Source organism: Sphingomonas sp. CCH5-D11, from assembly GCF_001557395.1.
Classification (GTDB): Bacteria; Pseudomonadota; Alphaproteobacteria; order Sphingomonadales; family Sphingomonadaceae; genus Sphingomonas.
Genome location: NZ_LSKH01000099.1, coordinates 1 through 56,177, shown reverse-complemented (window position 1 = coordinate 56,177; position 56,177 = coordinate 1). Strand labels below are relative to the sequence as shown.

The window sequence follows — 56,177 nt, the reverse complement described above, 5'->3', positions numbered from 1 at the left end:
AAGGGGGTCCCTTTTGCACGCCGATAGGGGGTCCTTTTTGGACGCCGATTGACACGTCGTGCGTTTGCCCGGCCAGTGCGCGCACTTGGCGGGGCGGTGCTGCACTCGTTGATGGTTCGTCTCCCGTGCTTGACGCTTCGCCCAGTTCGCAGTAGCAGCAAACGTGAGTGAACGATCACTCACATATCACAGAGAACAATATGTCATTCAAGAGGGTCGCGCTCACGGCGCTGCTGCTGGCCTCCGTTTCCGCGTGCGGGGGGCAGAACGATCAAGCCCAGCAAGCGCAGCAGCAGGCGGGCCCACCTCCAGTTGGCTATGTCACGGTGCAGCCCCAGGCAGTGACGCTGACGACGACCTTGCCGGGGCGCACCGCGCCCTATGAGACGTCTGAGGTGCGCCCGCAGGTAAACGGCCTGATCGTCGATCGGCTGTTCAAGGAAGGCGATTACGTGCGCCGCGGCCAGCCGCTGTTCCGCATAGACCAGCAGCCGTACATTGCGGCCGTTGCGAGCGCTCGCGCCGCCCTGGCCCGCGCGCGGGCTGCAATCGCGTCGAGCGCGGCGCTCCAGCGGCGCTATGGCGAGTTAGTCAAGATCAACGCGATCGCGCGCCAGGAATATGAAAATGCGATCACGTCGGCGCAGCAGGCGCAGGCGGATGTCGCTGCCCAGCAGGCTGCGCTGCGAACCGCGCAGATCGATCTCGAGCGCACCACTGTGCGCGCGCCGATCTCCGGCCGTATTGGCCGCGCGCTGGCGACCACCGGCGCGCTGGTGACTTCCGGGCAGACTACGGCGCTGACGACGATCCAGCGGCTCGACCCGATCTATGTCGACGTGCCGCAATCAAGCGCGGACCTGCTTCGCCTGCGACAGTCGATCGCGGCAGGCGATCTGTCGCGCGGCGGCGGAGCCGCGGGCGTGCGCCTGCGGCTCGAGGACGGCTCGCTCTACCCCATCGAAGGTACGCTGCAGTTCGCGGACGTGACGGTTGATCCGGCAACGGGCACGCAGACCATCCGGGCCCTGTTCGACAATCCGCGTGGCCTGCTGCTTCCCGGCATGTACGTGCGCGCCGAACTGGTCGAAGGAACGCAGGCTGACGGCCTGCTCGTGCCGCAGCGTGCGGTCACCCGCAACGAGCGGGGCGAGCCCACGACGCTGGTCGTCGGCCAGGGCAACAAGGTCGAGCAGCGCGTGCTCAAGGCAGACCGGACGATTGGCGAGAACTGGCTGGTCACGAGCGGGCTGAAGGCCGGCGACCGGGTGATCGTGGAAGGCGGCGGCGGCATGCTGCGGCCAGGCGCGCCCGTGAATCCCAAGCCATGGAACCCCAATGCCAAGCCCGCGGGCGGGCAGGGCGGTCAGCCCGGCGCGGGCCAGGGGCAGGGCGGTCAGGGCCAGGGCGGTCAGGGCCAGGGCGGTCAGGGGCAGCCTGGGCAGGGCAGCCAGGCACAGGCGAAGTAATCCCAGATGGCACGCTATTTCATCGATCGACCCATCTTCGCATGGGTGATCGCCATCGTCCTGATGCTGGCTGGCGCCATTGCCATCCGCTCGCTTCCCGTCGCCCAGTTCCCGGAGATCGCGCCGCCGACGGTGTCGATCACCGCGACCTATCCCGGTGCCGACGCCAACACGCTTGAACGCACCACGACGCAGATCATCGAGCAGCAGCTTCGCGGCATCGACAATCTGCGTTACTTCTCTTCGTCTTCATCCTCGTCGGGCGTGCTCACCATCACGCTGACGTTCGAACAAGGCACCGATCCTGACATCGCGCAGGTGCAGGTACAGAACAAGCTGCAGGCGGCGACGCCGCTGCTGCCACAGGAAGTGCAGCAGCAGGGCATTCAGGTGCAGAAGTCGGCCGCCAGCTTTCTGGTGATCGTGGGTCTCTATTCGCAGGACGGCTCGCACTCGATCACCGACTTGTCCGACATGGTCGTCTCGCGACTCCAGGATCCGGTCAGCCGCGTCAACGGCGTGGGCGAGCTACAGATCTTCGGCTCGCAATATGCGATGCGCATCTGGGTCGATCCGCTCAAGCTCAACAATTATCAGCTGACGATCGCCGATGTGTCGAGCGCGGTACAGGCGCAGAACGCGCAGGTCTCTGCCGGCCAGATCGGTGCGCAGCCAGCACCCAAGGAGCAGATGCTCAATGCGACCGTCTCGGTGCAGTCGCGCCTGCAGACGCCCGAGGAATTCGGTGCGATCCGGCTGAAGACCAATGCTGACGGCGCGGTGGTTCGCCTGCGTGACGTGGCGCGGATCGAGCTTGGTGCGGAGAATTACGGCTTCGACACGAAGTTCAACGGCAAGCCGGCATCGGGCTTCGGCGTCCGTCTCGCCGCGGGGGCCAATGCGCTCGACACCGTAGAGGCGGTGAAGGCCGAGGTTGAGTCGATCGCCAAGGGCTTTCCGGCCGACGTGAAGGTCGTCTATCCGTTCGACACCACGCCGTTCGTGCGCCTGTCGGTGGAGCAGGTGATCCATACGCTCGTCGAGGCGGTGGTGCTCGTCTTCCTCGTCATGTTCCTGTTCCTGCAGAACTGGCGCGCGACGATCATCCCGACCATTGCGGTGCCAGTGGTGCTGCTCGGTACCTTTGCGGTGATGCAGGCCGCCGGTTACTCGATCAACACGCTGACCTTGTTCGGCATGGTGCTCGCCATCGGCTTGTTGGTCGACGACGCGATCGTCGTGGTCGAAAATGTCGAGCGACTGATCGTTGATGAGGGGCTGAGCCCCAAGGACGCAGCGCGCAAGTCGATGGACGAGATCTCGGGCGCGCTGGTCGGCATCGGCATGGTGCTGTCCGCGGTGTTCCTGCCGATGGCGTTTTTCGGCGGATCGACGGGCGTGATCTATCGCCAGTTCTCGATCACGATCGTCTCGGCGATGGTGTTGTCGGTGCTGGTCGCGTTGATCCTGACGCCCGCCCTGTGCGCCACGATCCTGAAGCCGCACACCAAGGAAAAGAACCAGGGCAACGGCATCTTCGCGCGCTTCTTCCGCTGGTTCAACCGGACCTTCGACAAGGGGACGGCCAAGTACGAGAAGGGCGTCAAGCGTACCGCGCGTAGTTGGAAGCGCTCCATGCTGGTCTATGCGCTGATCGTCGGCATCATGGCGTTCCTGTTCGTTCGCCTGCCCAGCGCCTTCCTCCCCGATGAGGACCAGGGCACTGTGATCGCGCTGGTGCAGGGTCCGGCCGGCGCCACCACTGCGCGCACCGACAAGGGGCTGGATCTGATCCGCAGCCAGTTCCTCAAGGAGCCAGGCGTGCAATCAGTGTTCACCATCAACGGCTTCAGCTTCGCGGGCCAGGGCCAGAACGCGGGTCTCGCCTTCGTCAGTCTGAAACCCTGGGAGGATCGCGAGGGTGCCGAGAACAAGGCGCAGGCGATCGCCGGACGCGCCATGGGTGCCTTCTCGCAATATACCGACGGCATGATCTTCGCGCTGGTGCCGCCGGCGGTACAGGAGCTGGGCAATGCTACCGGCTTCGACCTCCAGCTGGTCGATACGGCGGGGATCGGGCATGAGAAGCTCACCCAGGCCCGTAACATGCTTCTGGGCATGACCATGCAGGATCAGCGCGTCGCGCAGGTTCGGCCGCTCAGCCTGGAGGATGCGCCGCAGCTCAAGATCGACATCGATCAGGACAAGGCACGGGCGCTTGGGCTCGATCTCGGCACGATCAACTCGACGATCGCGACCGCCTGGGGTGGATCGTACATCAACGACTTCATCGATCGTGGCCGCGTGAAGCGCGTCTATGTTCAGGCGGATACGCCCTATCGCCTGAAGCCCGAGGACCTTGCCGCCTTCTACGTGCGCGGTTCGGATGGCCAGATGGTACCGTTCACCGCCTTCTCGACCATCGAATGGGCCAATGCACCTGTGTCGCTGACCCGCTACAATGGCCAGCCCGCGATGCAGCTTCAGGGCTCGCCGGGGCAGGGCGTTTCCACCGGGACCGCGATGGAGGCGATCGAGGAAATGCAGGCCAAGCTGCCGCCGGGCACGTCGCTTGAATGGACGGGCCTGTCCTATGAGGAGCGATTGTCGGGTGGTCAGGCACCAGCGCTTTATGCCCTGTCGCTGCTGATCGTGTTCCTCTGCCTTGCTGCGCTCTATGAGAGCTGGTCGGTGCCGATCGCGGTGATGCTGGTGGTGCCGCTCGGCGTGATTGGTGCGCTGCTTGCCGCGACGCTCACGGGCCTTAGCAACGATATCTACCTGCAGGTCGGCCTGATCACCACGATCGGCGTCTCCGCGAAGAACGCGATCCTGATCGTCGAGTTCGCCGAAGAGCGGATTGCCGAAGGGATGCGGCCGTTCGAGGCGGCAATCGAAGCAGCTCGGCTGCGTCTGCGTCCAATCTTGATGACCAGCCTTGCGTTCATCTTCGGCGTGCTGCCGCTGGCGATCTCGACCGGTGCTGGTGCGGGTGGACAGAATGCGATCGGGCGCGCGGTGGTTGGCGGCATGCTGTCGGCGACGGTGCTGGCGATCTTCCTGGTGCCGATGTTCTTCGTCGTCGTCTCGCGGCTGTTCGGCCACGGGAAGGGCGACGAGGGCGACCAGAATGTGAACAATTACGAGCCGCTGCGCGACGAGCGTGATGACGGCGAGGGCGATCGGGACCGTGGTCCGGCGCCGCAGGGAGCATGAGTAGAATGAGTGGCCGTTCCCTTCTGGCGGCGCTGGCCGTCGCCACCGCGCTATCGGGCTGCAACCTGGCACCGAAATACGTCCGTCCGGTAGGTGTGGCACCGGCCGCGCTGCCGGAAGGCGGCATCTACCCCAGCGCCGCGACCGATGCGCCGGACATCACCCAGATCGGCTGGCGCGATTTCTTCCTTGATCCCCGGCTCCAGCAGGTGATCGAGACTGGTCTTGCGAACAACCGCAACCTGCGCATTGCCGCAGGCAATGTGCTTCAGGCGCGGGCGCAATATCGTGTTCAGCGGGCGGACCTGGTGCCCTCCACCACCATCTCCGGCTCGGGCACCTATACCAACAATGCCTTTGGCGCTGCCGGCACCGCCGGTGGCGGGGTCGGTACCGGAACTGGCTCCGGCACCGGTACTGGTACGGGATCAGGAGCCGGCGGGGGCACCGGCGGGGGCACCGGCGTTGGTGCCGGAGCGGGTGTGGGGAGTAGCTCGTCCAACCTTGAATTCTATTCGGTCAACGCCGGCTTCTCGCAGTTCGAACTCGATCTGTTTGGCCGGGTTCGCAACCTGTCGCGTGCGGCGCTCGAACAATATTTCGCATCGGAGGAAGCGCAGCGTTCGACTCGCATCAGCCTGATCGCGGAGATCGCCACCGCCTGGCTGACCATGGCGTCGGATCAGGAGCAGCTGCGCATCAGCCGCGAGACGCTGAAGACGTTCGAGCAATCGCTGGAGTTGACGCGTGCGCAGTTCCGCATCGGCGTCGCGTCCGAGCTGGAGGCGCGGCAGGCAGAGACGAACTATCAGGCCGCGCGCAACGATATCGCGACGTTGCAGACCCAGGTGGCGCGAGACCAGAATGCCCTGAACCTGCTGGTCGGCACGACCGTGCCGGCCGAGCAGCTGCCCGCTGCTCTGGGTGCCACGCCTGTGACACGGGACGCGCTGCCGGGTGACCTTTCCTCCGAGGTGCTGTTGCGCCGGCCCGATGTGCTTCAGGCAGAGCATCAGCTGATCGCCGAGAATGCAAACATCGGCGCCGCGCGTGCAGCGTTCTTCCCGCGCATTTCGCTGACGGCGACCATCGGGACCATTTCGACGGCGCTTTCCGGCCTCTTCTCCGGCGGCAGCTTCACGTACAATGCCGCTCCCGCCATCGGGCTGCCGTTGTTCGATGGCGGCCGCAACGCCGCCAATCTCGACTACGCCAAGGCCTCCCAGCAGGTGGCGGTGGCGACGTATGAACGTGCGGTGCAGACCGCGTTCCGCGAGGTTTCCGATGCGCTGGCGCAGCGCGGGACGATCGACGAGCAGGTTTCGGCTCAGACCGCCCGGGCAGAAGCTGCTACCGTTGCCGCTCGCTTGTCCGAGGCACGGTACCGCGCCGGAGTCGATTCTTTCCTTGTGTCTCTGGATGCACAGCGAACCGCTTACGCTGCACAGCAGCAACTGGTGAATACGCGGTTGGCACGTGCAAGCAACCTCGTGGAACTATACCGCTCGCTCGGAGGCGGCATTCGCTGATCAAGTTCAGGCACTTGCAAGTCGGAACGATTTGGATACTCTTCCGTAGTTAGGAAGAGGAGAGAGCCGATGGTGCCGAAAGAGCGCGCGGGCGACGAATCACTGGTGATCTTGCAGAGCTTGCTTTGCCTGCTTCGCGAAAAGAATGTGCTTACCCGCGCCGATATTGAGACCCTTTGTGAGCGCGTTGCCATGCGCGCGAGCCAGGCCGAACGGGATCCGTTTCCGTGCGCAGCGGAGGCGGCCCGAAACGCGGCTGATGAGATGGCGCGGATCGGCGGCTATATTGGGACCCATTACGGCGGGAAGCATCGACGCCTCTGAGTTGACGCAGCCGAGCAGCGCTTGCCCGCGAACCTTATTGCGGGCAGCGCGTTGGCCATGCCGATGAAACTGTTTCACGTAAGCGACGTGCACTTCGGTGCGGAAGACCCGAAGGCGCTGGATTGGTTCGCGCGCTGTGTTGCCGATGAGGCTCCAGACGCTGTTATCATGACGGGCGATCTCACGATGCGAGCCAAGCCCAGCGAATTCGACGCTGGCGGAAAATGGCTGCGCTCGCTGAATGTGCCCGTGACGATCGAGGTCGGTAATCACGACATTCCCTATTATTGGGATCCGCTGCGACGTCTATTTAGCCCCTATAAGCGATATGGTGCCGCGGAACGGTTGATCGAGAAGACGCTCGATCTACCGGGCGTTTCGGTAATCCCGCTCAAGACCACGGCACGTGCGCAATGGCGCCTGAACTGGTCCAAGGGTTATGTCAGTTCGGACGCCCTGGATGCTGCGCTGGAGCTTGCGCACGCGGCACCGAAGGGCAATCTGATCTTCGTTGCCGGACACCATCCTTTGATCGAAGGCGGCACCCGGGGCACCGCAAAGACCCGCAATGGTGAAAAGGCGCTCGCCGCCTTCGCCAAGGCGGGTGTCCATGCGGTGCTTTCAGGTCATGTCCATGATCCGTTCGACAAGCCCGTCGAGTTCGGCGACTGGACCGTGCGCATGATCGGGGCGGGGACCCTTTCGAAAAGGCTTCGTTCCTCCCCGCCTGCGTTCAACGAGATCCGCATTGATGGCGGCCGGTTTGAGACGCTGGCGCGCACGCTCTCGCCCGAGCCGAAGCATCCGATCAGCGAAACCAGTCGCGCCGGCGCTGGTTGATTGCAGATGCATCCGTTTCGGCGAACGGCTTCATTTGTCCATCTGCAGTAAAGGTAGCGGGTCCTAGTCTGCCTTCCCTGGCAGGAGACTGGTGTGAATGACCGTTCGATCGCGCTGAACCGTTTCGGGCTGGGTGGTCGCGCTGATGATCCGGCCATTGATTCGGCTCAGGCATCGGCGCGTGATTGGCTCGTCGCCCAGATGCGTACATATGAGCCGAGCCCTCCGGCGCTGCGTTATGTGGCTCGTACCGACACGATCTTGAACGATCTCGCGGACTATCAGGCTCAGGCTCGCGCTGTGCGCAGGAACAGACCGGATGGGAATAACGCCCAGGTGGAGGCAGCCGCAGCCTCGATGGTGGATGAGCGCGAAGTGGCGCTCATCATGCGCAAGGAGACGCGTCGCACGCTGCGATCCTATTATGCTGACGCAGTGAAGGCCCGGGTCCGGGCAGCGTTTGAGACAAGCTCGCCCTTTGCTGAGCGCCTAGTGCATTTCTGGTCCAACCACTTTGCGGTGTCTGCGGACAAGATTTCGGTATCTCCGCTGGCGGGCGCGTTTGAGTTCGAAGCTATTCGGCCGAATGTGATGGGCAAGTTCGGCGCGATGCTGAAAGCTGCGGAGCAACATCCCGCCATGCTGCTCTATCTTGATCAGGCCGATTCCATCGGGCCGGGCAGCCGCTTTGGTCAGCGTCCGCGTGTCGCCGCGCGACAAGGCGGGCTCAATGAGAATCTGGCTCGTGAAATTCTTGAGCTTCACACTCTCGGCGTTCGCACAGGCTATAACCAAGCTGATGTAGTCGAATTTGCGCGCGCGCTCACCGGGTGGACGGTCCCCGGCATCGGGCGGCGGACGGGCGTGCGTGAGGTGACCGGCGGCTTTGCCTTCGTGCCGGAACTTCACGAGCCCGGTACGCGCACGATCATGGGCGCGGCCTATCCGCAAGAGGGGCAGGAGCAAGCCGAGGCGGTTCTGGCCGATCTGGCCCGCAATCCGGCCACCGCCGCCCATATCGCGACAAAGCTGGCGCGACATTTTGCCGGTGATGCTCCGCCGGCGGCCATGATCGAGCGGCTCAAGCAAGCCTTCCTGCGCTCGGATGGTGATCTGCCAACCGTGTACCGCGCCATCATCGATTCGCCCGAAGCTTGGGTTGCCGAGCCGGTGAAGTTTCGCAGTCCTTGGGAATGGTCCGTCGCCGCCTTGCGGGCACTTGGATCGGGCGTTGTGGATTCGGGCGCAAGCTTGGGTCTGCAGGATCAGCTTGGTCAGAAGGTGTGGAAGCCGGGCCAGCCGAGTGGCTTCGACGACACTGCTGCCGCCTGGGCTGGTCCCGATGCGTTGATGCGCCGAGTTGAGGCGGCAGAACGGCTTGCCCAGCGAACCGGTGTGCTGGATGCGAGCGAGCTGGCCGCTAAGCTGTTTGCGGGCTCCGTTACTCAGCAAACCTCGGACGCGCTGAGAAGAGCCGAGAGCCCGGGCCAAGCGCTCGCGCTGCTGCTCGTCTCCCCCGACATGATGCGGAGGTAAGCGATGCTTGATCGCCGTTCCTTTCTGATCCGTACGACGCTCGCCACGCTGGCCGCCGGTTCTGTTTCTCCCATGGCCTTTGCGCGCGCCGCGACGGAGCGGCGCTTTGTGTTCATCATCCAGCGCGGAGCCGCGGACGGCATCGGGATGATCATGCCGGTGGGAGATCCCGCATACGGCGCTGTCCGCCATCAATTTCTGGAAGATGCAACTGCTGGTGTGAAGCTGGACAGCATGTTCACCCTGCATCCGGCTTTGTCGACCGCGGCGGCGCTCTTTCAGAAGCGGCAAGCCTTGTTCGTCCATTCGGTGGCCTCGCCTTATCGCGATCGGTCCCACTTCGATGGTCAGAACGTGTTGGAGACGGGCGGGGCGGCCGCGTACCAGACTCGAGACGGGTGGATGAACCGGTTGCTCAGCCTGCTTCCGCAAGATGGCAATCGGGCGATCGCCGTTTCTGCAACGGTGCCCGCGGCTTTACGCGGCAATCATGAAGTAGCGAGCTACGCTCCCTCCGTTCTTCCCGATGCCTCGGACGATCTGCTGCATCGGGTCACCATGCTTTATCAGGGGGACGCGCAGCTTCATGCGCTGTGGGGCGAGGCGATGGACACGCGGCGCCTGGCAGGCGACCTGGCCGAAGGAAGCGGGCGGGAAGCGGCGGCCACGGGTGCCCTGGCGGCGCAACTGCTGGCGCCCAGCGATGGCGCGCGCATCGCCATGATCGAGACCGGCGGGTGGGATACGCATAGCGCGCAGCGTGCAAGACTGGCGAACGGATTGAAAAACCTCGATGCGATGCTTGCGGCGCTGCAAAGCGGCCTGGGGCCGTTGTGGCAGCAGACACTGGTGCTGGTCGCGACCGAATTCGGCCGTACGGTTGCGGTGAACGGAACCGGGGGAACGGACCATGGTACCGGAACGGCGGCAATGCTGTTTGGCGGCGGCGTCCGCGGCGGGAGGGTGGTGGCGGACTGGCCCGGACTTGCAGCCGCTCAGTTATACGAGGGACGTGACCTTCGGCCGACCACGCGGCTCGACGATGTCATGTCCGGCGCGATATCGGCCCATTTCGGCCTGGACCCAGAGCGAACAGGCGCGGTGCTTTTCCCGGCGATCGGCCGACGCGCGCCAATGGCAGGCCTGGTCGCCTGATCGCACGAACGCCCATACGAAAAGCCGCCCGCGTTCAGCAAACGCGGGCGGCTCACGCATTTCGAGAGGGAAGTCTCGAACTTAGTTGGCGGTCAGCACCTGCACCGAGCCGTCCTGCGGTGCGCGGAACGCGACCGGGGTGCCGCCGACGTTGCCGGTCACGCGCTCGCCGTTCAGGACGAGGCGGAAGCGGTCACCGCCGACGCGACGGCCGGTGATGATGGTCGAGCCGCCACGGCCTTCGCTGGTCTTGTAAACGTAGGTGTCACGCTCGTGCTGGAACGTCTTCTCGGCCTCGGCCTGCGCAGCAAGCGGTGCCAGAGCGGTCAGGAGAGCGGCGGTGGTGATCAGCTTGCGCATCGGAAATCCTCGGTTGAAAACCTAATCTGTTCGCAGCTGCACAATATGTGCTGCACTGCGGTATTGCGAGCGCAAAAAGCTTTTTGACGGTTGCGTGAAATGCAATCGCCATCAGATTTGTCGATGGCTGCCGCTTGGTCTATCGCGCGCGACTTCACGAACACGATTGGTTGCCATGACGCTCTACTCACGCTTTGCCGCGCATATCGATGCGGCGCTGGACGCCCTTGAAACTGCCGGGGTGTTGACGCCTGGCATCGACCGGCGTGCCGTGACCGTGGAGCCTCCGCGCGATCCCTCGCACGGCGACCTTGCGACGAACGCAGCGATGGTGCTGGCGAAGGCAGCGAAGACCAACCCGCGTGCGCTGGCGGAGAAGATTGCGGCCGAACTTGAGCAGAGGGACGAGGTTGCTTCTGTCGACGTCGCCGGGCCCGGCTTCATCAACCTGCGCCTGACCGATGACAGCTGGCGTGCCGAACTGTCCGCCATCATCGAAGCGGCCGGCGACTATGGCCGCTCCCGGCGCGGCGCGGGGACTAGCGTCAACATCGAATATGTTTCCGCCAACCCGACGGGCCCGATGCACATGGGGCATTGCCGCGGCGCGGTGGTGGGCGATGCGCTCGCCGCCTTGCTGGAGTTTGCCGGCCATCGCGTGATCCGCGAATATTATGTGAACGACGCCGGCGGCCAGGTGGACGTTCTCGCCCGCTCGGCGCACCTGCGCTATCGTGAAGCGCTTGGCGAAAACGTGGGTGCGATCCCGGAAGGCCTGTACCCCGGCGATTACCTGGTTCCGGTTGGCGAGGCGCTGGCGCAGGAATTTGGCGACCGTTACGTCACTGCTCCGGAGCTGGAGTGGCTGTCGCTGTTCCGCACGCGTGCCGTTGCCGCCATGCTGGCGCTGATCAAGGCCGACCTTGCCTTGCTCGGCATCCACCATGACGTGTTCTCGTCGGAAGCGGAGCTTCAGGCCGCAGGCAAGCCCGAGGCTGCCGAGGCATGGCTGCGCGCGCGCGATCTCGTATACGATGGCACGCTGGAGGCGCCCAAGGGGGAGACGCCGGAGGACTGGGAGCCGGTCGAGCTGCCGTTGTTCCGTTCGAGCAACTTCGGGGATGATCAGGATCGGCCGATCAAGAAGTCGAATGGTCAATGGACCTATTTCGGCGCCGACCTCGCTTATCACTTTCAAAAGGCGCAGGGCGCAGACGAACTGATCGACATCTGGGGCGCGGACCATGCCGGCACGGTGAAGCGCATCCAGGCAGCCGTTGCGGCGCTTACCGAAGGCAAGACCCGCTTCGACGTGAAGCTCGTCCAGATGGTACGCCTGCTTCGCGGCGGTGAGCCGGTGAAGATGTCGAAGCGCGCTGGCAATTTCGTGACGCTTGCCGATGTTGTGCGCGAGGTCGGCAAGGACGTGGTGCGCTTCACCATGCTGACCCGGCGTTCCGATGCGCAGATGGACTTCGACTTTGCCAAGGTGGTGGAGGCGTCGAAGGACAATCCTGTTTTCTACGTGCAATATGCGCACGCCCGCGTCGCCTCGCTCCGCCGGCGCGCGGCGGAAGCCGGGATTGGAACAACGGCAATTGACCTGTCCCGCCTTGATACGGAGGAACTGGCGCTGGTTCAGCTTGCCGCCCAGTTCCCCCGCGTGGTGGAGACCGCGGCGGCCGCGCGCGAGCCACACCGAATTGCCTTTTATCTCTATGACTTGGCAGCCGCATTCCACGCCCTGTGGAATGTCGGCAACGACCGCCCGGATCGGCGCTTCCTGTTGCCGGACGATCACCAGTTGACCGCCGCGCGTCTGTTCTTGGCGGAAGGCGTCGGGCAAATTATTCGCAACGGCCTCTCCATCATGGGCGTGGAGGCGGTTTCGGAGATGTAAGGCATGGCGAGCGACGAGATCGACCTGCGGGACGAAGACCGGCTGCCGTGGCTGGAAACTGTTGAACCGGACGAGCCGGAAGGGCCGGGTATCTTCCGTGTGGTCGTTCTGGTGGTTGTCGGGCTTGTCCTGCTGGCCGCGATCGTTTTTGCCGTGCTGAACTTTCAGCAGCGCACGCCTGACGGCCAGGGCGAGCTGATCGCCGCGCCCGCAGGGGATTACAAGGTGCGGCCGGACGATCCGGGTGGGCTTCAGGTCGAAGGCGAGGGCGATTCCGCGATTGCGGCAAGCGCCGGTTCAACTGCGGCGGCCGCGATCGACCTGAAAGCCGTGCCCGAAACGCCGATTGACGGGCGCCGGGCGAGCGGTGCCGCTGTTCCCGCGACCGGAGGTAGCGCGCGCACCGTGGCGGAAGTGCCAGGCTCCGGCGGTCGTCTCACCGCGACCGCGCCCATGTCTGCCCCGAAAAGGGCAGTGCCGGGCGAGGCATCCGGTGGGTCGCTGGTTCAGCTTGGCGCCTTCCCCAGCGAGGCTGCGGCAAACGCCGCATGGAGCGCCGTCGCCAAAAGGTTCTCCTATGTCGCAACGCTGGGCAAGACCGTCCAGTCGGCCGAGGTGAATGGCCGCAAGGTTTACCGTCTGAAGGTGAATGCCGGCAGCGCCGATGCCGCTTCGGATCTTTGCGGGCGGCTGACCGTGGCCGGCGAGAAGTGCTTCGTGACGAGCTGAGCGCGCGCTGCGGCTCTCCCGCGCCGGCCAGCCATGGCCAGCCTGTGGCCGGCCGGCATTTTGCTGCGGCTTTGGGCATCGGGCAGGGTGAAAAGCCGCTGCGCTTTCGCTAACACCGCGGAATGAAACCCGTGATCTTTGGTCTTTCCGGCCCGATCCTCACCGCCGACGAGCGGGCGTTTTTCGCAGAGGCGCGTCCTGCCGGCTATATCCTGTTCAAGCGCAATTGCGTCGATCGCCAGCAGCTGCTCGCCTTGACGGACTCGCTTCGCGAGCTCGAAGGTCGTGACGACGTGGCCATCCTGATCGATCAGGAGGGCGGACGGGTCGCGCGGCTGGCCCCGCCCGAGTGGCCGGCGTTCCCCGCAGGCCCAGATTTCGACCGTTTGTACGACGTCGCGCCGATGTCCGCGATCGAAGCGGCAAGGGCGAACGCCACCGCGCTTGGCATGATGCTGGCGGAAGTGGGCATCACGGTCGATTGTCACCCGATCCTAGACGTGATCCGGCCGGAGACGACCGAGGCGATCAGCATCCGGGCGTTTGGCAGCGAGCCAATGCGCGTCGGCGCCTTGGGAAGGGCAACGCTGGAGGGCCTCGCGGCGGCGGGCGTCGTAGGTGTCGTGAAGCACATGCCGGGTCACGGCCGCGCGCTGGTCGATTCGCACCATCTTCTGCCCACCGTCACCGCGAGTGAGGCAGAGCTTGAGGATGATCTCGCGCCGTTCCGGGCGCTTGCCCATGCGCCCATGGGGATGACGAGCCATATCGTTTTCGAGGCTTGGGATCGGAAGGCGCCCGCCACCATGTCGCCGACGATCATCGAAGAGGTGATCCGTGGCCGCATCGGCTTCGATGGTCTGCTGATGACCGACGACATCGACATGAAGGCGCTGTCCGGAACACCGGCGGACAAGGCGGCAGGTGCGATTGCCGCCGGCTGTGACGTGGTGCTGGATTGCTGGGCGAGAATGGACGAGATGATCGCCATCGCAGACCGGCTGAGCGACATCGCGCCACGTGCTCGCGAGCGCCTCGACATCGCCATGGGCAGCGTGAAAAAGGAGGAGGGCGATTTCGCGGCACTGATCGCCAAGCGCGATGCGCTGCTCGCAATGGCGGCGTGACGGGAGAGCAGCTGACCCTGGATCTGGAAGGTTGGGAGGGGCCGCTTGACCTCCTCCTCAACCTTGCCCGGGCGCAGAAGGTCGACCTGAAGCAGATCTCCATCCTTGCTCTGGTGGAGCAATATCTCGCTTATGTGGAGCGAGCCCGGACGATCCAGCTTGAGCTGGCCGCCGATTATCTGGTGATGGCGGCGTGGTTGGCATATCTGAAGTCCGCGCTCCTGCTGCCGCGTGATCCCGGTGTGGAGCCGAGCCCGGAAGAACTCGCGCTTCGGCTGCAGCTGCGGCTGGAGCGGCTGTCCGCCATGCGGGAGGCGGGGGCGCGGCTGATGGGCCGTGACCGGCTTGGCCGCGACGTGTTCAGGCGCGGGGCGCCAGAGGGGCTCCGCGCCGTGCGCAAGGCAAGCTGGTCGGCAGGCATCTTCGATTTGATTTCTGCCTATGGGCGGATCAGCGCGCGGACGCGCCCCGTGATGCATGTGGTGCATGATCGCGAGGTGATGACGCTGGAAGCCGCAATCGCGCGCATCGCCGGGCTGATCGGGACGACCATCGACCGCGGTGTCATCGAAGCGTTCCTGCCGGACGGAGCCGCCGGCATGTTTCGCCGCTCCGCGCTGGCGTCCAGTTTCCTGGCGGCGCTCGAGCTGGCCCGGCAAGGGCGGATCGAGCTTGAGCAGGACGGGCCGTTCGCGCCGCTGTATCTGCGCGCTCCCGCGTGACACCGCCGGACGATTTCACGCGGGCGGTGGAGGCGGTGCTGTTCGCCGCTGAGGATCCGATGTCGGTCGACAGCCTGCGCGCGCATGTGGGTGAAGGGGACGTTCGCGGGGCGCTCGATCGGTTGACGACGGATTATGCCGGTCGCGGCATCAACCTGGTGCGTCGCGGCGATCGCTGGCATTTCCAGACGGCCGGCGACATGGCGCATTTTCTCCGTCGTAGCCGGGAGGAGGTGCGCCGGCTGAGCCGTGCAGCGATCGAGACACTGGCGATCATCGCCTATCACGAGCCGGTGACGCGGGCCGAGATCGAGGCAATCCGCGGGGTGCAGATCTCCAAGGGCACGCTCGACGTGCTGATGGATGCCGGGTGGATCCGACCGGGGGGCAGGCGCGAGGTGCCGGGGCGACCGCTCACCTTCGTCACCACGCAAGGCTTCCTTGCGCACTTCGGGCTGGCGTCCCGGCGCGACCTGCCGGGGATGGACGATCTGCGGGCAGCGGGGCTGCTCGATCCGATTGATCTCGCGATGGAAGAACTGGCGGTGGAAAAGCCCGGCGAGGGCGACTAGATGGGCGGGACTTCAGGAGAATCCTAATGGGTAGCTTCAGCCTCCCGCATATTCTTGTGCTCGCCATCGTTGCCATCCTCCTGCTGGGCGGCGGACGATTTTCCAGCATGATGGGTGACGTCGCGAAGGGCGTTAAGAACTTCAAGAAGGGCATGTCCGAGGAAGATGAAGAGGCGTCGGCCAAGCCGGCGCAGCGCATCGAGGCACAGCAGGCAGCCCGGCCCGCGTCCGAGACGATCGTCCAGGACGACAAGGTGGCGCGTTGATCTGACGTCCGCCCGAAGCGGCTGCGCTTATGCTCGACTTCAACTTCACGGAAATGGCGGTAGTGGCGCTTGTCGCCCTTGTCGTCATCGGCCCCAAGGACCTGCCCAAGGCGCTGCGGGTGCTTGGCTATTGGGTCGGCAAGGCGCGGGGCGTGGCGCGGCAGTTCCGCGCCGGCTTTGACGAAATGGTGCGTGAGGCGGAACTCGCCGAGATGGAGAAGAAGTGGAAGGAGGAGAATGAGCGGATCATGCGGGAGCATCCGATGATCTCGCCCGCTCAGCCTGCCGCTTCCGAACCGCCCACGGGCGAAATTCCGCCACATGATCCCGCGCCGCGCCCGGCCGAGCAGGGCGACATGTTCATGCGGGATCCGCAGCACGAACCGGTGATGGTGGAGCGGCCGACCATGGTTGCCGCTCCGGCGGACGAACCCAAACTGCCCCAGGACAAGGCTGCATCGTGAGCACCGTCGACGAACTGGACGATTCGCGCGCGCCGCTGCTCGACCACCTGATCGAGCTACGCCGGCGGCTGCTCTATTGCATCGGCGCCATCGTGCTGGCGTTCTTGGTCTGCTATTATTTTGCGGAAACGATCTTCTCGTTTCTGGTCCAGCCGCTGCTCGCGGCCGGGCAGACCCGGCTGATCTACACCGAGATCTTCGAGGCCTTCTTCGTTCAGGTGAAGGTGGCGTTCTTCGCGGCGGTGATGGTTTCATTTCCGATCATCGCCAACCAATTGTGGCAGTTCGTGGCGCCGGGGCTGTACCGCAACGAGAAACGCGCCCTGCTGCCGTTTCTGCTGGCGACACCAGTTCTTTTCCTCAGCGGCGCCGCGATGGCCTATTACATCGCGGTGCCGATGGCGCTGCATTTCCTGTTGAGCTTTCAGGGCGATGTGGGCGGCGTCAATCAGGAAGCTTTGCCGGCGATCGGCAACTACCTGTCGTTCATCATGCGGTTCCTGTTCGGGTTCGGCGTCGCCTTTCTGCTGCCGGTACTGCTGATGCTGCTGGAGCGCGGCGGCATCGTGACGCGCAAGCAACTGGTGTCCGCCCGTCGCTACGCAATCGTCGGTGCGTTCGCCATCGCTGCTGTCCTGACGCCGCCCGATGTCGGCTCGCAGCTGCTGCTCGCCATTCCTTTGTGCTTTCTCTACGAGCTTGCGCTGATCGGCATCTGGTTCACGGAGCGCAAACGCTCCCGGGAGCGAGAGGCGGTTTCGGCCGAATAGCAAAACGGCGGAGGCGGGATTTGCCGCGTCCGCCGTTTTCTTTCCGGGATCTTCGCTTACTTGGCGTCGTCTGCGGTCTGAGCGACAGTGTCTCCGGCAGAGGAGACATCGCGGCCCACACCTTCCACGGTGTTGCAAGCAGCGATCAGCAGTGCGCTAGCCACTGCCAGCATCCCCATCATCTTCTTCATACGTCCTCCTGAGCGCAATTGAGCCGCCCAGAGCGCAAATGCGCAATGAAGCTGTTCGTTCCAAAGTCGTTATGAACTGCCGGGGAAGTAATAAGGCCCGGAAGCGTCACCGGGGGGGGGAGGGTTGACGCTTCCGGGCCTATGTCGTGGATAGCGAGAGCGGGGGGGCATAAGGTCGCTATCCGAAGAGTAAAACGCGACTTGGGGAGGCCAGTTCCAACAAGATCGCGTATTTTTTCGTATTCTGGTTAATGACCGCGCATCTGCGCAGCATGGATCAGTCGCGGCCGAGCACCGCGATGGAGATCTCATAGGCGCCGGTCAGCGGATCATGGTGGAGCGGGGCCCGCAGCTGACGCGCCAAACCCTCGGTAACCCGGCCGAAGCGCGTGGCGAGACCTTCACGAAGGAGTGGGCTGTCGATCAACGCAGGGGATGAAACGCGCAGCGTCGCCCGATCGGAGGCGCCGGTTTCCTTGACCGAGACCCGCACATGAGCGGCCGGATCGCATGTCACGGCTAGTTCGATCAGCTCGGTCACGATGAATGCGACGGCGACCGCGACGTCCTGCGACACGAGGTACGGATCGGAGTCCAGCTGGATCCGCAGCTGAATGCCTTCGGGCGCTGTTGCCCTGATGTTGGAGGCAAGTTCGCCCAGCATCGGGCGCAGGCCCAATCCTCGGTTCTCTTCCATCTCCGCGAAGTGGTTGCGGTGAACGACGGCAAGCGCGTCAACCCGCCGCTGGATTGAAGCATAGGCCTGTGCCGCTTCGGGCGAGCGCGCGCCGCGTGCATGGAAGTTGATCAGCGACGAAATGACCTGGAGGTTGTTCTTTACGCGGTGGTGAACCTCTCGCGTGAGCTTGGTCTGGCGTACCAGTCCCTCTGCCAGGCCGGCTTCGTGAATGGCGACGGTGCGCGTGAGCGCGCGGAAGGTGTCGCCGAGTTCGCGCAGCTCCTGCGCCGGCAGCGCGCGCATCGTCGCGGGGTCGGGCTCTTCGCCGGGAGTGAAAGCGGCAACCTGGGCCCGCAACTGACGCAAGGGCCGGATCAGCAGCCGATCCACCACGAACCATGCAATCCCCGCCGCGGCCGCCCACATGATCAGCGGCAGAAGCAGGGCAATCACCAAAGGCGAGGTGATCGGCGCGGCCCGCACCTGCATGGCAAGCGCCAGCTCGCCGATGCCGAGATCCGTCACGTTGCTCTCGCGCCGCTCGAACGCGTTTTCGCGTGGCAACGGCTCCAGAATGAGCTCTTCGGACTGCCGGGTCAGCTTGGCGGCGTAAGCAGGCGTGAAGCCACTCGGCCGGCTCAGTTCGGCGATGAAGTCCTTCGGGAAGAAGGCGGACGCCGTCACGCGGCCGGATCGACCAACGACACCCAGCAGCAATCCATTGCCCGGCAGGATCCGCGCGGCCACGGCGGAGTCGCGTGCCGCGCGCGCGACCTCAAGGCCCTGGGTGAAACTACTGCCGCACAGCAATCTGCCCCGCGCGTCGAAAACCGCGAAGCGCGCGCCGTTGAATGCCTGTTGTGCAAAGACACCTTGAACGCGGGCGCAACTGGGCGTGTCGAGCGGGTCTGATTCCAGCGCATCAACCGCGACGCGGAGCGCCGTCATATCGCCGATCAATTCGATGGCGATCGCGCGACTGCTTTCCGCCGACGCGATCCGGAGACTGGCCCTGGCCTCGGCATCGGCGATCTGCGTGATTCGCAAGGTCGCGAACACCGCGATGATCGCAAGTGGCAGGAGCGCGATGGAGATGATGACGAGAAGCTTTGCTCCCGACGGCCATCGCATCATGAACGGCGCCGTCGCGCCGCCGCGCGAATCTTCCGACGCCGTGGTATTCATATGCTGTTTTTAATCTAGCTTGCTCAGAAGGGAAATCATCTCGTCCGGCACCGACTCATCGATCGTCTTTTGATAAATCGATCGTAGCGCCGCACCCATGTCACGGTCCTTTGACTGCACTGCCGTGCCGCCTTTCGACTTGACCGTTTTCTTTGGCGCTTCCTTGTCCGAAACCAACGCTTAGCCCCCTGAACCACCCGTTCCGCGTGACGATGAATTTCCTTGGCCGGATACGGGCCGCGGCGCCAGCCTATTGATCATGGCTGACGACGGTGAAACTAAAAAGCCGCTCGTTGGTTCCACATACCGGCGACGAATTGCGTCGTCGGGCGTTTGGCGCCCGCGGGGGGTTTGTCGATGAAGTTGATCAATCAGGGCGCGGCGCGCAAAGCCATGCCTTCATCTATTGGGAGTCGTTCCGCCTCATGTCGCTTGGACAACAGCTCGCCCCGCATCTGCCCTTCCTGCGTCGGTACGGGCGGGCGCTCACTGGCAGCCAGTCGCATGGCGACAAATATGTGCGCGCCACGCTGGAGGCGATCGTTGCCGCGCCGAGCGAATTCCCGCGCGATGTTGATCCCCGCCTGGGTCTCTATCGGACGTTCCAGGTAATCTGGAATTCTACGAACGACGGCGAGCAGGCCGATCCCGGTGACGTTGACGATCAGGAAGCGATCGCACGGGCGCGCCTTGCCCGGATGACGCCGCTTTCGCGCCAGGCACTTCTGCTGACGGCGATGGAAGGTTTCACCGTGGAGGACGCGGCCTATCTGGTGGATGTGGCGCCAAGCGAGGTCGAGGCGCTGGTCGCCGAGGCGCTGTCGGAAATCGAGAAGCAGACCCGCGCCCGCGTGTTGATCATCGAGGATGAGCCGATCATCGCCATGGACATCGAGACGATCGTCCGCGATCTCGGCCATGAGGTGACCGGCGTGGCAGTGACCCGCGACGAGGCGGTGGCGCTCGCCATGGAGGACCGGCCGGGTCTGGTGCTCGCCGACATCCAGCTTGCCGATGACAGTTCGGGCATCGACGCGGTGAAGGACATTCTGCACGAATTCCAGGTGCCGGTGATCTTCATCACCGCCTTCCCGGAGCGTCTGCTCACGGGCGAGCGGCCCGAGCCGACCTTCCTGATCACCAAGCCTTTCCAGCGTTCCACGGTAAAGGCGGCGATCAGCCAGGCATTGTTCTTCGATCAATCGACCGCACCGGTTTCGTAATTCGATACGGAGCCAAAACGAGGCTGAGGGGTTGAGCAGGCATGGCACACGAAAACGAACGTATCGAAGTAACGACGGATGAGGCGCGGGCCGGTAGCACGCCGCACATGACGCGCTACATTCTGCCGATATCGCTCGTCCTTGTTGTGGTGATCTTCGCCCTCATCCTGTTTGCGCGGCAGTAAGCGGCAAGCATGCTGACAGAGCGGCTGGCAAAGCGCGCCGGCGATACCTATCTTGCGCAAAGGACGCCGGAACCTCCCGGCGCGGGGACCGAACGACAGAACATGACCGAAGCTGAACCGCGCAATTCTGACGCGGCCGATGAGGTGTCGGTCGAGCACGTCTCCCTGTCTGATCCCGAGTTCAAGAAGCAGCTGGCGCAGGTGATTCCGCACTTGCGCGCATTCGGGCGTTCGCTGTCCGGCAATCGCGATCTTGCGGATGATCTCGTGCAGGAAACGCTGCTGAAGGCCTGGGCAGCGCGCAAGCGCTTCCAGGCCGGCACCAACATGCGTGCGTGGACCTTTATCATCCTGCGGAACCTGTACCTGTCCCAGATGCGCCGTGCGCGCTTCAAGGGCGAGTGGGACGATCTGGTCGCGGATCGTCTGCTGGCCGCGCCTGCCAGCCAGGACAAGCATGTCGAACTGGCCGACATGCAGCGTGCACTGCTCCATCTTCCGCAGCCGCAGCGCGAGGCGCTGATCCTGGTGGGTGCGGGCGGCTTCGCCTATGAGGAAGCCGCCGAGATCTGCGGCGTCGCTGTGGGTACGATCAAGAGCCGCGTGGCGCGGGGCCGCGTGGCGCTGGAATCGCTGATGAGCGGAAGCGACATGACGTCGCGCACCGATCATACGATCGCCAGCCTGAAGCCCACGCTGGATGAAATCATGGACGAGGTGGACGAGCTCAGCCGCGATCGCTGAGCTTCGCCACTTCCCTCAATGCTGGATCGATACCCGGTCCAGCTGATCCAGAACCTGGGCGAGCTCCTCTGGCAGTCTGCGCCGCTCGGTATAGGCGCAGCGAAGCGACTCGCCGATTGCGTCGGTCACGCGCGGGCGGGGGACGAAATAACCTCCGCCGCCGCGATCTCCTGTGTGATGTTCATGTCCCATCATAGCCGTTAGAACGGGCGACCGGGCCGGAAGGTTTCAAGGTCATTTTGATGGTGGACCGTTTGTCAAGCGAAATAATCGTTGATCCAGCGTTTCCCGATGCGATCGCGCGCGCTCAGACTTACGCGCCGTTCCTCGCCAACCTGTTGGAACGCGAGGGGGAAACAGTCGCCGACCCGCGCAGCGGTCCGCCGCCAATTTCCGAGGAATATTCAACCAGTAAGGCGCTTCGCTTGGCTCGCCGCAGGCTGGCGCTCCAGGTGGCGATCGGCGATCTTTCCGGCCTGTTCGACCTGACCGAGGTTACGCATCGCCTGACCGACTTCGCGGATCGCGCGCTTGATCAGGCGATCCGTGCCGCGATCCTGGAGCGAACACCCAGTGCGACACCGGCGGGCTTCGTGGCGATTGCGCTTGGCAAGCAGGGTAGCCGTGAGCTGAACTATTCATCGGACATTGATCCGATCTTCCTGTTCGATCCCAGAACGCTGCCCACACGGAATAATGAGGAGCCGGTCGACGCGGCCGTCCGTATCGGGCGCCGCGTTATCGAGTTGCTCCAGACGCGCGATGCGGACGGCTATGTCCTGCGGGTCGATCTTCGGCTTCGGCCTACCCCCGAAGTCACGCCGATCGCGGTGCCGATTGATGCCGCCATCGTGTACTATGAATCGCAGGCGCTGCCATGGGAACGGGCGGCATTCATTCGCGCCCGCCCCGCCGCCGGCGACTTGGCGCTCGGCCGCTCCTTTCTGGAGGCGATCCGCCCGTTCATCTGGCGGCGAAGCCTGGATTTCGGTGCTGTCGGTGAGATCGTCGAGATCACGCGAAGGATCCGCGACCACCACTCGCAGGGGCAGAAGTTCGGCCCCGGCTATGATCTGAAGCGCGGCCGCGGTGGTATTCGTGAAATTGAGTTCTTCGCTCAGATCCACCAGTTGATCCACGGCGGCCGAAACCCGGCGCTTCGCATCGGCGACACCCGTGCCGCGCTGGCCGCGCTTGCGGCGGCGGGGCGGATCGATCAGGCCGATGCGAAGGCGTTGACGGACGCTTATGTGGCGCTGCGCACGGCCGAGCATCGCGTGCAGATGATCGACGATCGACAGACCCACACATTGCCGACCGGCGAGGCGCTGGATCGGGTCGCTCGGCTCGATGGCCGTGCGGACGGCGCCGCGCTGCTCGCGCATCTGCTTCCGCACGTTAAACGGGTAGCGGAAATATTCGATCGGCTGGCAGCGCCCGGCGCGGCTGCGCTTTCGACCGATCCTGACAAGCTGGCCGACCAGCTAGCGGGGGCTGGCTTCACCGACACGCAAACGGCGATGACGCGCATCAAGAGCTGGCGCGCGGGTCGGTATCCTGCGCTGCGCAGCGCCGCCGCGCAGACCGCGCTTGAAGCCGTGCTGCCAGGTCTGGTTGCGGCGCTCGCCGAGGTGCCGGAGCCGGAGGCGGCGCTGAACCGCCTCGATCGCTTGTTTGAGCGACTGCCAAGCGCGGTGAACATCTTCCGCTTGCTCGAGGCACGGCCTGCATTGTCGGTGCTGCTTGTCCAATTGCTCAGCCACGCGCCCACGCTGGCGGACGAGTTGGCGCGCCGGCCGGATCTGCTTGACGGTTTGATCGACGCGTCCGCCTTTGATCCGGTGCCGGACATAGCCGGGCTCGCAACCGAGATGCGACTGCGCAAGAATGGCGACTATCAGGCGCAGCTCGATCATGTCCGCAGGGTCGTCGCGGACCGGCGCTTTGCCCTTGGTGCCCAGATCATCGCTGGCGCCTCCGATCCGCTGGTGGTCGCCGCCGGCTATTCACGCGTGGCGGAGGCCGCGATTGACGTGCTGGCACAGGCGGCGGTTGACGAATTTGCGCGCGTTCACGGGCTGGTGCCCGACAGCGAATTCGTCATCCTGGCACTCGGCCGCCTGGGTGGCGGTGAACTGACCCATGCGTCCGACCTGGACCTGGTCTATCTGTTCACTGGCGATTTCGCGGCGGAGTCCGACGGCGCCAAGCCACTGGGCGCGACATTGTACTACAACCGGCTGGCGCAGCGCGTGAGCGCCGCATTGTCGGTGCCGACCGCGGCCGGGCCCTTATACCCGATCGACACCCGATTGCGGCCCTCCGGCAACCAGGGGCCGCTGGTCGTCAACTTTGAATCCTTTGCGCGGTACCAGCGGGAAAGTGCCTGGACTTGGGAGCATATGGCGCTCACCCGGGCACGCCCGGTCTTTGGCTCACCGGAAGCGCGTTCAGCCTTGCAGGCGATCATATCTGATGTGCTCGCGGGCAACCGGCCGGAGCGGGATATCGTTGCCGATGCGCTGAAGATGCGTGCCGAGATGGCCACCCACAAGCCGCCTGCCGGTCCGCTGGATGCGAAGTTGCTGCCCGGTGGTCTGGTGGATCTGGAATTCGCCGTTCACGTTCGTCAGTTGCTGGCATGCGGTGGGTTCGAGCCGCACCTGGGTCGCGCCATCGCTGCGCTCGATCTCCCGCACGGCCTCGTAAAGGCGCACGATCTGCTTACCCGCCTGATCGTCACCCTGCGCCTGGTGGCGCCGGACGCTGCCGAGCCGGACATGCCGGCGACACGGGCGCTGATCGCCCGCGCGCTGCGGCTGGAGGATTGGCCGGCGGTCGGCGCCGCGCTGGACAGTGCGCGACAGGAGGTTACGGCAGCGTGGAAAGGAGTAACGGATGGACATGCTGCCTGACGTGACGGTGACTGCGCCTGACGGCTCGGTTCTCCGTCTCAAGGACCGGCCCTGCCCGATGGTCGTCTATTTTTACCCGAAGGACGACACGACGGGCTGCACACGCGAGGCGCAGGACTTTTCCACGCTGGCCGCGGCGTTCACCACTGCTGGTGTCTCGGTGCTCGGTATTTCGCGCGATACGCCGGCAAAACACCAGAAGTTCATCGCCAAATATGACCTGGCGGTTGCGCTGGCGAGCGACGAAGATGGCTCCGCCTGTGAGGCGTTCGGCACTTGGGTGGAAAAATCCATGTACGGGCGCACCTACATGGGGATCGAGCGCTCCACCTTTCTGTTCGACCGGGACGGGCGGCTGGCGCGCGAATGGCGCAAGGTGAAGGTGGCCGGCCACGCAGAGGCCGTGCTGGAAGCGGCACGCGCCTTGTGACCAGTGTTGCCGAGGCGGCTCGCCGAGTGCTGGACGCGGCCGATCCCGTCCGGAAGGTAAAGACTGCGCGTCACGCGGCGCGGGCGTGGCGGCGGGGCGAACTCGATCACGCATTCGACGTGGAGATGCCGGATTCGCCTGCGCGGCCCCTTACGCCCGAACTGCTGCCCCCCAATCGCATGCCGAAACGCGGCAAAGGCGGATCGGCGCGCGGCCGCCTGGCGCTGCTTCATGCACTGGCGCACATCGAGTTCGTGGCGATCGATTTGGCGTTCGACATCGTCGGACGCTTCGGCGCCGGTTACCCCCGCGCCTTTGTGGACGATTGGTTTTCCGTTGGTGCGGATGAAGCGATGCACTTCGCGCTTCTCGACCGGCGGTTGAAGGCCTTGGGCAGCGGCTATGGTGCGCTGCCCGCTCACGCCGGTCTGTGGGAGGCGGCCAGTGCCACGGCGAACGATCCTGTTGCGCGCCTTGCCGTCGTTCCCATGGCGCTGGAGGCGCGCGGCCTGGACGTAACGCCCGCAACCGTTGCCCGCTTCATGGCCGCCGGTGACGAGACCAGCGCGCGCATCCTGCAGCGGATCTATACCGACGAGATCCGCCACGTGCGGTTCGGAACCAAATGGTTCGAAGCCAGCTGCAAGGAGCGCGATCTTTCGCCCGCAGCGCATTGGCAGTCGCTGATCGCGGCTCAGTTCAGCGGCGTGGTGAAGGGTCCGTTCAACGACTCAGCGCGCGACTCTGCCGGCCTAACGCGAGAATATTATGGCGCTATTGCCTAATATACGTAGATCAGACCAGTAATCGGCGTCCGGGTGCGGGGGGCCGCAATCCAGACCAGTTCAGATAAAGCGCGTCGGGCTTGTCCCGGCGGCTGCCGTATCAACGATCTCGTTTGGGGTTCGATGTCCAAATCTTTTTCCGCGCCGGCTGACCGCATCGCTGCTGGCGCTCGCCTGTTGTTTTCGCCGCGGAACGTGGTCTTCCACGACGGCCGCGCAGTTCGCCGGATGCGTGTTGGCCGTGGATCGCAGACGGCGATCGTCGGCGCCGCTGCCGTTGTGGTCGCCTTTGCCGGCTATGGTGCCGCTACCGCGACTGGCCAGGCGGCGATGGCCGCTGGCCTGACGGCCGCGCCGCGCTCGGAGCAGCGCATCCAGACCATGGAACGCAAGCTCGCGCACATGCAGACTCGCGTTGCCACGATCCGCAAGACCGCCGAACAGCATGCCACCCGGCTGGAGCAGCGCCAGGCGCTGCTCGCCGCAGCGCTGACCGGCGTGGGCGACGAGAAGAAGCTGGCGCTCGCAACCCTGAAGATCGATCCCACTGGCGATCGGCTGGCCGCCTTTGCGCTGGCGCCGTTCGGCAAGGTGGAGCGCCGCCAGGCAATGCTGGCCGATGTCGCGCTCGATCAGCTGCAGGCCCGCTACCAGCATGCGACGCAGGAAATCCGCGAGCGCGGCTTGCGGCCCGAGCGTCTGGTGAAGGGGCGCAAGCAGGCCGTCGTCGGCGCAATGGGCGGTCCGCTGATCCCGGCCGCGAGCGCGGAAGCGACCGCCGACCTGAACGCCGACGCGCAATTCCGCTCGCTGTTCATGACCTGGAAGAAGCTGGACACGCTGGAACAGGGGGTGATCTCCATTCCGTCCGTTCAGCCGGTTCAGCACCTGTCGTTCACCAGCAACTTCGGTGTTCGCAGCGATCCGTTCCGCGGAACGGCGGCGATGCACGCGGGCGTCGACATTCCCGGGCCGACCGGTACCCCGATCTATGCCACGGCAGATGGCGTCGTGAACCATGCCGGCCGCCAGGGCGGCTATGGCAACATGATCGAGATCAACCATGGTAAGGGGATCGCCACCCGCTATGGCCACCTGTCGAAGATCATCATCAGCGACAATGCGCGCGTGCGTCGCGGGCAGATCATCGGCTTGATGGGGTCGACCGGCCGCTCGACCGGTCCGCACCTTCACTATGAGGTCCGGATCGATGGCGCTGCCGTGAACCCGGTGCCGTTCCTGACCACCGCCGATTATCTCCTGGCGGCGCAGGATCGCTCCGTCAGCCAGATTCCGGTTTCCACCGGCGGACCTGCCGCGCAGGACGCTCTGGAACATTGAGACTGATCCGCACGCACCCGCACGATCGCGGGTTGCGAGCGGGGTAGGGGAGGCTTATCTCCCTGCCATGGCTACACTCGCTGCTGACATCGCGCTGACCTCCGCTGCCGCAGCCAGGGTCGCGACCATCGCAAGCAAGCAGAACAAGCCTGCCATCCTCCGTCTGTCGGTGGAGGGCGGCGGCTGTTCCGGCTTCCAATACCGCTTCGGCTTTGCTGATGCGCCAGAGGCTGGCGACGTGGTGACGGAGACGGACGGCGTTCGGCTGGTGGTCGATGACGTGAGCCTGGATCTCGTCCGGGGTGCGTCAGTGGATTACGTCGAGTCTCTCGGTGGCGCCGCGTTCAAGGTCGATAATCCGAACGCCGCGTCGGGTTGCGGTTGCGGGACCAGCTTCTCGGTGTAATGCCGGTGGCGTGAAGATCGTCACTTACAACGTCAACGGCATCAAGGCCCGCCTCCCGCGCCTGCTGGAATATCTGGCCGAGCAGCAGCCGGATGTCGTCTGCCTGCAGGAGCTGAAGTCCAGCGACGAAACCTTCCCCATTCAGGAGGTGCGCGACGCGGGCTATGGCGCGTGCTGGCATGGGCAGAAGGGGTTCAACGGCGTCGCGGTGCTGGCGCGCGGCAGCGATCCTGTCGAGCAGCAGCGCGGTCTCGAGGGCGAGCCGGAGGACGAACATAGCCGCTATCTCGAATGCACCGTGGACGGCCTGACGGTCGCGTCCATTTACCTGCCAAACGGCAATCCGCAGCCCGGTCCCAAGTTCGACTACAAGCTGCGCTGGATCGACCGCCTGTCACGCCGCGCGCGCGAGCTGCTGGCGGGTGAGATCCCCGCGGTGCTGGCGGGCGACTATAACGTCATTCCGAATGACGATGACACCTTCTCCGTGCGGGCCATGGCCGATGATGCGCTGATGCAGCCGGAAAGCCGCGCCGGCTATCGTGCGCTGCTGGCGCAGGGGTGGACCGATGCCCTGCGCGTGCGGAACCCCGCCGGCGGAATATGGACGTTCTGGGATTATCAGGCCGGCGCGTGGCAGCGCGATGCCGGGTTCCGGATCGATCATCTGCTGCTTTCCCCAGCAGTGGCGGATCGCCTGATCGAGGCGGGCGTTGATAAGGAATATCGCGGGCGAGAAAAGGCCAGCGATCACGCGCCCACCTGGGTGCGGCTGCGCTGATCGGCGGCCCCGTCGTCCGCCCCCATCGTCCGACATTGTCGCGGATGAAGCACTACATTGCGATTACGTGACGTTCGCGGACGGACGCAGTGTTCGCGCGCGTCCGGATGCGCACAGTTGATATTCGGCAAGATCCGCCGCGACTTGGTAATCCATGCCGAAGATCAGCGAAGGTCGCGGGGGGCGATTTTCTAAGTCATTGAATTTACGTCGCGAGAAAGTTTGGCACGGGGCCTGCAATAGGTTTGGTGGCGGCGCACCAGGGCGCTGCCGGACCTGAAAGGAACTGCCATGACGATGATCGCTCTCGCCGCTGCCCTCGCTCTCGGCACCGCTGCTCCCGAGCCGGCTCCTGCTCCCGCGCCCGCACCTGCCACCGTTCCTGTTGAGCAGCGTCTCGCTCAGGACATCAATCCCGAAACCGACCTGCGCCGCGTGTGCGTGGTGGATACGCTGCCGGGCGTCGGCGCTGCTCGCCGCTATTGCCAGTCGCGCGCGCAATGGGTGGCGCAGGGCACCGATCCGCTGGCGACGCGCTGAATGGCGCCCCGCCGGGGCATATCGGGGCCGGCCGCAAACAGGAGAAGAGAGGATGAAGGCGCTGGGGTTCGCGATGGGAGCAGTGGCTACGGCCGGTCCGGTGATCCATGTTGAAGGATCCGGGCCGGAGGCCAGCTCCACTGCCTCTCGCGGGTCTCAGCAAGCCCGGTCAGCGTCACACGGGCCGGACAGCTGTGGCTTTTACGAAAGCATGACGACCGCCGCGGGCAGGCGAAACGCTATTGGCGCGCCGGGCCGTGAAGACACCCGCTACAGGGTCTTTTCGTACACCTGATACACTTTGTTGACGCGGCTATCGATCGTCTCGGCGATCGATCGCATCCCTTGATTGTCATCGAGGATCCAGCCGATCTCGCCGCGCGTGGCGCCATAATGCGTAATGGAGGCGCGGCGAATATATTCGATCATCATGAAGGCAAGCTGGCTCGCCATGCGCGATGACTGAAGCTCCTTCACCACCCCCATCAGCGGCACGCGCATCGTGCGAACCTTCGGGCGCCGCAGCCACAGGAGCAGCTTCGCCCAGCCGAACGGCAGCAAGGAGCCGTTCAGCCCCGCCAGCGGTTCGTTCAGGTCGGGCAGGGTGATCATGAAGGCGACGGGCTTTCCGTCCAGCTCGGCGATACGGATCAGATCGTTGAACACGATGGGCTTCAGCTTGACGCCGACATCGCGAATTTCCGGCGGCGTCAGCGGCACGAAACCCCAATTGTCGCTCCAGGCGTCGTTCAGGATCGACAGGATGATGGCTGCCTCTTCATCGAAGCGGGACTTGTCGACCATGCGCACGTTGATCTGCGCATTCTTCTCGCCGGATTTGATGATCCGCTGGACGATCGGCGGAAATTCCTGCGTGATGTCCAGATCATAGGTCATCAGCTGCTTGACCGGCTGATGGCCTGCGCCTTCGATCCAGTCGCGGTATTCGCGCTTCGCATGGCCCATCATCACGGTCGGCGGATGATCATAGCCGTCGATCAGGAGGCCCGGCTCTTCCCAGATCGACTGCGAAATTGGACCAAGCGTGCGCGTCATCCCCTGTTCGCGCAGCCACGTTTCCGCGGCCTGCAGCAAGGCGGCGAACACGCCCTGATCTTCCGCTTCCATCAGGCCCCATTGACCGGTGCCCGGCCCGAACCCCTGCACCTGAGGCATCTCAAGCGCCAGCGTGTCGATATGTGCCGAGATGCGACCGACGACCTTGCCGTTCCGCTCGGCGAGGAAAAGCTGCGCCTTGGCGTGGCTATACCAGCCGTTCTTTTCCGGCGTGATCAGCCCTAGCGCCTCGCTCTTCAACGGCGGCACCCAGTTGGGATCATCGCGGTAAAGACGAAACGGCAGATCGACGAACGCCTTGCGATCGCGCTTGGTCTGCACGGGACGGATGGTGAGTGAGCCTGCCATGATCGGCCCTGTAATCGCCTGAAGCGATCATGGCGAGCGGCCTTTCCGTGGCAGCGGAGGGTGTTGTAGCCACCGTGTCGCCATTATCTCTGGCTAATGGACATGCCTATGACGACCATGACTTTCGCCCGGACCAATTCTGTGGCTGCCGCTCGTGTGCCGATCGCCGATGATCGTGCCATGCTGAAGGCCGCTGCCGAGCTGACCCGCGATCTGAATGCGCCGCGGCCGGCGATTTACTGGGCGGACCTGCTCGGGTCGGCTCTGGTCGGCTATGTGGCACTGGGCGTCGCGATCGCGGCAGGCCCGCTTTGGTTCACGCTGATCGCTGGCGTGGTGTCGATGCTGGCGCTCTACCGCGGGATGAGCTTCATCCACGAACTGACGCATGTGAAGCATGCCGCGCTGCCCGGCTTCCGGCTCGGGTATAATGCGGTGATTGGCGTGCCGCTGCTGGTACCGTCCTTCATGTACGAAGGGGTGCACAATCTGCACCACGCACGCACGCGATACGGCACGTCGGAGGATCCGGAATATCTCCCGCTGGCGCTGATGAAGCCCTGGTCGCTTCCGCTGTTCGTGCTGATCGCGGCGCTCGCCCCTGTCGCGTTGATCTTCCGTTACGGCGTGCTGTCGCCCCTGTCGGTGATCGTGCCGGGGCTGCGCCGTATTGTGGTGGAGCGGTATTCCGCGCTGGCGATCAACCCGCAGTTCCGCCGGCGCATGCCGGAGGGCGAGGCGGCGAAGCAGTGGAACCGGATCGAGGCCGCGTGCGCGGTATGGGCGATGTCCCTGATCGCGCTGGTGGCGACCGGCACGATCCCGGCCCGCGCCTTTGCGATCATGGTTGGCGTCGCCTCGGGCCTCGCCGTCGTCAATCAGCTGCGCACCCTGGTCGCGCACCTCTGGGAAAATGAGGGCGAGCCGATGACGGTGACCGCTCAGTACCTCGACTCGGTCAACGTGCCGCCGCCTGCCACGCTGCCAGCATTGTGGGCGCCGGTCGGGCTGCGCTACCACGCGCTTCACCATCTGCTGCCGGGCCTTCCCTATCATGCGCTTGGCGAGGCGCACCGTCGGCTGAGCGCGGTGCTCGACAAGGACTCGCCATATTACAAGGCGAACTATGCCGGCATGCCGGGCCTGGTAGCGAAGATCGCGCGGAGCACCATGCTGCCACGCTGACGCGTCAAGGTCGCCGCGCCCAGAAGGGGCGGCCGAACGGATCAAGGCCCTGTCCGCGCGTCATGCCCGGACAGGGCCTTTACGTTTCGACGCGTGCTCGACCAGCCGACCAGTATCGTCCGGCGACGTCTGAAACCCTAAAGTCTTCTCCTCACGACCTTGGCCTGAACGTGAAGACGCTGGACGAAAGCGGCCAGCCGTGGCGCGCTAATCGGGCGACGAAAGAGCCAGCGCCCACTGCGGAGGCAGGCAGCGGGCAGACTATTCCTCGGTGCGCAGCAGCACCGCTTCGCCGATGAGGAGGAACAGCAGAAATGGTGCCCAGGCCGCCAGAAACGGCGGGTAGGCGCCCAGATTGCCCATCGCGAGCGCGAAATTGTCCGCGACGAAATAGGCGAAGCCCAACGCCATGCCGATCACGGCGCGGATGAAGAGCTTTCCCGAGCGGGCGATGCCGAAGGCGGCGACGGCGCCAAGCAGGGGCATCAGCACGGACGAAAGCGGGCCCGACAGCTTGTGCCATAAGGAACCTTCAAGCGCCTTCGTCGGGCGCCCGGCGGCGGCGAGATCGTCGATCGCCTCGTTCAATGCTCGGAACGAGAGGCCGTCGGCGTTGATGGTCGACAGCGTGAACTGATCCGGCGTCACGCCGCGTGCGATCACCACCGTTCCCACGTCCGTGATGGCGCCGCTCGCGACATCAAAGCGGCGGGCGGGGCCGATCGCCCATCCGTCACCCCGCCGTTGGCCATTCGGGGCGGTGACGATCGCCTTCAACAGGCCGCCGTCACGCTCATACAAGGTCACGCCGCCCAGCCTCGCACGGTCTCCGCGACCCTGGATCTGGTCGACCTGGATCAGATCGTCCGCGGTGCGGACCCAGACGTTCGCGCGGTCGCCGCGATCGATCGGCAGTTTGCCGTAGTTCACCTTCTGCCACTGCGCGAGTGTCGCGGTCGAGCGGGCAACGATACGATCGTTGAAGGCGAAGCTGAGGATCGCGATGCCGACACTGGCGGTGATCAGCGGCGCCAGCACCTGGTGCGCGGACATGCCGGATGCCTTCAGCGCCACGATCTCGCTGTTCTGGTTCATTGTGATCAGCGTCAGGATCGTGCCCAGGAGAACCGAGAAGGGCAGGAAGCGCGCGATGATCTGCGGCACGCGCAGCGACATATATTGCCACACCTGTGCGTCCGTGTTCCCCGGCACGGCCAGGATCTTGCCGGATTCGCCAAGCAGATCGAGCGCCTGAAGCACCAGCACCAGCCCGGCAAGAATGCCGAAGGTGCGGACCAGGAACATCTTGCCCATGTAGATGGCGACGGTGCGCGACGGAAAGAAGGAGATCATTCGCGCGTATCCCGTCCACGGCGGCCGGGCATGCGGCGGGTGATCGCCTTCAGCGCCTTGCTCGCCCCGCGTTCAAGCGCGCCGATCGGCTGTCCGCCCGGAACATAGGCCAAGGTATAGTACATCCAGATGATCAGCGCGGCGAAGATCGCGAACGGCGTCCAGAGCGCGATGAACGGATCCACACGGCCAAGCTCGCCGATCGACGCCGCATATTGGTTCACCTTGTGATAGGCGACCACCATCACGATCGACACGAACACGCCGAGTGCCGAAGTGGACCGCTTCGGCGGCACGCCCAGCGCTACGGCGAGCAGCGGTAGCAGGAACATCATCAGCACTTCGGCCAGCCGGAAATAGAGCTCCGCCTGGCTGCCATGCCGGGTTTCCTCACTGCCGCTCGTCGCCCCGATCCGGGCGAGCTCGGGAATCGTATATTCCAGATTGCGCCCGCCGCGTGCGCGGAACTGCTCGAACTTGGGAAGGTCGATCGGAAGGTCGTGCGCGCTGAAGGTCAGGACGCGCGGGGCGGGAAACTTCGCCCGATTGTGGATCAGCGTCCCATCCGTCAGGCGAAAGATGATCGTGTTCGGATCGTCCGTCGCAAAGAATTGCCCACGCTGCGCCGTCACGCTGATCCGGTCGCCCTGCGCTGTTTCCGCGCGGACGAAGATGCCCGAAAGCTCGCGTCCCTTGTCCCGGCTGCGTTCGATGCGCAGCGTCATGCGATCGCCCAGATGGGTGAATTCGCCCACCTTGATCGAGGCGCCAAGCGCACCGGTGCGAAGTTCGAACCGAAGCCCCTCATAGGCGTAACGCGCACGCGGCTGGATGAAGCCCACAATGGCAAGGTTGATGAGCGCGAGCCCGACCGCGTACATATAGGGCACGCGCAGCAGCCGGCGGTAGCTCATCCCCACGCCGCGCATCACGTCCAGCTCGGACGATGTCGCGAGCCGCCGAAAGGCGAGCAGCACGCCCAGCATCAGGCCGATTGGAATGCCCAGGCCAAGATATTCCGGCAGGAGATTGGCGAGCAGCTGCCACACCACGCTGACCGGCCCGCCCTCCGTCGCCACGAAGTCGAACAGGCGGAGCATGCGATCCAGCAGCAGAAGCATTGCCGCGATCACCAATGTGGAGAACAGCGGCAGCGCGATCAGCCGGGCCATGTAGCGGTCGATCGATTTCATGGGCGGCGGCTGGGAAGCTCAGGCTGACGGGTGGATGGCCGGGTATAGGGGACCGGGCGGCAAGCGCCACCCCCTTTGCATGACATCGCTGACCGATGCCAGGCCGTGAGAAGAGGCGAAACCAACGCGATCATGGGGGACAACGGGGGAACGGTTGATTGGTGCCGCGCCAGCGTCATTCAGCCGCCAGACTGTGCGGTCCGTTCGATTGACGCCGTGTGATTGCCTCGGCGATCGCCTTTTCGAGCGCGACCAGCGTGAACGGTTTGCGCAGCACGTGGTGGCCGCTGAACAATTCCGGATCGCGGGTTTCGCCGGCAAAGCCGGTGACGAACAGCACGGCGATGCCCGCGTGGCGCCTATCGAGGGCGGCGATCATCTCGGGGCCGGTTTGCTCCGGCATCAGGACGTCAGTGATGATCAGGTCGACGGGCGCATGCTGGTCAAGCATGGCCGGCGCTTGCACCGGGCTGCCGCAGGCGATCGGATGATGGCCGAGTTCCTGCAGCGCGCCTGTCGTGGCGGATAGCACCCGGGGATCATCCTCGACCACCAGAATGGTAAGAGATCCCACCGGGGCCGGCGTTGCAGGCTCGGCCTTTTCGGTTTCGAGCTGCGTTTGCGACGTGGTGTCGCGCGGCATGCGCAGGTGAACCGTGGTCCCGGCTCCCGGCGCGGAGTCGATCACCACGTCGCCGCCAAGCTGCCGCACGAAGGAGAAGATCTGGCTGAGGCCGAGGCCAGTGCCCTTGCCAACGGGCTTGGTGGTGAAGAACGGCTCGAACACCCGCTCCGCCACCTCCGGGGTCATGCCGCAACCTGTATCGCGAATGGCGAGCGCAACGAAGTCACCGTCGTCCGACCATTCCAGCCGAGCGTTGATCGTCAGCACGCCGCGCCCCTCCATCGCGTCGCGCGCATTGACGGCCAGGTTGAGGATGCAATTCTCCAGCTGCACCTTGTCCGCATGGACATAGGCGCCTTCGGTCGCATCGACGATCTCGATCCGAATGCCGTCCTCAAGGGTGCGATCCAGAAGGTCGCGCATATTCTCCAGGAGGGTGGTGATATGGATCGGCTGCGGGTCGATCGGCCCCTCTCGGGCAAAAGCGAGAAGCCGCCGCGTCAGCTCCGCCGCGCGCAAGGCTCCTTCGCGTGCGCTTTCGATGTGCCGGCTCGTCTCATCCGCGCCGCTGGGCATGGATCGCTGGGCGAGCTCAAGTCCGCCAATAACGATCGCCAGCATATTGTTGAAATCATGCGCGATACCGCCGGTGAGCTGGCCCACGGCATCCATCTTCTGCGCCTGCCGCAATCGCGCCTCCTGCGTGCGCAGCTCATCGGTCGCCTCGTCGACGGCGACGGACAGTTCCTCGGCGCGGGCGCGCTCGGCATCCGCCTCCGCCTGCGCGCTCGCGCGCTCGGTCAGGGCCTGTACCGTCAGCCACCCCAGCGACAGCGCGCCCAACAGGAGCAGGACGCCGAAAACCGAGAAGACGAATGCCGCCTTGGTGGAGCGGTTCACCAGCGCCATGGCAGCGGCCGTGCGACGCAGCAGCACATCACGCTCGCCGGTGATGATGGCATCGAGCACGACGCGTAGCTCGTCGAGCGACGCTGCCTGTCGCGCGGCGTAATAGCGTGACAGTGCCTGTTCGTTTTTCCCGTAGGTCGTCGACAGCGCCGTGAGTGACAGCTCCTCGCCCCGGCTGCGGTAGGCGGAGCGGAGACGCGCCATAAGGCGCTGTTGCCCGCGATCATCGCGGGTCAGCGACTCCAGCCGCTGGATCTGCTCCCCGGCGCGGCGCCAATCGTCGAAGTACAGCTGGCCGAGCTGCTTATCGCCGGAAATGACATAGCGCCCCAGCGACGCTTCGGACTTTGCAATTGTGCCCGACAGCGTTCGCGCCAGGATCATGACGTCATAGCTGTGCGACTGCAGCGAGACGGCGCGGTCGCGTTGCCGGTTCGCCTCGCCGAGTGCGAGGATCAGCGCCACCAGCACGCCAATCCCCAGCACACCCATCACGAGCAGCGTGAAGGTGCGCCAGGCCGAGGCCGGCCCGTCTTTAGTGTCGACGCCCTCGTCCGCGATCACGGGGATGGGAATTAGCAGATGGAAAAGGTTCGCGAAAGCGGCCCGCTGGCGTCGATCAAGCGATCACGCCAGTGGCCCGTCCCGCTGCCTCGAACATCGCGATAACTTGCGCCATCTGTTCGGGCGTGTGCTCCGCGCAGACCGAGCAGCGCAGCAGGAACATGCCAGCGGGCGTTGCCGGGGGACGCGCGACGTTCACGTACAGCCCGGCCTCCAACAGGCCGTGCCACATCCGCACCGCCTGCTCCTGGTCGTCCAGAAGGACGGCGACGATGGCGGATTCGGGCTGCGCCGTCGGCAGGCGGAAGCCAAGCTGCGAGAGGCCGGCGTGAAGCTGGCGCGTATTGGCCCACAGCCGCTCGCGCTTGTCGGCGGCATGCATCAGCTTGCGGATCGAGGCGGTCGCGGATGCGACCACCGCGGGGGGCAGGCTGGCGGTGAAGATGTAGGGGCGGCAGACGAAGCGCAGGATTTCGAACTCGGGATGGTTCGACACGCAAAAACCACCAACGGTGCCGACCGACTTGGAAAAGGTGCCGATCACGAAGTCGACCTGGTCCTGCAATCCCTGGTCTTCATAAACGCCGCGGCCGTTCGGGCCGAAGAAGCCCATCGAATGCGCTTCGTCCACCAGCACCATCGCGCCATGCTTCTTCGCGACCGCCACCATGTCCTTCAGCGGCGCGACATCGCCCAGCATCGAATAAACGCCTTCCAGCACCACCAGCTTGCCTGGCTCCTTGGGCAACCGGCCTAGCCGCTTGTCCAGGTCCTCCACCGAATTGTGCCGGAAGCGCACGACCTCGGCATTGCCCATGGCGCAGCCGTCGTAGATCGAGGCGTGGCTGTCGGCGTCCAGGATGATATACTCACCCTTTGCCGCAATGGCTGAGATGATACCGAGGTTCGCCTGGTAACCTGTTGAAAAGACGATGGCGCCGGACATGCCATAGAAGTCGCGCAGCGCCTGCTCGACTTCCATGTGATCGTGGAACGTGCCGTTCAGCGCGCGGCTGCCGTTGGTGCCCGAACCGAACCGGTCGAACGCTTCCTTGCCGGCGGCGATCACGTCCGGATCAAACGTCATGCCCATGTAATTGTAGGTGCCGAGCAGGATCGTCTCGCGCCCCTTGATCACGGCAACGGTCGGGGATTTCACCTCTTCCATCACGATCCCGAACGGGTCGCGCACGCCGGAATCGAGCAGCGCCTGGCGCTCCGCGATCAAGGGCGCGAACTTGTCGAACAGGTCGCGTTCGGGTGCCACTTCGGCAGGATCGGCGGGCAGTGCTTCTGCCTGGAGGCCGGTTTCGGTCATCTGTTCAATCCCCAACCGTTCGCATCGGGCCGTGTGGAAACGCCGGGCGACGCGCGCCCGGCATGGTTCCGGTCATCTCCCGCTGCACAAACGGGCGTTCAGTTCTTCAGCTTGGCGACGGCATCGGCAAGCTGACCGACCGTCTCGATCTCAGCCTGCATGTTCATCGTGATGATGATGTCGAATTCGTCCTCGATCGCGGCGACGAAGTCCATCACCGTCAGCGAATCCCATTCGAGATCGCCTTGGAAGGTGGTGGCCTCCGTCACGGTCACGCCCTTCTTGTTGAAGGGTTCGATCTGGGCCTTGACGGTGTCGAAGATGCTGTCGCGGTCGCTCATGCCGGGTCCTTAGCTGCAAGCGGGCGAGGTGCCAATCGAATGCGGCGGAAGCGTGTTCATCCTGCGATGCCGTAAGACCGCGCGGTTTGCGCCAAGCCTTGTTCGAGCGGGATGGCAGGTGACCAGAGCGCCGCCGGCGGACGCAGCTCGGCCGCCGCCGCCCAGTCCGGGTGGCTGAGATAGTCGACCCGGTCGAGCGTCAGCTTTGCGCCATGTCCGCGCGCCATGCGATCGAGCCGCGCACCGACCCGCATCAACGGCTTGGGCAGATGCATCCGCAGCACCCGGCGACCCACTGCCCGGCCGATCGCCGCGGCGAGATCGGCATGCGTCATGGCCCTGCCATCATCCACCTCAAAGGTTTCGCGCGCCCCGGGGCGCTGCACCAGCGTCACCAATAGGCGTGCGAGATCCTCGACATGGATCAGGGAAACGCGCCCCGGCGGGGGCAGAAAGGCCAGTCCGAACCGCGCGAGCCGGAACATGTCACGAAGCTCGGTATCGCCTGGGCCATAGACGCCCGTTGGCCGCACGATCGTCCAGTCGCTGTCGCTTTCGGCGACGATCCGTTCCGCTTCGCGCTTGGACCAGCCGTAAACGGACAAGTCCGGCTCGCGCGCGGACAGTGATGACACATGCACGAGCCGGCGCGTGCCCGCCGCCGCGACGACGGCTCTGGTTCCCTCGACATTTCCGGCCACGAAGCCCGCACGGTCGGGCGCGTTGACCACGCCGGCGATGTGAATGACGGCATCGGCGCCGTCGACCAGGGCGGCCAGGCTCGCCGCATCGTCCAGCGCGCCGGAGATCCACGTCATCCCGTCGCGATCAGGCTGCGGCCGACGGGTCAGCGCGCGGATCTGATGTCCCGCCGTCAGCGCGGTTTCGATCGTTGCCCGGCCGACAAAGCCGGTACCGCCGGTCAGCGCCAGGATCACAGCATCGCCATATGGTTGCGGTGGATCAGCGCGGCGCGCGGGGCATAGCCAAGCAGCGCCTCTTGCTCCTCGCTGCGCCGGCCGAGCAGGCGCTGCATCTCGCCCGCGTCATATTCCGCCAGCCCGCGCGCGATTGGCCCCGCCGGTCCCTCAATCGCGACCACGTCGCCGCGCGTGAATGCGCCGGAGACCGCGACGGCACCGGCCGCCAGCAGGCTGCGACCCCGCATCAGCGCCTCGGCAGCGCCCGCGTCTACCGTGACCGCCCCTTTCACCGTCAGGCGACCGGCCAGCCACGCCTTGCGCGCCGTTGCGCGTTTCTCGGGAAGGAAGATGGTGTGCCGGGCATCGGTGGAAAGCGGGCGATCGACCCGGCCGGAAGCGATGGCGAGTGCCACCCCTGCCGACGTGGCGATCCGGGCGGCCGCGATCTTTGAAACCATGCCGCCCGATCCCATGCCGGAGGCCGAGCCATCGTCCGCCATGCCGGCGATCCGATCATCGATATGGGCCACTTCGGGGATGTGGACGGCGCCGGGCTGCGCCGGGTTGCGATCGTAGAGGCCATCGATGTCGGAAAGCAGCACGACGCCCTCCGCCGTCGCGGCCTGTGCCACGCGCGCGGCAAGCCGATCATTGTCGCCGAAGCGGATTTCTGCCGTGGCGACGCTGTCATTTTCGTTGATCACGGGAACGGTGCCGAGCTGAAGCAGCCGGCCCAGCGTGGCGGCGGCATTGAGATAGCGGCGCCGGTCCTCCAGATCGTCCAGCGTCACCAGCATCTGTGCGGCGGTCAGGCCATTGGCGCCAAGCACCTCCGCCCATGTCTGGCTGAGGGCGATCTGCCCCGTCGCGGCCGCCGCCTGCGCATCCTCCAGGCTGGCGCGTCCGCCGCGTGGCAGGGCGAGCCGGCGCGCGCCCAGCGCGATCGCGCCCGAGGAGACGATGGCGACCTGCTGGCCGGCGCCGGTGCGCGCGGCGACATCGGCCGCGATCCCCGCCAGCCATTCCCGTCGCACCGCCCCCGACGGGTCCACGAGCAGCGCCGAACCGATCTTGACCACGAGGCGGGCACAGGAGGCGGGAGGAAAGAGCATGGCGGATCGGCGATACTGCGCCGCAAGCGGATGGGGAAGGGCGCCGCCGCCCCTTACGATTGCAGTCGAAGCGCCACGTCGTTCATGAAGCGGACGTCATCGCCCGCCGCCAGCGTCGGTGCCTCCGCCGCCACCGCGCCGAGCAGGTCGCTAAGCGGGTCGATCTCGCTCTTGGCGTAATTGCCGAGCACGTGGCCGGTCACCCGATCCTTGTGTCCCGGATGGCCGATGCCGATCCGTATCCGGCGGAACTCGGGCCCGAGATGCTGGTCGATCGAGCGAAGCCCGTTGTGGCCGGCAAGACCGCCGCCCATCCGCACCTTCAGCTTCATCGGCGCGAGATCCAGCTCGTCGTGGAAGACGGTCAGCGCCTCGACACCCAATTTGTAGAAGCGAAGCGCCTCCGCGACGCTGCGGCCGCTTTCATTCATGAAGGTGGCGGGCTTGAGCAGCAGCACCTTCTGGTTGCCGAGCCGCCCTTCGTGAACCCAGCCCTGAAACTTCTTCGCCACCGGGCTGAAATCATGCACCTCGGCAATGGCGTCCACGGCCATGAAGCCGACATTGTGCCGGTGCATCGCATATTGCGCACCCGGATTGCCCAGGCCGACCCAAAGCTGCATCACCCATCCATCCGCTTGCCACGCGCCCATACGAAAACGGGCGGGGGCGTTGCCGCCACCCGCCCGATCATCCGCGCCGCATCGCTGCGGCGGTCGGCGAGATTACTCGCCGGCAGCTTCTTCGGTCGTCTCGGCTGCAGCCTCGCCCTCGGCGGACTTCAGCGCCGACGGCGCAACCACGGTCGCGATGGTGAAGTCGCGATCGTCGATGGCCGACTGCGTGCCCTTGGGCAGCGTGACGGCGGAGATGTGGAGCGAATCGCCCACGTCCAGGCCCTTGAGCGAGATGGTCACTTCCGACGGGATTTCCGCCGCGTCGCACACCAGCTCCAGCTCGTGACGAACCACGTTCAGCACGCCGCCCTTCTTCAGGCCCGGCGCCTCTTCCTCGTCAGCGAACACCACCGGCACTGCGACGGTGACGGTCGCGTGCGCGGAAATGCGCAGGAAGTCGACGTGCACCGGACGGTCGGTCACGGCATGGAAGTGCACGTCCTTGGGCAGGGTGCGCTCGCCGTTGATCATCACGACGGTGTTCATGAAGTGGCCGGTGCCCAGCGCCTTCACAAGCGCCTTTTCCTCGAGATGGATCGAGGTGGGTTCCTTGTTCTGGCCGTAGATCACGGCGGGTACGCGGCCGTCACGACGCAGCGCACGGGAGGCTCCCTTGCCAACCCGGTCACGCGTCTCGGCTGCGAGCGTCAGCTGGTCGCTCATTGATATTCTCCGAAACTCATGTGTGTCCTTCCGCGCCACGCCTCCAGGGATGACCATGGCCGGAAGCGGGCGCGCATAGCGGGGAGGGGCGCAAAACGCAATCCTCGTGTCCGGCCGCGCGTGGCCGTCAGTATTTCACCCGCACTGCCTTCAGCCGGTACTTGCCCAGATGCGCCTGCACGCTCTGCGGCCCGGCAAGGTGTCCGGCGCCGACCGCGATGAAGACCCGTCCGGGCGTGCGCATCCGTTCGGCAATCCATTCGGCCCATTTCGCGTTGCGATCCACCAGCAGTGCCTTGCCGACCTCCGGCGAGTCCTTGAGGCTCTCGTTCATGGTCTCGGCGAGGCCCTCGGGATTGCCCTTGGCCCAGTCCTCGACCATCTGGTCCATCGTCTCGCCAGCCTTGGGCAGTTCGTCGACGGTGGAGCTGAGCAGTTCGAGCTGCGCCTTCTGCGACAGCGAGTCGAAGATCGACATCTGCCCTTCGAAAGTCTCCAGCCCCATGACCTGCTTCTTCTGCGCCTTGGCGGCCTGGGTCAGCACGCCTTCGGGCCCGTTCCCTGCCTCATAGCCCAGCTTCTGCACCGGCAGCACGGACAGGCTGATCGCGGCAAACCACGGCTGCATTCGCTCAAAGGTGGCGCGCGGCAGCTTGTTGTCCTCCAGCGCCTTCTCGAACGCCGCGCGCTTGTCCGCCGGCAGCTTCTCGACCAGCGTCGGCCCGACCGGGTCGAACGCCTTGGAAACCACGACTTTCTGCTGAGTCTCGACGTCGGGCTCCACCATCTCCAGCACCAGCGTGCCCGATCGGTCGAACGCCTTCTTCACCGCCTCGTCGAACCACGACAGCCCGGGCTTCAGCACATGAATGGTGCCAAAGAGATAGATCGTCGTGTCCTTGTCCCGCACGACCCACAAGGCGGGATCGGCATCCTGCTGCTGCACGGCGGGCGCCGGCTGGGCGCAGGCTGGCAGGGTGAAGGCGAGGCCGGCAGAAGCGAACAGCGAGATAAAGGGACGAAACACGGGGTTGAGCCTTCCTGAACGGGACATAGCGAGCCTAGCGTGGCCCTTGCCTGTTGGCGAGGCATCGGCCATTGCCCGCCCCGCGATGAACGCCACCTCAACAGACGCGCCATTGAGCTTTCAGGACATGATCCTGCGCCTCCATTCCTACTGGAGCGCGCGGGGCTGCGCCATTCTCCAGCCCTATGACATGCGCATGGGCGCCGGCACCTTTCACCCTGCCACCACGCTCCGCGCGCTCGGCCCGGACCCGTGGAACGCCGCCTTTGTCCAGCCAAGCCGCCGGCCGACCGACGGCCGCTACGGCGAGAACCCGAACCGGCTGCAGCATTATTATCAATATCAGGTGATCCTGAAGCCGAGTCCGCCGGATCTGCAGGAGCTGTATCTCGGCTCACTCGCGGCGATCGGCATCGATTTCACCCGCCACGACATCCGCTTCGTCGAGGACGATTGGGAAAGCCCGACGCTCGGCGCCTGGGGCCTCGGCTGGGAAGTGTGGTGCGACGGGATGGAGGTGACTCAGTTCACCTATTTCCAGCAGATGGGCGGCTTTGACTGCAAGCCCGTCGCGGGCGAGCTGACCTACGGGCTCGAACGGCTCGCGATGTACATCCAGAATGTCGACAATGTGTACGACCTGCGCTTCAACGACGCCGGCGTTTCGTACGGCGACGTGTTCCTCGAAAATGAGCGGCAGATGTCGACCTGGAACTTTGAGGTCGCCGACACCGACACGTTGTTCGACCTGTTCCGCAAGGCCGCGGCCGAGTGCGAGAATTGCCTCGCCGCGAAGCTGCCGATCCCGGCCTATGAGCAGGCGATCGAGGCAAGCCACATCTTTAACCTGCTGAACGCGCGCGGCGTGATCTCCGTCGCCGAGCGTCAGGCCTATATCGGCCGCGTCCGCGATCTCGCGAAGGGTGCCTGCACGGCCTATATGGAAAAGAACGGGTGGACGGCGTGACCGACTTCCTCCTTGAACTGCGCTCGGAGGAAATCCCCGCGCGGATGCAGGACAAGGCGCGCGAGGATCTGGCGCGCTTGTTCGCTGCCGAACTCGACAAGGCCGGGCTGAAGGCGTCGGAGCTCGTCACCTATGCGACACCGCGTCGGTTGGCGCTGATCGCGCGCGGCCTGCCGGGCGAGACGGCGGCGGTGAGCGAGGAACTGAAGGGTCCGCCCGCCGATGCGCCCGACGCTGCGGTCGAGGGGTTTCTGCGCAAGGCTGGCCTGACGCGCGACGCGCTTCAGACCCGCGACGTGAAGGGCCGCGCGACCTTGTTCGCGGTGATCGACAAGCCCGGCCGCGCAACGGTGGAAGTGTTGGCGGAAGCGATCCCGGCGATCATCCGCGCCTTTCCCTGGCCCAAGTCGATGCGCTGGGGCGCGGCATCGATCTCGACCGAGAGCCCGCGGTGGGTTCGCCCGCTTCAGGGCATCGTCGCGCTGTTCGGCGATACGGTCGTGCCCTGCGCCGTGGCGGGAGTGGAGAGCGGGGCGGCGACGGTCGGCCATCGCTTCCACCATCCTGGCGTGATCACCATCGGCAGCGCCGGCGATTATGTTGAAAAGCTGCGCGCTTGCCACGTGATCGTCGACCAGAACGAGCGCCGCGCGACGATCGCGCTCGGCGCCAAGATGGCGGCGAACAAGGCCGGGCTGACGCTGGTTGAGGATGAAGGACTGGTAAGCGAGAATGCCGGCCTTACCGAATGGCCGGTGCCGCTGCTCGGCCGCTTCGATGCCGCGTTCCTCGATGTGCCGCCCGAGGTGATCCAGCTCACCGCGCGCGTGAACCAGAAGTATTTCGTTTGCCGCTCTGGTGACGGGAAGCTCGCCAACGCCTTCGTCTGCACCGCGAACATCGATGCGGCGGACGGCGGCGATAAGATCATCGAGGGCAATCGAAAGGTGCTCGCCGCCCGCCTGTCCGACGCGCGCTTCTTCTACGAAACGGATCTCAAGGTGCCGCTCGCCGATCAGGCGAAGAAGCTCGAAAAGATCGTCTTCCACGAAAAGCTCGGCACCGTCGCCGACAAGGTCGATCGCGTCGCCAAGCTCGCCCGCTGGCTGGTGGAAGAGGGGATCGTCAAGGACGCAAATCCGGACCTCGCCGAGCGCGCCGCGCGGCTTGCCAAGGCCGATCTCGTTACCGGCATGGTCGGCGAGTTCCCCGAGCTCCAGGGCCTGATGGGCGGCTATTACGCCGCCGCGCAGGGCGAGGCGGCGCAAGTCGCCGACGCGATCCGCGACCACTACAAGCCGGTCGGGCAGGGCGACGACGTCCCCACCGCGCCGGTAACGGTCGCGGTGTCGCTGGCAGACAAGCTGGACAGCATCACCCAGTTCTTCGGCGCTGACCTGAAGCCGAGTGGGTCCAAGGACCCATTTGCTCTGCGTCGCTCGTCGCTCGGCATCATTGCGTTGATCCTCGACAATGGCCTGCGCTTTCCGCTGGCCGGGGTGGCGGGCGCAGACGTGCTCGACTTCTTTGCCGAGCGCCTGAAGGTGCAGCAGCGCGAAGCCGGAGTTCGCCACGATCTGATCGACTCCGTGTTCGCGCTGGGCGGGGAGGATGATCTCGTCCGCCTGCTCGCGCGGGTGAAGGCGCTACAGTCGTTCGTCGGGACCGAAGACGGCGCAAATCTGCTCGCCGGATACAAGCGCGCGGCCAATATCCTGAAGAAGGAAGGCTATCTGGCCAGCTCCGATCAGTCCGTGGCCGATTATAGCCGAGAAGCGGCCGAAGCGGCGCTGGTCGCCGCGCTCGATGCGGCCGAACCTGCCTCGGCGAACGCGATCGCGAACGAGGATTTCGAAGGTGCCATGGCTGCACTCGCGACGCTGCGCGCGCCGATCGACTCGTTCTTCGACCAGGTCACGGTGAATGACCCAGATCCGAACAAGCGTGCTGGCCGGCTGGCCTTGCTGGCGCGCGTCCGGGCGGCTGTTCACGGTGTTGCCGATTTCTCTCGCATTGAGGGATAATCGGGTAAACGGTTACATCTACTTAGGTGCCGCTTTGCGCTTGCAATCCGGCGTCCGGACGTGTGTTGCGGCGCAATAACAAGATTCAGGAGGCGATAACCCATGGCAACCGCGGTTAAGACCCAGGCGGATGAACGGTACGTCTACCGCTTTGGCGGCGGCGTGTCTGACGGCGGGAGCGGGGACAAGAACCTTCTGGGCGGCAAGGGCGCGAACCTCGCCGAAATGGCCTCGATCGGCCTGCCGGTGCCGCCGGGCTTCACCATCAGCACCGCGATGTGCACGCGTTATTACGAGGAAGGCGTAAGCTTTCCGGAGAGCCTGCGCCAGGAAGTGGCGGATGGCCTTGCTCATATTGAGGCGATCACCGGCAAGAAGTTCGGCGATTCCGCCGATCCGCTGCTCGTATCGGTCCGCTCGGGCGCGCGTGTGTCAATGCCCGGCATGATGGACACCGTCCTCAATCTCGGCCTGAACGACCAGACCGTTGAAGGCCTTGCCAGCGCAAGCGGTGATGAGCGGTTCGCCTGGGATAGCTATCGCCGTTTCATCCAGATGTATTCGGACGTGGTGCTCGGCCTGGACCACGGCGCCTTTGAGGAAGCGCTTGAAGTTGCCAAGGAAGACAAGGGCTTCACGCTTGATACGGAGCTGTCGGCGGCCGATTGGAAGGCGCTGGTTGCGGAGTTCAAGGGTCTTGTGGAGGAGCAGCAGGGCAAGCCGTTCCCGCAGGACGTGCACGATCAGCTGTGGGGCGCAATTGGCGCGGTATTCGGATCTTGGCAGTCGGACCGCGCCAAGGTCTATCGCCGCCTGAACGACATTCCGGGCAGCTGGGGCACCGCCGTCAACGTGCAGGCGATGGTGTTCGGCAACATGGGCGACACTTCGGCCACCGGCGTCGCCTTCACGCGCGATCCCTCTGCCGGGCACAATGCCTATTATGGCGAGTTCCTGATCAACGCGCAGGGCGAGGACGTCGTGGCCGGCATCCGCACGCCGCAATATCTCACCAAGACCGCGCGCGAGGAGGCTGGCGCCAAGCCGCTCAGCATGGAAGAGGCGATGCCGGACGCCTATGCCGAGCTTGCGGCGGTGTTCGACCAGCTGGAGCGGCATTACCGCGACATGCAGGACATCGAGTTCACCGTGCAGCAGGGCAAGCTCTGGATGCTTCAGACGCGCTCGGGCAAGCGCACTGCCAAGGCGGCGCTGAAGATCGCGGTGGACATGGCGGCGGAAGGCCTCATCACGCGCGAGGAAGCGATTGCCCGCGTCGATCCGCAGGCGCTTGATCAGCTGCTCCACCCGACGCTTGATCCCAACGCGACGCGCGACGTGCTCACCAAGGGGCTACCTGCCTCGCCCGGTGCGGCCTCGGGCGCGGCGGTGTTCGATGCCGATACGGCCGAGAAGATGGCCGCCGAGGGCAAGGCCGTGATCCTGGTGCGTACCGAGACCTCGCCAGAGGACATCCACGGGATGCACGCGGCGAAGGGCATCCTCACCGCCCGCGGCGGCATGACCAGCCACGCCGCCGTGGTGGCGCGCGGCATGGGTCGTCCCTGTGTATCGGGCGCCGGCGCGCTGTCGATCGACAACAAGGCGAAGATCGCCCGCGTTGCCGGTCGCGAGGTGAAGGAAGGCGATCTGCTCACCATCGACGGCGCGACCGGCGAGGTGATGGCGGGTGAAGTGGCGACGATCCAGCCCGAGCTGGCTGGTGACTTTGGCACGCTGATGGAATGGGCGGATGAGGTGCGCCGCCTGAAGGTACGCGCCAATGCCGAGACGCCGCTCGATTGCCAGACGGCGCGCGATTTCGGCGCCGAGGGCGTGGGCTTGTGCCGCACCGAGCATATGTTCTTCGAGGCCGACCGCATCACCGCGGTGCGCCAGATGATCCTTGCCGAGAACGAGGCGGGGCGCCGCGCGGCGCTGGAGAAGTTGCTGCCGGAACAACGCAGCGACTTCCAGGCGATCTTTGAGGTGATGGCAGGCCTGCCAGTGACGGTTCGCCTGCTCGATCCGCCGCTGCACGAATTCTTGCCGCATGAGGAAGCCGAGTTCGCTGAGGTGGCGAGCGCCGCGGGCGTTGACGTCGACACGCTGAAGCGCCGTGCGGGTGAGTTGCACGAGTTCAACCCGATGCTCGGCCATCGTGGCTGCCGCCTCGGCGTGACCTATCCCGAGATCTATGAGGTGCAGGCCCGCGCCATTTTCGAGGCAGCGCTGGATGTCGCGGAAAAGACGGGTGAGGCGCCGATCCCGGAAATCATGATCCCGCTGGTCGCCACCAAGCGCGAGCTGGAGCTGATGAAGGCGGTGGTCGATCGCACGGCCAAGGCGGTGTTCGACGAGCGCGGCAAGACCGTGGAGTATCTCGTTGGCACGATGATCGAGCTGCCGCGCGCGGCGCTGCGTGCGGGCGAGATCGCGGAGGCTGGCGAGTTCTTCTCCTTCGGCACCAACGATCTCACTCAGACCACGCTGGGCGTCAGCCGCGACGATGCCGGGCGCTTCCTCAGCTCCTACGTGGAGCAGGGCATCTACGCCAAGGATCCGTTCGTGAGCCTTGATGTGGAGGGCGTGGGCGAGCTGGTGAAGCTGGCGGCGGAGCGCGGCCGGGCGACCAAGTCCAAGCTGAAGCTCGGTATTTGCGGCGAGCATGGCGGCGACCCGGCTTCCATCGCCTTCTGCGAGAGCATTGGCCTCGATTACGTCTCGGCATCGCCATACCGCGTGCCCATCGCCCGCCTTGCGGCGGCGCAAGCGGCGCTCAAGGCGAAGGGCTGACCAGCCGTCATCGGGTTTCGATGATCTGATCAGTCCGACGAGAGGTGGCGGCGGCGATCGCGTTCGTGTTGGCGCAGGCGGTGGCACCCGTCTGCGCCGGCGTCATCGGAGAGGCGGTGGCGATCACCTCGCGTCCGCTGGCCTTGTCGGAGCTTGGCGGGCGGCATGAAGTCACCCGCGGCTGGTCACCGCCCGGCGATCCGCGCGTCGGCAAGCTGCGGTACGACTGGGGCTTGATGCTGCAGTCCGACGATCCCCGGTTTACTGACTTCGATCTGTCGCCTGGTTCCGTCCACTCGCGAAGCTCGAGCTGCTGGTTCGGGTGGGACAGTGATTATGCTGGCGGCAAGGTCCGTCGCATCCTGGGCGGTCGCATCGCGCCAAGCGGGTATCGCGCCGGCTATGTCCCTGCGAAGCCCGAAGCAACGCCGACGATCCCTGGCTTCCAGTTCGTTGCCGGAACGCAGATCCGGGATGACCAGTGGATCGGGTTGTGGAACGCGGCCGGCGACACCGAACGCTCGCAGATCGTCACCTTTGGCGGTGGGCTGGAGGTGCTTGCCACACTGCCGCTACGGCTGGGCGCAATAGCATCGCTTCCGGACCTCCACTCCAATGCTCAACATCTGACGATCATGGGCGAGGGCAGGGTAGGGCGGGAAACCGCGTGGATGCGACTGATATGGTCTGGAGAACCGGCGGACCGGTGAACGCCCGCTGCGCCGCAGGAGGTCAGCCGTTCGTGCCGACCCGGTTCTTCCAGTCGAACCACCGTGCGCGCATTGAACCGGCCGGTCGCGCCGCACTCTGCGCGAGGGGCGCATGGGTGGTGGCGAGATGATCTCGTCCGAGATGATCTCGTGTCGTCACCACGCGGTCACTCGCCATTGCCGGGGCGGCAACCGGCGTCGCGCGGGCGAGCCGCTCATTCTCGCGCGTCAGCTCCGCAATGCGCGCGTCCTGATCGGCGATCCGGGCATCCAGGTCCTTGCGGGTGCGGCCATGCACATCGCGCTCGTCAACGTAGCGCTGCTTCCATTTGCGGCCCCCAGGATGGCTCGCCAGTCCGAGCAGCCATCCTGCGATCAGGGCAACCGCGAGCGCCAGCCATTGCGTGGGCGTCGTGAAAAGCATCGCGTTCCTCCTGTTACGCAGGTCAAACGATGCTTCACGGTCCGCGTTCCGCAGCTCGTGCGGGGCGTCAGAAGTTGCCCCCAATGAACGCATCGCTGATCGAGCAGGCGGCCGGGCCGAGGATGACGACGAACAGCACGGGAAGAATGAAGAGGATCAGCGGCACCGTCATGATCGCCGGCAGCCGCGCCGCCTTTTCTTCCGCGCGCATCATGCGCTCGTTGCGGAACTCGCCGGAGAGAACGCGCAGCGCGCTGGCGAGCGGCGTTCCGTATTTTTCCGTCTGGACCATCGTCGTGACGATGCCTTTCACCTCTTCCAGTGCGACGCGGTTCGCCAGGTTTTCGAAGGCAAGGCGACGGTCGGTAAGGAAACCCAGCTCAATCGCGGTAAGCGCGAATTCGTCGCCGAGTTCGGAATAAGCCTTGCCCAGTTCCTTGGCCACGCGGTGAAAGGCGGCGTCCACCGTTAGGCCGGCTTCGGCGCAGATCACCAGCAGGTCCAACGCGTCCGGCAAGCCCTTGCGAATGGCATCGGAACGCTTGGTGATCTTGTTCTTGAGATAGATGTCCGGCGCTTTGTAGCTCAGGAGGAACGTGCCGGCGACGACCAAGTAGCGCTTGAGCGGCGACCAGTGCGCGAAATTGTCGGTGCCGTAGACCAGGAACAGCATGAAGCCGCCGAACACGATCGGCAGCATCATTCGGCCGAAGATCACGCCGACTGCCCATTCCTTTTTACGGATACCTGCCTGCAGCAGCTTGGTCTGCGCTTCCTTTACCTGGCTGTCCTGGAGCACCTTTAGCGATTCCAGCAGCTGACGGATGCGATCGGCGTTCTCGCTCTTCTGCACCAGCTTCGCTCGACGCTTGCTGGTCGAAGCGGTGATGCCTGCCTTCAGCTGCTCGCGACGATCGTTCAGCGCCTTGACCCGCTTGGTCATCGGATCGCGCACGCTGATCGCAGCGTAGATCGCGACGAACACCGCGCATGCTGCCACCGCAGCGAGGATCGTCGCTACCCAAAGTACGTCCACGCCAAGCAGCGTCGGTCCCTGTGTCGGTTCCATCATCAGATCTCGAAGTTGACCATTTTGGACATGATGAAGGCGCCGATGCTCATCCAGATGAGTCCGCCGACTCCCGCTACCATCAGTCGTTCGTCGGAGAAGAACTTCTGCATGTAAGAGCCGTTGATGAACCAGATCAGGCCGAAGACGATGAATGGCAGGGCGCCGATAATCATCGCCGATGCCTTGGATTCGGACGACATGGCCTTGATCTTCAGCTTCATCTGGCCGCGAAGGCGAAGCACGGTGGCCAGATTTTGGAGTGTTTCGGCCAGGTTGCCGCCGGTTTCGCGCTGGATCGCTATGGTGATGACGAAGAACTGAAATTCCGCCGTGCCGAGCCGGTCGGCGGTTTCCTGAAGCGCCACATCCATCGACCGGCCGATCTTCATCTTGTCAGCGACGGAGCGGAATTCCTCACCCACGGGGCCGCTGACCTCGCTTCCGACGACCGCCATGGTTTCGGTGATCGGCAGGCCCGAGCGCAGACCGCGCACCAGCAGCTCGATCGCATCCGGAAATTTCGCGTTGAACGCCTTGATGCGCCGCCCGATGACATAGCTTACCACGAAATGCGGGATCCCGCCGCCCGCCGCGAGCGCCACGAACAGCGCCAGCAGCAGGGGAAAGCCGATCAACAGCAGCAGGAGCAACGAGACGGCGAATATGCCCAGCGTGGCGCCGCCATAGCGACCGGCCGTCCACGGCTTGCCCGTCATGTTCAGGCGTTTCTGAAGCTCCTCCGGGCGTGGCAGGAAGCGCATGGCGGCGCGGTCCGCCTTGGTCGCGCCGCGGCCCGTGATCCGCCGCATCTGCGCCTCGACGGGATCGCCCGCCACCTCCAAATGGCGCTGGCGAACCGTATCCATACGGCGTGACGCGACCCGCTGCGATGAGGGGCCGGCAAGCGCGAAATACACCAGCCCCAGGGTGACAAGCGCACCGATCGCCAGGGTAATCACCGGTAACAGGGGCATATCGCGTTCCGTTCTCCTCCGCCGTGTCGTTGGCGGGATCAGCTTTTGGCGGGTTTCCTAGGCATCAAGCCTTTCAAATCCGCAAACTTGCCCATCAGCGATGTGCCACCCTTGCCGCGGCGTCCCGATTTGCCGCGCGCCCCATCATCCTGGCTGATGAAGCACAGGTGTGTCACGATCTCGGCGATGGCGGCGACGGTCTTGGATGCCTTGCCGGCTTCCACCAGCGGCTTGCCCAGCTTCGCCGCCTGCGCGGCAAGTTTCTGGTCAAACGGTACGAGGTAATCGACCTTGCGCTCGATCGATGTCTCGAAGTCCTTGCGGCTGATCTCCAGCTGTGCAGTCGGCTGCACCTTGTTGGCCAGCACCAGCACCTGGGCTTCAGGTGCGTTTGATTTCAACCACGAAAGCAGGCGAATGCTGTCGCGCGCAGCGGCCAGCGTCAGCTCGGTGACGACCACCACCGTCTGCATCTGCTTCACCAACTGGGGATGGCTGACCAGCATGCTGCGCGGAAGGTCGACTACCGTGCATTCGAAGGCGGCCCGCATTTCCTCCTGCAATTGGAGGAAGGCGCCGCCGTCCGTCATGATCGGCGCCGTGATCGGTGCTTCCGCCGACAGCACGGCCAGCTTTTCCGACGCGCGCACCATCGCCCGTTCGATGAACAGGCCGTCGATCCGGCTGGGATTCTCAATCGCGTCGGTCAGCCCCCGGCCGGGTTCCAGGTCGAGCGCCAGCGCGCCTGTGCCGAAATGGACATCGAGGTCAAGCAGCGCGGTGGACCGGCGCTCCCGCTCGCTCATCAGCCAGGCAAGCGACGTGGCAATCGTCGATGCGCCGGCACCGCCGCGGGTGCCGATTACGGCAACGGAGCAATGCGGGTGCTCGCTCGCTGCCTCGACCACCTTGGGCGTGTTGAGCAGTAGCTGCGCATGGCTGAAGGCGTCGCGCAGCATGTCCGGGTTGAGCGGCTTCAGCAGATAGTCCTGGATGCCGCTTGACACCAGATCGCGGTACAGCCGGACATCGTTTACCTGGCCGGATGCGATCACAATCGTGCCGGGCTCGCAGACCTCCGCCAGCGAGTTGATGTCGTTCAGCGGATCGCCGGATTCGGCAAGATCGACGAACAGGATCTGCGGCGAGGCGGAGACGGAGAGGGATTGCACAGCATTGCGCAGCCCGCCCTTGTTTACCTTCTCGGCGGACCAGCCCATCTCGCTGACCACCGGCCGCAGCGCCTCGGCGGTGTTCTCGTCGCAGACATACGCGACGAACGGTTCGCGGTTCGTCGCGCCCGCGGGTTTCCATGGTGCATTCATGTCAGCGTCCCCCCGACTGTCCGCCAGTGCCGTCCGCCTGCACCTTGGTGCCGCCGCTCCCGGTCGGCTCTGCCTTGCGGAAGCGATCGATCGCCTTGGTGGCGACCGCCGGGTCATAAGGATTGCGGGCACCTTCGCCGCGCACCAGATCTGTCGGATTGGCAACCATTGCCGCCAGGTTGGAATTCACCGCACAGCCCTGGTTGGATGATGTGTGCGCTTCATAATCTGGCTGGTACATGCGGCTGTGGTCCGGACAGCCGGGCACATAGGCATGGGCGCGGCTGACCACCACGCGCGCCGTCCCCTGCGCGATCGGCGCAGGGGTGACGGGCGCTTCGTCCGACACCAGCAATCCGAACTGCGCGGCCGCCGCGGCAACATCAGCGCGGGTGGCAGGGTCGCGCGCCGGATCGTCCACCGCGATCCGATCGCCATAGCCGACCTTCAGCGAGCCCATCCAGGCACCCAGCCGCTCACGCTCGCCGGGTGCCAGGCCGCCAGGGCCAGCGCCGACGTCGAACGCATAATCGGCGCGGGCGACGACCGGCTGATGCACCGATTCCAGCCCGCGGTTCATGGTGCCGCCGCAGCCGCCGATCATCAGGACCGGCGCGAGCGCCAGGAGGAGTGTGCGTTTGCGCATGTTGCTGTTCCTCACCGTCACCATCAGTTCAACGAGAAGCCCGGCGCGGGCGTGTTCGATTTCTTATCCTTCTTGCCCTTGCCCGCGTTCACGGCCTTTTCATCACCGCCGGTCGCGGGCAGCGGCACGGGTGCGGCTGGCTGGATCGGCGTTGTTGCGCCGATCGCCGGAGCAGCAGGGGGGCCGGCTTCAAGCGTCGGCTTGGGTCGATCTCCCCCGGTCGTGCCCGACGAAAGCTGGCCCAGCAGCACGCGTTCCACGTCGGTCGGTGACTTGTATCCGTCCGTCGGCAGCTTGATGTCGTTGCCGTTCACCGGCTGCACCAGATAGGGCGTGATCACGATCACCAGCTCGGTCTCGTTGCGTTGAAAACCATTCGAACGGAACAGCGCGCCCAGGATCGGGATGTCGCCCGCACCGGGCGTTTTCTCGATCGAGTTGTTGTGATTGTTCTGCAGCAGGCCGGCGATCATGAAGCTCTGGCCGGAGCCAAGCTCCACCGTGGTTTCCGTCCGCCGAGTGGTGAGACCTGGGACCTGTACGCCGCCGATCGCCACCGCATTGGAATAGTCCAGCTGTGACACCTCTGGGCGCACGCGCAAGGAGATGCGACCATCCGACAGGACTGTCGGTGTGTAGGCCAGGCTGACACCATATTGCTTATATTCTACGCCGACGCCGCCCAGCCCCTGAGCGATCGGGATCGGGATTTCGCCGCCAGCCAGGAAGGTGCCCGTCTCGCCCGACAGCGCCGTCAGGTTCGGGTTGGCAAGGCTGGTCACCTGGCCGATCCGCTCGCCAAGATCGAGCGCTCCGGCGAGGTTCAGCCCCAGAAGCTTGGTCAGGAAGCCGATGGTCGTATGCTGCGCACCGGGGGTGATGGTCGTGCCGGCCTGCTGGATCAGCTTGATGGAGCTGGGATCGATCTGGCCATTGGGCAGATAGGTGATCGCCGTCGGATCGATCGTGTAGCCCTGCACGGTGCCGCCGACACCAAGCGGAAGCCCTGGGGTGGTGTTGATGGTGCCGACCGGTCGGCCGCTGCCGATCCCGAACTTGAATCCGCCTGTGCCGTCGATCGTCGTCAGGTTTGCGCCAATATTCTTCACAAAGCTGCGGCTCACCTCGGCGAAGCGGACCTGCAGGTTCACCTGCAGCGGCGTGGCGGTGCGCAGGCGGCTGATGACCTTGGTCTCCTCGCCGACAAACGCCTGAACCAGCCGCTCTGCTTCCGCGCCGTCATCGGGGCTCGCGACCGTGCCGGTCAGCAGCACCACGCCGTTCATGGTGGTTGCCGTGATATTGGCTTCCGGCATCGCCATCGACAGCATCTGGCCGAGCGAGTCGAAATTGTTGCCGACGCGAACGGTCGCGCCATAGACCACGCCCCCGCCCTTGGCCGTCGCCGAGATGGTCGTCTCGCCCGGCTTCTTGCCGAACACATAAAGCTGCGTTGGGGAGCGGACCTGAACGTCGGCAATGTCCGGGTTTGCCACGAACAGATCGGTCATCGGCCGGGGCAGATTGATCAGCTGGCCGCGATTGGTGGCGACCTGAAGCGTCCGGCCCGACACGGCTGCGTTCTGCGCCGGCGCCACTGCGGGCGTGATCGCGCTCGCCGCAGTCCCGATCGCCAGGGCGAGGGACAGGCGGATTGGCTTTGAAGCAACACGCATCTCAGTTCTTCCCTCCGACCGGCACTTCGGTCACGTTGTTGCCGCGTGCGATCCTCACCACCGGTCCGGACGGGCGAACCGCCGCGCCAGGGTACGTTGCCGGTGCGCCGCCAGCGCTGGGCGCGCTCGGCATCATGGATGGCTGTTGCACCCGACCGGGCACGGTACGCCGCTGGAACCGCGACACGTCCGCTCCGACTGCATAGGTGGGGTTGCCGGCCTGCGGCGCGCTGGCGACGCGCAGCAGCATATCGCGCTCCGCCTTCGGATCGCCGCCCTCCGGCACCTTCACGTCACCCGAGGCGATCGCCTGTTCCAGCTCCGCCGCATTGTCCGCGATGGAGCGGAGCGAGAGCGAAATGGTGCCCATGGTCTGCGCCACCGCGATCTGTTCCGCGATCTTCGGCGTCGCCTCGATGGTAACGGTGGAGAAGGCCTGGACGACCGTATTGCCGCTTTCGTCCTTTTCCTGGCTGGTCCGCTGGTCAGTGGCGAGCACGCGCAGGTTGCGCAGGATCGTTTCCGACACGCGAAGCGGAGGGCCATCGCCGCCACCTTCCACGCTTTGCGTCAGCAACAGGTCGATCCGGTCACCGGGAAAGACGAAGCCGGCAACGGAGGATTGCGTGGATACCGGCACGGTAACGGCGCGCATCCCGGGGCCGAGCGCGGCAGCCAGAAACCCGCGGTCACCCGGCTTCACCAGCGCGCCCTGCGTGATCGGCTGGCCGGCCGTAATCGGATTGCGCACCACCGTGCCCAGCACGTTCTTCATGTCGAACTCTGGGGTTTCCTGAAAATAGGCGCCCTCGACGAGCTCGGCGGGCCAGGGTTGGAACTTCACCGAGGCCGGGTCCAGGATCGTGCCGACCGGCAGGGCGCGCGTGGCGACCAATACCTTCGGCCCGGCGGGTACCGGCGCCGGCGCGCCTGGAACGGCGCCCGCCTGGGGCGCGCTGGTGCCCATGATGAGCGAGCGCGCCATGAAGGCAGTGATCGCTGCGACGAACAAAGCGCCAATCAGCAATATGACCTTGCGACTATCCATGAATCATCGTGCCTTTCGCATCAGCGCTGGCCAGTGTTGCCCATGCTGGCGTATGATTAGGTGAAGTGGTTAAGAAGCGGTTCGCGCAGTCCGATCAGTCCTGCGATGGCAATCGCGACACCGTAGGGGATCTCGGGATTTCCGCTGTTTTTGCGAAACCTGTGATCAATCAGCATCACTATTGTGATGGCCCCGCCAACAATCGACATGATCAGCAGAAGCTGGATCAACGCGGTCACCGGCATCCAGAGCGCGAGGGCGGCGATCAGCTTCACGTCGCCCCCGCCCATCTGCCCGAAGTGGAATGCAACGCAGAACAGTGCGAGCGTCACCAGCGCGACGGCCAGTTGAACCGCCATGCCCGGCCATGGCGCGATGCCGATCGCCAGCCACCACAAGGGCGCCAGGAGAGCGATGGCCGCGTTCTTCCAGTTGGCGATTTCACGGACGCGTGCGTCTTCGATGCCGGCCGAAAGCAACAGCAGGCCAAGCATGATCGGCAGCGCCCAGGAAAGAAAATTCCACCCCATAAGGAGGCGGCACTAGACGGAATGGCTTGCGAAACCGTAACCAAGCCGCCTCATCATGAATACATCTTCCCCGATCCGCCGGGCGATCCCGGCCGATGCGACCGTTGCGCACTGGTCCGCGCCGGATGGGTGGCAACTGCGGCGGTTCGACTGGCGCGGCAGCGGGCGCGGTGGCATCCTGTTCCAGACGGGGCGCGGGGACGTTTTCGAAAAATATCTGGAGACGTTCGCGCACTGGCATGCCGGGGGGTGGTCGGTTGCCGCGTTCGACTGGCGCGGGCAGGGT

53 protein-coding genes and 1 pseudogene are annotated in these 56,177 nt (G+C 65.0%); 31 read left to right on the top strand and 23 right to left on the bottom strand.

Going from position 1 to position 56,177, the window contains the following annotated elements:
* The first annotated feature begins 200 nt into the window (after positions 1-200).
* The 7 genes from AX702_RS06760 to AX702_RS06730 all read left to right on the top strand — a co-directional run bounded on the left by AX702_RS06760 (position 201) and on the right by AX702_RS06730 (position 10,069).
* Complete coding sequence (locus tag AX702_RS06760; protein WP_082746109.1) at positions 201-1,469, top strand: efflux RND transporter periplasmic adaptor subunit; 1,269 nt, start codon at positions 201-203, stop codon at positions 1,467-1,469.
* Positions 1,470-1,475: 6 nt separating this feature from the next.
* Positions 1,476-4,685 (top strand): efflux RND transporter permease subunit, encoded by a 3,210-nt coding sequence (locus AX702_RS06755; protein WP_066777802.1) that lies wholly within the window; start codon positions 1,476-1,478, stop codon positions 4,683-4,685.
* 5 nt (positions 4,686-4,690) lie between these two features.
* On the top strand, positions 4,691-6,214 hold the full coding sequence (locus tag AX702_RS06750; RefSeq protein ID WP_066777800.1) for an efflux transporter outer membrane subunit: 1,524 nt from the start codon (positions 4,691-4,693) through the stop codon (positions 6,212-6,214).
* 69 nt (positions 6,215-6,283) lie between these two features.
* Entirely contained in the window at positions 6,284-6,538 is a 255-nt protein-coding gene (locus tag AX702_RS06745) for a hypothetical protein (RefSeq protein ID WP_066777798.1), read from the top strand.
* Between the two features lie 63 nt (positions 6,539-6,601).
* Positions 6,602-7,378, top strand: coding sequence for a metallophosphoesterase family protein (locus AX702_RS06740; protein ID WP_066777834.1), 777 nt, complete (start codon positions 6,602-6,604; stop codon positions 7,376-7,378).
* 93 nt (positions 7,379-7,471) lie between these two features.
* Positions 7,472-8,914 carry a DUF1800 domain-containing protein gene (locus AX702_RS06735; protein WP_156455385.1) on the top strand — a complete coding sequence of 481 codons (1,443 nt, stop codon included), beginning with the start codon at positions 7,472-7,474 and terminating at the stop codon, positions 8,912-8,914.
* A 3-nt stretch (positions 8,915-8,917) separates the two neighbouring features.
* The gene (locus tag AX702_RS06730) at positions 8,918-10,069 is read left to right on the top strand and encodes a DUF1501 domain-containing protein (protein WP_066777796.1); all 1,152 of its coding nucleotides are present in this window, start codon (positions 8,918-8,920) and stop codon (positions 10,067-10,069) included.
* 81 nt (positions 10,070-10,150) lie between these two features.
* Here the strand turns inward: AX702_RS06730 and AX702_RS06725 are convergent, their stop codons facing one another.
* Positions 10,151-10,429, bottom strand: coding sequence for a hypothetical protein (locus AX702_RS06725; RefSeq protein WP_066777793.1), 279 nt, complete (start codon positions 10,427-10,429; stop codon positions 10,151-10,153).
* A gap of 175 nt (positions 10,430-10,604) precedes the next feature.
* Here AX702_RS06725 and argS point away from each other — a divergent pair, with 175 nt between their 5' ends.
* From argS to tatC, 8 genes are all read left to right on the top strand, one after another.
* Positions 10,605-12,329 (top strand): arginine--tRNA ligase, encoded by a 1,725-nt coding sequence (gene argS / locus AX702_RS06720; RefSeq protein ID WP_066777791.1) that lies wholly within the window; start codon positions 10,605-10,607, stop codon positions 12,327-12,329.
* 3 nt (positions 12,330-12,332) lie between these two features.
* Positions 12,333-13,058 carry an SPOR domain-containing protein gene (locus AX702_RS06715; protein ID WP_066777788.1) on the top strand — a complete coding sequence of 242 codons (726 nt, stop codon included), beginning with the start codon at positions 12,333-12,335 and terminating at the stop codon, positions 13,056-13,058.
* A gap of 122 nt (positions 13,059-13,180) precedes the next feature.
* A complete protein-coding gene (locus AX702_RS06710) occupies positions 13,181-14,185 on the top strand; it encodes a glycoside hydrolase family 3 N-terminal domain-containing protein (RefSeq protein ID WP_066777785.1) in 1,005 nt (334 codons plus the stop codon).
* Positions 14,182-14,907 carry a segregation and condensation protein A gene (locus AX702_RS06705; protein ID WP_066777783.1) on the top strand — a complete coding sequence of 242 codons (726 nt, stop codon included), beginning with the start codon at positions 14,182-14,184 and terminating at the stop codon, positions 14,905-14,907. Before AX702_RS06710 ends, AX702_RS06705 begins: the two co-directional genes overlap by 4 nt.
* Positions 14,904-15,479, top strand: a complete 576-nt coding sequence (gene scpB, locus AX702_RS06700) for an SMC-Scp complex subunit ScpB (RefSeq protein ID WP_066777780.1) — start codon at positions 14,904-14,906, stop codon at positions 15,477-15,479. The genes AX702_RS06705 and scpB overlap by 4 nt, the downstream gene beginning before the upstream one ends.
* A gap of 26 nt (positions 15,480-15,505) precedes the next feature.
* Complete coding sequence (locus tag AX702_RS06695; RefSeq protein WP_066777776.1) at positions 15,506-15,745, top strand: twin-arginine translocase TatA/TatE family subunit; 240 nt, start codon at positions 15,506-15,508, stop codon at positions 15,743-15,745.
* A 29-nt stretch (positions 15,746-15,774) separates the two neighbouring features.
* Positions 15,775-16,209 (top strand): Sec-independent protein translocase protein TatB, encoded by a 435-nt coding sequence (gene tatB, locus AX702_RS06690; protein WP_066777774.1) that lies wholly within the window; start codon positions 15,775-15,777, stop codon positions 16,207-16,209.
* Entirely contained in the window at positions 16,206-16,979 is a 774-nt protein-coding gene (gene tatC, locus AX702_RS06685; protein WP_066777771.1) for a twin-arginine translocase subunit TatC, read from the top strand. The genes tatB and tatC overlap by 4 nt, the downstream gene beginning before the upstream one ends.
* Positions 16,980-17,035: 56 nt before the next feature.
* Here the strand turns inward: tatC and AX702_RS06680 are convergent, their stop codons facing one another.
* The 3 genes from AX702_RS06680 to AX702_RS22460 all read right to left on the bottom strand — a co-directional run bounded on the left by AX702_RS06680 (position 17,036) and on the right by AX702_RS22460 (position 19,133).
* Positions 17,036-17,170, bottom strand: coding sequence for an entericidin A/B family lipoprotein (locus AX702_RS06680; RefSeq protein WP_066777768.1), 135 nt, complete (start codon positions 17,168-17,170; stop codon positions 17,036-17,038).
* Between the two features lie 277 nt (positions 17,171-17,447).
* Positions 17,448-19,034, bottom strand: coding sequence for a sensor histidine kinase (locus AX702_RS06675; protein ID WP_066777765.1), 1,587 nt, complete (start codon positions 19,032-19,034; stop codon positions 17,448-17,450).
* Positions 19,035-19,043: 9 nt separating this feature from the next.
* Positions 19,044-19,133, bottom strand: a complete 90-nt coding sequence (locus tag AX702_RS22460; protein WP_169715740.1) for a NepR family anti-sigma factor — start codon at positions 19,131-19,133, stop codon at positions 19,044-19,046.
* Between the two features lie 326 nt (positions 19,134-19,459).
* Here AX702_RS22460 and AX702_RS06670 point away from each other — a divergent pair, with 326 nt between their 5' ends.
* The 10 genes from AX702_RS06670 to AX702_RS06625 all read left to right on the top strand — a co-directional run bounded on the left by AX702_RS06670 (position 19,460) and on the right by AX702_RS06625 (position 28,384).
* On the top strand, positions 19,460-20,257 hold the full coding sequence (locus AX702_RS06670) for a response regulator (protein ID WP_066777822.1): 798 nt from the start codon (positions 19,460-19,462) through the stop codon (positions 20,255-20,257).
* Between the two features lie 41 nt (positions 20,258-20,298).
* Positions 20,299-20,442, top strand: a complete 144-nt coding sequence (locus AX702_RS22455; RefSeq protein ID WP_177179026.1) for a hypothetical protein — start codon at positions 20,299-20,301, stop codon at positions 20,440-20,442.
* A gap of 102 nt (positions 20,443-20,544) precedes the next feature.
* The gene (locus AX702_RS06665; protein WP_066777819.1) at positions 20,545-21,186 is read left to right on the top strand and encodes a sigma-70 family RNA polymerase sigma factor; all 642 of its coding nucleotides are present in this window, start codon (positions 20,545-20,547) and stop codon (positions 21,184-21,186) included.
* Positions 21,187-21,428: 242 nt separating this feature from the next.
* Complete coding sequence (locus AX702_RS06655; RefSeq protein WP_066777760.1) at positions 21,429-24,101, top strand: bifunctional [glutamine synthetase] adenylyltransferase/[glutamine synthetase]-adenylyl-L-tyrosine phosphorylase; 2,673 nt, start codon at positions 21,429-21,431, stop codon at positions 24,099-24,101.
* Positions 24,085-24,531 (top strand): peroxiredoxin, encoded by a 447-nt coding sequence (locus AX702_RS06650; protein WP_066777758.1) that lies wholly within the window; start codon positions 24,085-24,087, stop codon positions 24,529-24,531. The genes AX702_RS06655 and AX702_RS06650 overlap by 17 nt, the downstream gene beginning before the upstream one ends.
* The gene (locus AX702_RS06645; protein WP_082746107.1) at positions 24,528-25,316 is read left to right on the top strand and encodes a ferritin-like domain-containing protein; all 789 of its coding nucleotides are present in this window, start codon (positions 24,528-24,530) and stop codon (positions 25,314-25,316) included. The genes AX702_RS06650 and AX702_RS06645 overlap by 4 nt, the downstream gene beginning before the upstream one ends.
* Positions 25,317-25,544: 228 nt before the next feature.
* Positions 25,545-26,657: a M23 family metallopeptidase gene (locus AX702_RS21560; protein WP_231731755.1), complete on the top strand. Its 1,113-nt coding sequence runs from the start codon at positions 25,545-25,547 to the stop codon at positions 26,655-26,657.
* Positions 26,658-26,724: 67 nt separating this feature from the next.
* Entirely contained in the window at positions 26,725-27,063 is a 339-nt protein-coding gene (gene erpA / locus AX702_RS06635) for an iron-sulfur cluster insertion protein ErpA (RefSeq protein ID WP_066777749.1), read from the top strand.
* Positions 27,064-27,073: 10 nt separating this feature from the next.
* Positions 27,074-27,844, top strand: coding sequence for an exodeoxyribonuclease III (xth, locus tag AX702_RS06630; RefSeq protein WP_066777747.1), 771 nt, complete (start codon positions 27,074-27,076; stop codon positions 27,842-27,844).
* 291 nt (positions 27,845-28,135) lie between these two features.
* Complete coding sequence (locus AX702_RS06625; protein ID WP_143058516.1) at positions 28,136-28,384, top strand: hypothetical protein; 249 nt, start codon at positions 28,136-28,138, stop codon at positions 28,382-28,384.
* Between the two features lie 270 nt (positions 28,385-28,654).
* Here the strand turns inward: AX702_RS06625 and AX702_RS06620 are convergent, their stop codons facing one another.
* Positions 28,655-29,809, bottom strand: coding sequence for a GNAT family N-acetyltransferase (locus tag AX702_RS06620; protein ID WP_066777743.1), 1,155 nt, complete (start codon positions 29,807-29,809; stop codon positions 28,655-28,657).
* A 108-nt stretch (positions 29,810-29,917) separates the two neighbouring features.
* Between AX702_RS06620 and AX702_RS06615 the strand changes: the two genes are divergently transcribed.
* Positions 29,918-30,994, top strand: coding sequence for a fatty acid desaturase family protein (locus AX702_RS06615; RefSeq protein ID WP_066777740.1), 1,077 nt, complete (start codon positions 29,918-29,920; stop codon positions 30,992-30,994).
* Positions 30,995-31,255: 261 nt separating this feature from the next.
* Here AX702_RS06615 and lptG read toward each other — a convergent pair whose 3' ends face one another.
* The 10 genes from lptG to AX702_RS06565 all read right to left on the bottom strand — a co-directional run bounded on the left by lptG (position 31,256) and on the right by AX702_RS06565 (position 41,699).
* Positions 31,256-32,347, bottom strand: coding sequence for an LPS export ABC transporter permease LptG (gene lptG / locus AX702_RS06610; RefSeq protein ID WP_066777737.1), 1,092 nt, complete (start codon positions 32,345-32,347; stop codon positions 31,256-31,258).
* Positions 32,344-33,540, bottom strand: a complete 1,197-nt coding sequence (gene lptF, locus AX702_RS06605) for an LPS export ABC transporter permease LptF (protein WP_197420515.1) — start codon at positions 33,538-33,540, stop codon at positions 32,344-32,346. The genes lptG and lptF overlap by 4 nt, the downstream gene beginning before the upstream one ends.
* 175 nt (positions 33,541-33,715) lie before the next feature.
* A complete protein-coding gene (locus AX702_RS06600) occupies positions 33,716-35,638 on the bottom strand; it encodes an ATP-binding protein (protein ID WP_331710383.1) in 1,923 nt (640 codons plus the stop codon).
* 55 nt (positions 35,639-35,693) lie between these two features.
* Complete coding sequence (gene spt, locus AX702_RS06595) at positions 35,694-36,956, bottom strand: serine palmitoyltransferase (protein ID WP_066777735.1); 1,263 nt, start codon at positions 36,954-36,956, stop codon at positions 35,694-35,696.
* A gap of 98 nt (positions 36,957-37,054) precedes the next feature.
* Positions 37,055-37,297 carry an acyl carrier protein gene (locus AX702_RS06590; protein WP_046410945.1) on the bottom strand — a complete coding sequence of 81 codons (243 nt, stop codon included), beginning with the start codon at positions 37,295-37,297 and terminating at the stop codon, positions 37,055-37,057.
* A gap of 56 nt (positions 37,298-37,353) precedes the next feature.
* Entirely contained in the window at positions 37,354-38,235 is an 882-nt protein-coding gene (locus tag AX702_RS06585; protein ID WP_066777731.1) for an NAD-dependent epimerase/dehydratase family protein, read from the bottom strand.
* Positions 38,232-39,332, bottom strand: coding sequence for a glutamate 5-kinase (proB, locus tag AX702_RS06580; RefSeq protein ID WP_066777728.1), 1,101 nt, complete (start codon positions 39,330-39,332; stop codon positions 38,232-38,234). The genes AX702_RS06585 and proB overlap by 4 nt, the downstream gene beginning before the upstream one ends.
* Before the next feature lie 53 nt (positions 39,333-39,385).
* The gene (gene pth / locus AX702_RS06575; RefSeq protein ID WP_066777810.1) at positions 39,386-39,955 is read right to left on the bottom strand and encodes an aminoacyl-tRNA hydrolase; all 570 of its coding nucleotides are present in this window, start codon (positions 39,953-39,955) and stop codon (positions 39,386-39,388) included.
* A 102-nt stretch (positions 39,956-40,057) separates the two neighbouring features.
* On the bottom strand, positions 40,058-40,672 hold the full coding sequence (locus tag AX702_RS06570; protein ID WP_066777726.1) for a 50S ribosomal protein L25/general stress protein Ctc: 615 nt from the start codon (positions 40,670-40,672) through the stop codon (positions 40,058-40,060).
* A gap of 127 nt (positions 40,673-40,799) precedes the next feature.
* Complete coding sequence (locus tag AX702_RS06565) at positions 40,800-41,699, bottom strand: TraB/GumN family protein (protein ID WP_066777720.1); 900 nt, start codon at positions 41,697-41,699, stop codon at positions 40,800-40,802.
* Between the two features lie 127 nt (positions 41,700-41,826).
* Here AX702_RS06565 and AX702_RS06560 point away from each other — a divergent pair, with 127 nt between their 5' ends.
* The 4 genes from AX702_RS06560 to AX702_RS06545 all read left to right on the top strand — a co-directional run bounded on the left by AX702_RS06560 (position 41,827) and on the right by AX702_RS06545 (position 48,196).
* The gene (locus tag AX702_RS06560; protein ID WP_066777804.1) at positions 41,827-42,666 is read left to right on the top strand and encodes a glycine--tRNA ligase subunit alpha; all 840 of its coding nucleotides are present in this window, start codon (positions 41,827-41,829) and stop codon (positions 42,664-42,666) included.
* Positions 42,663-44,690, top strand: coding sequence for a glycine--tRNA ligase subunit beta (gene glyS / locus AX702_RS06555; RefSeq protein ID WP_066777807.1), 2,028 nt, complete (start codon positions 42,663-42,665; stop codon positions 44,688-44,690). Before AX702_RS06560 ends, glyS begins: the two co-directional genes overlap by 4 nt.
* Positions 44,691-44,792: 102 nt before the next feature.
* A complete protein-coding gene (ppdK, locus tag AX702_RS06550) occupies positions 44,793-47,486 on the top strand; it encodes a pyruvate, phosphate dikinase (RefSeq protein ID WP_066777718.1) in 2,694 nt (897 codons plus the stop codon).
* 44 nt (positions 47,487-47,530) lie between these two features.
* Complete coding sequence (locus AX702_RS06545) at positions 47,531-48,196, top strand: hypothetical protein (RefSeq protein ID WP_066777716.1); 666 nt, start codon at positions 47,531-47,533, stop codon at positions 48,194-48,196.
* Positions 48,197-48,218: 22 nt separating this feature from the next.
* Here AX702_RS06545 and AX702_RS06540 read toward each other — a convergent pair whose 3' ends face one another.
* From AX702_RS06540 to AX702_RS06505, 8 genes are all read right to left on the bottom strand, one after another.
* Positions 48,219-48,620: a hypothetical protein gene (locus AX702_RS06540; protein WP_066777714.1), complete on the bottom strand. Its 402-nt coding sequence runs from the start codon at positions 48,618-48,620 to the stop codon at positions 48,219-48,221.
* Between the two features lie 67 nt (positions 48,621-48,687).
* Positions 48,688-49,689: a type II secretion system F family protein gene (locus tag AX702_RS06535; protein ID WP_066777711.1), complete on the bottom strand. Its 1,002-nt coding sequence runs from the start codon at positions 49,687-49,689 to the stop codon at positions 48,688-48,690.
* A gap of 2 nt (positions 49,690-49,691) precedes the next feature.
* Positions 49,692-50,666: a type II secretion system F family protein gene (locus AX702_RS06530; protein WP_066777708.1), complete on the bottom strand. Its 975-nt coding sequence runs from the start codon at positions 50,664-50,666 to the stop codon at positions 49,692-49,694.
* Between the two features lie 38 nt (positions 50,667-50,704).
* Positions 50,705-51,991 (bottom strand): AAA family ATPase, encoded by a 1,287-nt coding sequence (locus tag AX702_RS06525; RefSeq protein ID WP_066777707.1) that lies wholly within the window; start codon positions 51,989-51,991, stop codon positions 50,705-50,707.
* 1 nt (position 51,992) lies between these two features.
* The gene (locus AX702_RS06520) at positions 51,993-52,637 is read right to left on the bottom strand and encodes a CpaD family pilus assembly lipoprotein (RefSeq protein ID WP_093065249.1); all 645 of its coding nucleotides are present in this window, start codon (positions 52,635-52,637) and stop codon (positions 51,993-51,995) included.
* 23 nt (positions 52,638-52,660) lie between these two features.
* Positions 52,661-54,313 carry a type II and III secretion system protein family protein gene (locus AX702_RS06515; RefSeq protein WP_066777701.1) on the bottom strand — a complete coding sequence of 551 codons (1,653 nt, stop codon included), beginning with the start codon at positions 54,311-54,313 and terminating at the stop codon, positions 52,661-52,663.
* Between the two features lies 1 nt (position 54,314).
* Positions 54,315-55,361: a Flp pilus assembly protein CpaB gene (gene cpaB, locus AX702_RS06510; RefSeq protein WP_066777693.1), complete on the bottom strand. Its 1,047-nt coding sequence runs from the start codon at positions 55,359-55,361 to the stop codon at positions 54,315-54,317.
* A gap of 56 nt (positions 55,362-55,417) precedes the next feature.
* Positions 55,418-55,855, bottom strand: coding sequence for an A24 family peptidase (locus tag AX702_RS06505; protein ID WP_231731754.1), 438 nt, complete (start codon positions 55,853-55,855; stop codon positions 55,418-55,420).
* Between the two features lie 91 nt (positions 55,856-55,946).
* Here AX702_RS06505 and AX702_RS06500 point away from each other — a divergent pair.
* A pseudogene (locus tag AX702_RS06500) lies at positions 55,947-56,177 on the top strand (alpha/beta hydrolase); the annotation flags it as partial.

What these genes read in the sequence shown, in the direction of transcription:
- spt (WP_066777735.1), bottom strand. Translation starts at nt 36,956, where the DNA reads ATGACCGAAACCGGCCTCCAGGCAGAAGCACTGCCCGCCGATCCTGCC.
- AX702_RS06615 (WP_066777740.1), top strand. Translation starts at nt 29,918, where the DNA reads ATGACGACCATGACTTTCGCCCGGACCAATTCTGTGGCTGCCGCTCGT.
- AX702_RS06505 (WP_231731754.1), bottom strand. Translation starts at nt 55,855, where the DNA reads ATGCTTGGCCTGCTGTTGCTTTCGGCCGGCATCGAAGACGCACGCGTC.
- AX702_RS06650 (WP_066777758.1), top strand. Translation starts at nt 24,085, where the DNA reads ATGGACATGCTGCCTGACGTGACGGTGACTGCGCCTGACGGCTCGGTT.
- AX702_RS06525 (WP_066777707.1), bottom strand. Translation starts at nt 51,991, where the DNA reads ATGAATGCACCATGGAAACCCGCGGGCGCGACGAACCGCGAACCGTTC.
- AX702_RS06665 (WP_066777819.1), top strand. Translation starts at nt 20,545, where the DNA reads ATGACCGAAGCTGAACCGCGCAATTCTGACGCGGCCGATGAGGTGTCG.
- erpA (WP_066777749.1), top strand. Translation starts at nt 26,725, where the DNA reads ATGGCTACACTCGCTGCTGACATCGCGCTGACCTCCGCTGCCGCAGCC.
- AX702_RS06730 (WP_066777796.1), top strand. Translation starts at nt 8,918, where the DNA reads ATGCTTGATCGCCGTTCCTTTCTGATCCGTACGACGCTCGCCACGCTG.
- AX702_RS21560 (WP_231731755.1), top strand. Translation starts at nt 25,545, where the DNA reads ATGCGTGTTGGCCGTGGATCGCAGACGGCGATCGTCGGCGCCGCTGCC.
- AX702_RS06745 (WP_066777798.1), top strand. Translation starts at nt 6,284, where the DNA reads ATGGTGCCGAAAGAGCGCGCGGGCGACGAATCACTGGTGATCTTGCAG.
- lptF (WP_197420515.1), bottom strand. Translation starts at nt 33,540, where the DNA reads ATGAAATCGATCGACCGCTACATGGCCCGGCTGATCGCGCTGCCGCTG.
- proB (WP_066777728.1), bottom strand. Translation starts at nt 39,332, where the DNA reads ATGCTCTTTCCTCCCGCCTCCTGTGCCCGCCTCGTGGTCAAGATCGGT.
- AX702_RS06725 (WP_066777793.1), bottom strand. Translation starts at nt 10,429, where the DNA reads ATGCGCAAGCTGATCACCACCGCCGCTCTCCTGACCGCTCTGGCACCG.
- argS (WP_066777791.1), top strand. Translation starts at nt 10,605, where the DNA reads ATGACGCTCTACTCACGCTTTGCCGCGCATATCGATGCGGCGCTGGAC.
- AX702_RS06590 (WP_046410945.1), bottom strand. Translation starts at nt 37,297, where the DNA reads ATGAGCGACCGCGACAGCATCTTCGACACCGTCAAGGCCCAGATCGAA.
- AX702_RS22460 (WP_169715740.1), bottom strand. Translation starts at nt 19,133, where the DNA reads ATGGGTGCGGCGCTACGATCGATTTATCAAAAGACGATCGATGAGTCG.
- tatB (WP_066777774.1), top strand. Translation starts at nt 15,775, where the DNA reads ATGCTCGACTTCAACTTCACGGAAATGGCGGTAGTGGCGCTTGTCGCC.
- cpaB (WP_066777693.1), bottom strand. Translation starts at nt 55,361, where the DNA reads ATGGATAGTCGCAAGGTCATATTGCTGATTGGCGCTTTGTTCGTCGCA.
- AX702_RS06530 (WP_066777708.1), bottom strand. Translation starts at nt 50,666, where the DNA reads ATGCCCCTGTTACCGGTGATTACCCTGGCGATCGGTGCGCTTGTCACC.
- AX702_RS06750 (WP_066777800.1), top strand. Translation starts at nt 4,691, where the DNA reads ATGAGTGGCCGTTCCCTTCTGGCGGCGCTGGCCGTCGCCACCGCGCTA.
- AX702_RS06740 (WP_066777834.1), top strand. Translation starts at nt 6,602, where the DNA reads ATGAAACTGTTTCACGTAAGCGACGTGCACTTCGGTGCGGAAGACCCG.
- AX702_RS06670 (WP_066777822.1), top strand. Translation starts at nt 19,460, where the DNA reads ATGTCGCTTGGACAACAGCTCGCCCCGCATCTGCCCTTCCTGCGTCGG.
- AX702_RS06515 (WP_066777701.1), bottom strand. Translation starts at nt 54,313, where the DNA reads ATGCGTGTTGCTTCAAAGCCAATCCGCCTGTCCCTCGCCCTGGCGATC.
- AX702_RS06755 (WP_066777802.1), top strand. Translation starts at nt 1,476, where the DNA reads ATGGCACGCTATTTCATCGATCGACCCATCTTCGCATGGGTGATCGCC.
- AX702_RS06620 (WP_066777743.1), bottom strand. Translation starts at nt 29,809, where the DNA reads ATGGCAGGCTCACTCACCATCCGTCCCGTGCAGACCAAGCGCGATCGC.
- AX702_RS06760 (WP_082746109.1), top strand. Translation starts at nt 201, where the DNA reads ATGTCATTCAAGAGGGTCGCGCTCACGGCGCTGCTGCTGGCCTCCGTT.
- AX702_RS06625 (WP_143058516.1), top strand. Translation starts at nt 28,136, where the DNA reads ATGACGATGATCGCTCTCGCCGCTGCCCTCGCTCTCGGCACCGCTGCT.
- ppdK (WP_066777718.1), top strand. Translation starts at nt 44,793, where the DNA reads ATGGCAACCGCGGTTAAGACCCAGGCGGATGAACGGTACGTCTACCGC.
- AX702_RS06695 (WP_066777776.1), top strand. Translation starts at nt 15,506, where the DNA reads ATGGGTAGCTTCAGCCTCCCGCATATTCTTGTGCTCGCCATCGTTGCC.
- AX702_RS06520 (WP_093065249.1), bottom strand. Translation starts at nt 52,637, where the DNA reads ATGCGCAAACGCACACTCCTCCTGGCGCTCGCGCCGGTCCTGATGATC.
- AX702_RS06680 (WP_066777768.1), bottom strand. Translation starts at nt 17,170, where the DNA reads ATGAAGAAGATGATGGGGATGCTGGCAGTGGCTAGCGCACTGCTGATC.
- AX702_RS06540 (WP_066777714.1), bottom strand. Translation starts at nt 48,620, where the DNA reads ATGCTTTTCACGACGCCCACGCAATGGCTGGCGCTCGCGGTTGCCCTG.
- AX702_RS06560 (WP_066777804.1), top strand. Translation starts at nt 41,827, where the DNA reads ATGATCCTGCGCCTCCATTCCTACTGGAGCGCGCGGGGCTGCGCCATT.
- AX702_RS06570 (WP_066777726.1), bottom strand. Translation starts at nt 40,672, where the DNA reads ATGAGCGACCAGCTGACGCTCGCAGCCGAGACGCGTGACCGGGTTGGC.
- AX702_RS06710 (WP_066777785.1), top strand. Translation starts at nt 13,181, where the DNA reads ATGAAACCCGTGATCTTTGGTCTTTCCGGCCCGATCCTCACCGCCGAC.
- AX702_RS06715 (WP_066777788.1), top strand. Translation starts at nt 12,333, where the DNA reads ATGGCGAGCGACGAGATCGACCTGCGGGACGAAGACCGGCTGCCGTGG.
- AX702_RS06655 (WP_066777760.1), top strand. Translation starts at nt 21,429, where the DNA reads ATGGTGGACCGTTTGTCAAGCGAAATAATCGTTGATCCAGCGTTTCCC.
- AX702_RS22455 (WP_177179026.1), top strand. Translation starts at nt 20,299, where the DNA reads ATGGCACACGAAAACGAACGTATCGAAGTAACGACGGATGAGGCGCGG.
- AX702_RS06535 (WP_066777711.1), bottom strand. Translation starts at nt 49,689, where the DNA reads ATGGAACCGACACAGGGACCGACGCTGCTTGGCGTGGACGTACTTTGG.
- AX702_RS06675 (WP_066777765.1), bottom strand. Translation starts at nt 19,034, where the DNA reads ATGAATACCACGGCGTCGGAAGATTCGCGCGGCGGCGCGACGGCGCCG.
- lptG (WP_066777737.1), bottom strand. Translation starts at nt 32,347, where the DNA reads ATGATCTCCTTCTTTCCGTCGCGCACCGTCGCCATCTACATGGGCAAG.
- pth (WP_066777810.1), bottom strand. Translation starts at nt 39,955, where the DNA reads ATGCAGCTTTGGGTCGGCCTGGGCAATCCGGGTGCGCAATATGCGATG.